Here is a 57671-nt window from a genome sequence, read left to right on the forward strand (position 1 = left end):
CTGCGGGTCGGCTGGCGCATCCGGCTGTACACGGCCGCCTACAAGCTCGGGGTCGAGCTGCGCACCCGCCTGTATGCACGCCTGGCGGCCCAGGGGCCGGCCTTCTACCAGCGCCAGCGCACCGGCGACCTGATGGCGCTCGCCACCAACGACGTCGACGCCATCGAGATGGCGGCCGGCGAGGCGATGCTGGCCGGTTTCGACGGCACCCTGACCCTGGTGATGGTGCTGGGCATCATGACGCTCGGCGTCGACTGGCGCCTGGCCACCATCGCCCTGCTGCCCTTCCCGCTGATGGCGCTCGCCTTCTGGCGCATCTCCTCGCACATCCATACCGCCGAGGGCGACGCGCTGAAGCGCTTCTCGGCCCTCAACGACCATGTGCAGGAATCGCTGTCCGGCGTGCGCACCCTGCGCGCGCTCGGCCTGGAACGGCGCAGCGCGCAGCAGTTCGGCGAACTGGCCGGCCACGCGGCGGCGGCCAGCCTGAGCGCCCAGAAATGGGAAGCCGCCTACGAGCCGGCGGTCGGCCTGACCCTGACCGCCGCCACCGGGCTCACGCTCGGACTGGGCGGCTACCTGGTCTGGCACGGCGAACTCACGGTCGGCGCGCTGACCAGCTTCTCGATGTACCTGGGCCAGCTGATCTGGCCGATGTTCGCCGCCGGCTGGGTGCTGTCGCTGATCGAGCGCGGCCGCGCCGGCCTGGCGCGCCTGCAGCCGCTGCTGGAAGCGCCGCTGAGCGTGGAAGACAAGGGCGCGCTCGAGCAGGTCGGCAAGGGCCCGCTGGTGGTCGATGGCGTCACGTTCTCCTACCAGCAGCAGGAAAAGCCGGCGCTGGACCGGGTGTCGCTCACCCTCGAACCCGGCCAGACGCTGGGACTGGTGGGACCGACCGGTTCCGGCAAGTCGACCCTGCTGCGCGTGCTGATGCGCCAGGCCACGCCGCAGCAGGGCCGGGTCGGCTGGGCCGGCCATCCGCTCGACGCCTACCGGCTGGCGGCGCTGCGCGCCGCGACCAGCTGGGTGCCGCAGGAATCCTTCCTGTTCTCGGCCACGATCGCCGAGAACATCGCGCTGGCGCGTCCGGGCGCCTCGCGCGCCGAGATCGAACAGGCGGCGAACATGGCGGCGATCCACGACGACATCCTGCGCTTCCCGCACGGCTACGACACCCCGGTCGGCGAAAAGGGCATCACGCTCTCGGGCGGCCAGCGCCAGCGGGTGGCGATCGCGCGTTCGCTGCTGGCCGACAGCCCCCTGCTGCTGCTCGACGACGCCCTGTCGGCGGTCGACACCGGCACCGAGACCCGCATCCTCGAACACCTGGAGGAGCTGCGCCGCGAACGGCCGGAACGCGCGGCCATCATCGCCAGCCACCGCCTGTCGGCGGTGGCCGGGGCCGACCGCATCATCGTGCTGCGCGACGGGCATATCGCCGAATCGGGCACCCACGACGAACTGCTGCTGCTGGACGGCTGGTACGCCAGCCAGTGGCGCTACCAACAACTGGAGGCCAGCCTTGAAGCCAGCTGACACCACGCCGGAAGTGCTGCGCGCCCAGGCCCGGCAGGCCTTCGGCCTGCTGCGCCGCGCCGCCGATCCCGAACGCCGCCACCTCTACTGGGCGAGCTTCTGGCTGGTGATCGCGGCCGGGCTGGAAGTCATCGGTCCGCTGCTGGGCAAGGCGCTGATCGACGACCACCTGCTGCCGCGCGAACTCGACTGGCAGCGCATGGCGCTGCTGCTGGGCGGGCTGGTGATCACCGGCTGGCTCGCGAGCTGGATCCGCTACCTGCAACTGGTGCGCCTGTCGGGCCTGGCGATGCGCTCGGTGCAGCGCCTGCGCGAATGGGTCTACGGCCACGTGCTGCGCCTGCCGATGGCCTTCTTCGACCGCGCCATCACCGGCCAGCTGGTCAGCCGCGTCACCAACGACACCGAGGCGGTCAAGACCCTGTACATCCAGGTGCTGTTCGTCATCCTCGACAGCAGCATCGTGCTGGTGGGAACCATGATCGCGATGGCCTGGCTCGACTGGCGCCTGATGCTGATCGTGCTGACCCTGGTGCCGGCCGTGGTGGGCATCGTGTGGCTGTACCAGCGCCTGTCGGCGCCGGCGGTGACGCGGGCGCGCGCGCTGCGCAGCGACATCAACGGGCAGATGTCCGAATCGATCGGCGGCATGAGCGTCTTGCAAGCCAGCAATGCCGAGGCGCGCTTCGGCGAGCGCTTCCTGGCCACCAACCGCGCGCACTACACGGCGCGCCTGGCCGAGCTGCGCGCCAACGCCTTCCTGCTGCGCCCCATGCTCGACATGCTCAACGTGGTGCTGCTGGCGATCGTGATCTTCGCCTTCGGCCAGCGCCAGATGAACGCGGTCGAGGTGGGCGTGCTGTACGCCTTCATCAGCTATATCGCGCGCGTGGTCGAGCCGCTGATCCAGATCACGATGCAGTTCAGCGGCCTGCAGCAGGCGGTGGTGGCCACCTCGCGCGTGTCCGCCCTGCTGGACGAGGAAGGCGCGCCCGAGCACGCGGCCGGGCGCAGCGGCACCCGGGACGCCCATGACCCGCACGCGCCGGCGGTGCGGGTGCGCCACCTGACCTTCGCCTACATCCCCGGCCAGCCGGTGCTGCACGACCTGTCGCTCGACATCCCGCAGGGCGCGTTCTTCGGCATCGTCGGCCACACCGGCAGCGGCAAGTCGACCCTGCTGTCGCTGCTGCTGCGCTACTACACCGTCGAGCAGGGCAGCATCGAGATCGGCGGCCTGCCGCTCGCACGCATCGACAACGAGCGCTTCCGCAACGAGGTCGGGCTGGTGCCGCAGGACCCGTTCATCCTGGCCGCGACAGCGCGCGAGAACATCGACATGGGGCGCGGCCTGCCGCTGGCGCGCATCGAGGCGGCGGCGCGCGCGGCGCATGCGCACGGCTTCATCGCGGCGCTGGAACAGGGCTACGAGACCCAGCTCGGCGAAGGCGGTTCGCGCCTGTCCTCGGGCCAGAAGCAGCTGGTGGCGATCGCGCGCGCGCTGGCCGGCGAGCCGCGCATCCTGCTGCTGGACGAGGCGACCTCGCGCATCGACAGCGCCACCGAGCAGATCGTGCAGGAGGCGCTGGAGGAGCTGCGCGGCAAGGTGACCATCATCGCGATCGCGCACCGGCTGTCGACCATCCGGGAAGCGGACCGGATCATCGTGCTGAACCATGGGCGCATCACCGAGGCGGGAGCGCATGATGAGCTGATGCGCATCGAGGGCGGGCTGTATCAACGGCTGTACCTGCTGCAGCAGATCGCGGTCTGAGGCAGGGTGGGCGGATTCCGCCCACGCGGTGACGGTTACAGGCGAGATCATCGCACCGGATATCGGCGCCGATCACTATCGCCGCGTGGACAGCGAGCTGTCCACCCTACCCTGCCAACGCAAGTGGCAAGAAGCACGTCGCTTCAGCTCAAACCTTGCTCCAGTCGAAGCATCCCGCCGGCACACCCGTCCCGCTCACCAGCAGCGCCCCATGCCGGCACAGCTCCCATCTCCGCCCTTCCGGCACCGCCACCACCACCACGCCCATCGCCCGATCGCTCCACACCAGCCTTCCATCCACCGCGTCGAGCGCGGCCAACACGTCGCGCGGTCCGGCGCCCGGGTGGAACACGACCGTGGCGACATCCTGCCCGGCCGGCGGCAGCAGCGCCCAGGCGCCGGCGCCCGAGGTCGCCGCGCTCAGCAGCAGCATGGCGGCGGCGGAACCACGCAGGCCGCTGTCCCCGGCGCGCGCCAGGCGCCAGCCGATCACCAGCGGCACGATGCCGAACACGCCCAGCCACAGCAGGTCCCACGGCAAGGGATCCGGAGCGTCGATGCGGATGCGGTGGATGCCGAGCAGCCAGTGCGACAGCAAGGCATCGACCACGTGCCAGGCGCCGAAGCCGAGCAGCGCCGCGCCAGGAAGCGCCCGGCCCCAGCCGGCCGCGCCCCGGCGCTGCGCACGCCACAGCCCGACCAGGCCGGCCAGCGCGACCGCATACATCAGGAGGTGGAAATACCCGTCCCACAGCACCTGCACGCGCAGGTCGTCCAGCCCGGGCACCAGGCTCAGCAGGTGGTGCCACTGGAGGACCTGGTGCAGCAGGATGCCGTCGAAGAAGCCGCCCAGTGCAAAGCCCAGGGCCGCTCCCCATCTTGTCCACGGTGATTTCCACATTGCATGCCCTTCTCTGCCACGCTCCGGTGCGAGGGCCAGTATAGTGCGCGCCCCCGTCGCGCGACGCCGGCTTGCGCAAGGCGGCGTCGCGCAGGCCCCGCTTCAGGCCAGGGCGCCAGGCACGGGATGCCGTTCAGGAAGCGACGAGAAATACGCGCGTATCCCGTGTTCCGCCTGGATCCTGGCCAGGGCCACCACCTGCTCGCCCAGGCCGGTGCCCTGCACCGAGAAGAAATGCAGGTCCCGCAGGCCGACCATGCCGAGGATGGCCGTCAGGTAGGGCGTGAGGAAATCGGGCTGGCGCGCCCGCTCGCCGGAATAGCGCCCGCCCGAGGACACGGCGACCAGGACCGGCCGGTCGCGCAGGCTGCCTGTCTTGCCTTCGGGGCCCACGGTGAAGGTACGGCCGGAGCGCACCACATGATCGATCCATGCTTTCAACACCGAGGGCACGCCCGCATTGTGCATGGGCGTGGCAATGACCAGGATATCGGCCGCCTCGACTTCGCGGATCAGCGCTTCGGAACGCAGCAGCGACGCATGCCCGGAGCGTCCGGCGTCGCCCTGGTGCTGGGCCAGTGCGATATCCGCGTCGATATGCGCAACCGGATCCTGTCCGATCATCCGGTCCATCAGCCTGGCGTTCGGACTGCGCTCGAACAGGCCTTCGACGATGCGCTGGGAAAGCCTGTGGCTCTCCGCCTCCTGGCCGCGGGGACTGCAACTGATACGCAGGATGTTCATGCTTTACCTTTCTGGATGGACAGGCCAGAGTCTAGGATCGGCTTGGCCCCATCGCCAGGGCCATGAAATGACATGGCATCGAGGTCATGATGTGCTGCGCCCCTTGGCCGCCGGATGCGCCTGTCCGGCGCCGCCGCCCACCCTTTACAGGGCCGGGCGGCGATGCTAAAAGACGCCATGACTATCGCAACGACCAGCAATCTCACTCCCCTGGACCCGGGGGCGAGCGCACCGCTCTACCGGCAGATCTATGAGCGCTTTCGCAGCGCCATTTCCAGCGGCATGCTCAAGCCGGGCGACCGCATCCCGTCGGCGCGTGCGCTCACCAGGGAGCTGGGCCTGTCGAGAGGCACGATCGACGCTGCGTATTCCCTGCTGGTCGCCGAAGGATATATCGTGGCCCGGGGCCAGGCGGGGTCCATCGTGACGCCCGGCCTCAAGCCGCGCGCACCCGTGGCCAGCCCGGAACCGCAGTCCGCCGATAGCGCCGCAGCACCTTCGTACCGCCCGGATTCGATCCTGCCGTTCCAGATGGGCTTGCCCGCCCTCGACGCCTTTCCGCGCAAGATCTGGGCGCGCCTGGGCGCGCGATGCATACGCGCCATGCAAGCGGCCGACATGGTCCATCCCGCGGTGTTCGGCCTGCCGCAGCTTCGCGCGCAAATTGCCGCCTACCTCCACATGGCGCGCGGAATCGACTGCGCGCCGTCCCAGGTCTTCGTGACCTCGGGCTACCGCCACACGATGCAACTGATCTGCCAGGCCTTGCTGCAGGCCGCAGACCAGGTCTGGGTCGAAGATCCGGGCTACCCGCCGACCCGCGACCTGCTCGGGCGCTTTCACCTTGCTGCCGTCCCGGTGCCGGTCGACGGCGAAGGCATCGTGGTGTCCGAAGGAAGCAGGCTGGCGCCGCGGGCGCGCGCGGCCGTGGTCACGCCTGCCCATCAGAGCCCGCTGTGCGTGACGCTGTCGCTGTGCCGGCGCCTGGAACTGCTGGACTGGGCGGCGCGCACCGGCGCGTGGGTGATCGAGGACGACTACGACGGCGAGTACCGCTATGTCAGCCGTCCCCTGCCTGCCTTGAAGAGCCTGGACCGCGACGGGCGGGTGCTGTATGCCGGCACCTTCAGCAAGGTGCTGCTTCCCAGCCTGCGGCTGGCCTACCTCGTGGTGCCGGAAGCGCAGGTCGGGTGCTTCGAGCGGGCCACCGAGGCCTTTGCCGGAAGCCCGCAGCTGACCCAGGCCATCGTCACGGCCTTCATCACGGAGGGCCATTTCGCGCGCCATATCCAGCGCATGAGAAAGCTGTATGCGGAGCGCCGCAATGCGGCCACGGCGGGCCTGGAGAGCGTCCTGGGCAAGTACGTACGCATCGACCCGCAGCCGGGCGGCATGCACCTGATCCTGCGCCTGCAAGGCGGACAACCGGACCGGCAGCTGGTCGCGCGCATGCGCGAACACGGCCTGTACGGCGAAGCATTGACCAACTGGAGCGCAGGGGAAGGAGGCAGCCCGGGCTTGCTGCTGAACTTTACGAACGTCGACTCGCATGACACGGCCGCGAAACTCGGCCGCCGCCTGCTGGCGCTGATGCAGGCAGGGCCGGCGCAGTCATGACCTGCTCCAGGAACCAGATCATGGACCTTCCGGCATGGGCCAGGAGCGCGCACGATGGCGTCCTTCACCAACCCATGCAAGGAAATGAAATGACTCATCGTGCTGACTACGCCAAGGCCTCCCCCGACGCCTACCGGGCATTCGGCGGCGTGTACGCCACCCTCCAGCAAGCCAGCCTGCCGAAACAGCTGGTCGACCTCGTGTACCTGCGGGTATCGCAGATCAATGGCTGCGCCTTCTGCATCGACATGCACTCGCGCGATCTCCTGAAGTCCGGCCTGTCGACCGACAAGCTGGTCCTGCTGCCGGTCTGGCACGACGCCGGCGCCATGTTCAGCGTCCGCGAACGCAGTGCGCTGGCCTGGGCCGAAACCGTGACGCGGGTCGCCGGCGCCGGTGTTCCCGACGCCGACTACCAGGCCGCCGCCGCCGAATTCAGCGACAGGGAACTGGCCGATCTCACCTATGCGGTCGGCCTGATGAACGCCTTCAACCGCTTCGGCATCGCATTCCGCACCCAACCCGCCGCCGTCAGCGCCTGACCGGCCTGCGCGGACGCGCCGCCGTCGCCAGGCGCGCGTCCGTAGCCATTCAAAGGAGTTGTCACCTATGGCCTGGGCCTTGCTTACCATTGCCGGCATCCTCGAAATCGCCTTCGCCTTCAGCATGAAGGCATCCGAGGGCTTCACGCGCCTGCTTCCTTCGCTGTTGACACTCGCCTCCGGCCTGTCGAGTGTCGTGCTGCTTTCGCTGTCGCTGCGTACCCTGCCGGTCGGGACCGGCTACGCGGTCTGGACCGGGATCGGTGCGGCGGGCACCGCCGTCCTCGGCATGGCCTTCCTGGGCGATTCCGCCGCGCCGGCCCGGATAGCCTGCCTTGCGCTCATCCTGGCAGGGGTGCTGGGACTCAAGCTGGTGTCCGCCGCCTGAACCGACCGCCGGCGCCGGTCCCGCCCGGGCCGGCGCCCGGGCCGGGAACCCGGGGCGAGCGGGCTGGATAGTAGTAGTGACATTTTAGTAGTGACATTTCCTGCATATGCATGTGTCATTTTAGTGACAATTGAAGAGAAAGTAGAATTTCCCTCCTGCAACAGCCCTATAATATTTCCAAACAATTCCCTCAACGGCCTCACGAGACCGAGCCATGTCAGCAGCCCTGCAACGCGCCCTCGCGCGCTCCCGATGCCTCGCGCTGGCCGCGTCGCTCTGTGTCGCCCCGGCTCTGGCAAGTACCGGGGGCACGCCTGCGCTGACCGAACGCCTGGCCGAGATCCGCGAAATCAACCGCTTCGTTCCGGAACGCGCCATGCCCTTGCTGGCGGCGATGGAGGCGGAAGGCCGCGCCGCGCCGCTGGCGCAGCGCATCGAATTCCTCAGCCAGCTGGCCCAGGCCCAGTTCGGACTGGGCCGGCACGACCTGGCCAGGGCCCTGGCCGACGAGCTGATCGCCATCGGACGGGCCGAGAACAACAACCGGGCGCTGGCCAACGGGCTGCTGCGCCAGGGCTACATCGTCTTCGCGCAGCACCAGCTGGCGGAATCGCACCGCTTGATCTGGGAAGCGGAAAAGCTGGCGCAGGCCACCGACGACATCGACCTGCGCGTGCGCACGACGATCTCGTCGGGCGAGTCGTATGCGGAAGAAGGCAACCTGCCGGCCGCCCTGGAACGGCTGCAGGCGGCCGCCAACCTGGCGCGCCAGCACGGCGACCCGATCCACACCGTGATGGCCCTGAACGCGCTGGCGCGGCACTACCGCCTGATGCGCGAATACGACAAGGGCTTCGCGGTGCTGGACGAAGCCTACAAGGCGGCGGAAAAGGCGAATTCGCCGGGCCGCACGGCCACGCTCAAGAATGCGGAATACGCGCTGTCGATCGAGACCGGCCAGATCCAGCGCGGGCTGCGCGCCCTGCAGGACAGCCTCGCGCTCGAGCGCAAGATCGGCGCCCTGGCACGGGTCGCGTATTCGCTGGTGAACCTGTCCGACTGCTACCTGAAGATGCACGACTACCGCCAGGCCGCGGCCTATGCCGAGCAGGCGATCGCGGCGGCGCGCGGGCTCAACGACCGCGAAGTGGAAGCCACCGCCCACCTGAACCTGGGCCAGGCCTACCTGGCCACCGGCAGGCTGGCCGAGGGCAAGCGGCACATGGAACTGGGCGTGACCGGGTACGCCGAACTGGGCGACAAGCCGGAGCTGCAGGTGGCGCTGGTCGAATACGGCGCCGCGCTGGAGCGCGCCGGCGACCTGGCGGGCGCCCTGCGGGCCTACCACCGCGAACGCGGGATTTCCAACGAACTGTTCGAAAAGCGCCGCCAGCAGGCCATGCTCGACCTGCAGGAAAAATACGAAGCCGACAAGAAACAGCGCCAGATCGAGCTGCTGCGCAGCGAAAACCAGATCAAGTCGACCGAGCTCGACAACCGCCGCCTGCAGCAGCGCGTCTGGTGGCTGCTGGCCGTGGTGTTCGCGCTGGCGTCCGTGATCGTCGGCCTGCTGTACCGCAAGGTGCGCCATGCCAACGCCCAGCTGCACGAAAAGAACCGCGAACTCAAGCAGCAGAGCGTGCGCGATCCGCTGACCGGCCTGTACAACCGGCGCCACTTCCTCGAATTCATGCGCGGCCTGCCGCCTGGCGACCCGCGCTGCGCCAGCAGCGAGCAGACCGGCGCCCTGTTCCTGCTCGACGTCGACCATTTCAAGCACATCAACGACACCTACGGCCACGCCGCCGGCGACGCGGTGCTCACGGCGATGGCCGCCGGCCTGCGCGAGATCCTGCGCGAGACCGACATGATCGTGCGCTGGGGCGGCGAGGAATTCCTCGCCTTCCTGCCGGCGATCCCGCGCAGCGGCCTGGACGAGGTGGCGCAGCGCATCCTGGGCGGCATCAATGCCATCACCGTCGAGCACCAGGGCATGACGCTGTCGGTGAACGTATCGATCGGCTTCTCGCCCTTCCCGCTGGCGGTCGGCAGCCAGGTGCTGCCGTGGGAACGCGCCGTCAACCTGGTCGACATGGCGCTGTACATGGCGAAGGCGCACGGCCGCAACCGCGCCTACGGCGTGCGCGGCTTCGCCGACCCGGAGCGGGCCTGCATCGACGAGATCGAACAGAACCTGGAGTGCGCGTGGCGCGCCGGACGGGTCGATTTGTCGGTGGTGATGGGCGAGCGCCAGGAACTGCGCGTCGCCCATGTCGCCCACGCCTGACGCGCCTTACTTGTCCTGGATCTTCTCGCCGGCCTCCTCGAGCTTCTTGCCGACCTCCTCGGTCGCACGCTCGAGCCCGCGGCTGGCGTCGCGCGTCGCATCCTCGACCTTGTCGCGCGCCTCGTCGGCGGCGCGATCGGCCTTGGCCAGTTCGTCCTTCAGGGAATCCGTGACCTTGGCGCCCGCCTCGTCGAGCGCCTTGCCGGCACGCTGGGCCGGGCCCATCGCCTCTTCCTCGCGACTGCAGCCTGCCAGCACGGCGAGCGCCAGCAGCGTGCCCACCATGGTTGATTTCATGTCGATCTCCTTGCCGTTTCCTGATTTCTGATGCCTGAAGCATACACCGGCGGCCGCCAACGCGGCTGACGGCAGCCTGATGAGCGGCCGGTCCGCTCAGCGCGCGCCGCGCGCCGGGTCGGCCAGCGGATGTTCGCGCTTGCCCGCCTCGATGCGCTGCTTCAGTGCGCGCGTCCCCTCGTCCTCGCCCCAGCGCCGCGTGAAGGCCGCCAGGCGCGTGCGCGCCTTGTCGTAGGCCGAGGCCTTGAGCAGCTTCTCGACCGCCAGGCGCGCCGCTTCCCAGGCTTCGCGCCGCTGTTCGGCGCGGCTGCAGTCGCCCGCCGCCTTGTTCAGCGCATCCTGCACCTGGCGCAGCTGCTCGCTGCTGGCGCGCGTCGAACGCAGTTCGATCAGCGCGTCCTGGGCCGCGCGCGGCTTGCATTCCTTCGCCAGCGCGATGGCGCTCTCCATGCGGCGTTCGATCAGCGCCTGCGAGGGATTGGCGATCAGCCAGAGCAGCCACAGCGCGCCCAGGATCACGATCCACCAGCGCAGGCGGACCGGGCGCCGTCGCGTCGGGGAACGTTCGCGGCGCTGGACCGGCGCGGCGGCGCCGGATGCGCCGGCTGCGGGTGCGCGCGGCGCGGGACCGGATGCCGGACGGTTGCCGAACGGCGTGGCGCCTGGCGGCGCGGGCTGGGGCGGCGCAGTCCGCGGCGGTGACGGCGGCGGCTGGGGCGGAGGCGGCGATGGCGATGGCGGCGGCACCGTCGGCTGCACGGCGTCCGCGGCGGCGGCCAGGGGCGCCACGGTGGGCGCCACCTTGTCCAGCGACGGCGCGACAGGCGCCGCCCCGGCCTGCTGGGCCGTCCCGCACCACGGGCAGAAGTTCACCCGGCGCGGGAAGCCCCGGCCGCAGCCGGCATTGATGCAGCGGTAGAGCGCCTGGTCCTGGCTCATGCCATCCTTCATTCGGGGTCCGGGACGCCGTCATCGGGATCGGGGATCGCCGTCCCCAGCAGCGCCGCCAGTTCCGGCAGCGCGCCGACCGTGCTCCACTTGCCGAGCCTCGGATCCCAGCGCATGTCCCAGGCCCGGGTGGCGTGGTCGACTTCGCCGCGCGCCGCCTGCTGGGCGATCTCGGCGGCGGTGTAGGGTCCGCGCTGGGCGCCCTGCAGGAACAGCTTGTAGCGGGTCTCGCCTGGTACCACCGGCGGCGCGGCGGCGACGCCGGCCTGCGGCGGACGCCGCAGCGCCTGCCCCGCCCGCTCCTCGCTGGCCAGCACCTCGGGCAGGATCACGCGCTTGTCGACCGGGCGCTCGACTTCCCAGCTGTAGGCGTCGGCGGCCGAACCGGGCACCGGCTCGGTCCAGCCGGCGATGCCGCTCAGCGCCGTCTCGATCTGCTCGGGCGACAGCGAGGGGTCGGTGTTCGCCGCGCGCCGGATCCACTGGTCGTACAGGCGCCGCGCGGTAATGTTCGGCAGCGAGGGCGACGGCAGCTGGGCGCCGGTTTCGTCGACTTCGAGGCGCGGCTCGTAGACCCGCAACTGGTAGTGGCGCATCAGGGCGGCCAGCAGGGCCAGCTGGTGCGCGCCCAGCCCCGCCAGGCGGTGCTGGACCGCCGCGATCACCTGCTCGCGGTAGTACGGCGGCAGGCCGTTCGAGCGGATCGCATACTCGTTGCCGATCTGGAGCCATTCGCCGGAACCCGGCTCGACTTCGAACAGGTATTGCCCGCGCGGCTGGAACGCCGCTTCGCGGTCGCCCAGGTCAGGCTTGCGGCGGATCACGCCCAGTGCGATCGCCTGCAGGAACCACTCGTAGTCGTCGGCCAGCCGGTTCAGTTCATCCATCGAGGGCGAGATCGGATGGCGGAAGCGGGTCGCGTCGAAATGCAGGTGGGTCGGGATCTTCGGGTTCTCGATCTGGTACGAGGCGCGCCAGGTCGGCAGGCCGCGCAGCACCGTCATCGGATAGCCCGACAGCTCGATGTAGCACACCGCGCGCCCCCCTATGCCGGTGTTGACGATCGAGACCAGGTCGCCGTGGAAGTACCCGGTCGGCACCGCGGCGCGCAGCTCGGCTTCCATCCGGCGCCAGGCGGCGACGTCGCCGACCCCGATGAAGCACTTGAACTGGTCGGCGTTGGGCGTGAACTCGGCCGAGAAGCGCGCGTTCACCCAGGGCATGGCGCTGCGGATCCATTCGGCGAACACGCGCTGGCGCGCCGAGGGCGACATGGCGCCCAGGCGCTCCAGCAGCGGATCGACCGGCTCGCCCTGGGTCAGCTCCTGACTGGATAGTTGCAACTGGGCGCGCCGGAACAGCTTGAGCAGCAGCTCCGCGCGCAGGCGCTCGTCGCCGAGCTGGGGGAACAGACGCGCCGAGCCGCCGAATTCCAGCAGCACCTCTTCGCTCCAGGCGCTGACGTCGCCCGCCAGGCGCACCGGCTGCGGCGTCACGTTGTCCACCATCTTGATGGTGGTCGCGTGCTCGTGGCGGGCGTCGGCGCGCAACTGGCTGATGCGCTGGTCGGCCGCCGCCAGCATCGCCTGCACCTGGCGCCGTCCTTCCTGGAACCCGCCGGCGACGCCGCTCCACTGCGCCTGCCCCTGCTCGTCGGTGCCCTGCGGATCGCCCAGCCAGGCCGACAGGGCGCGCATCACCTCGATCGCCTGCCCCGCCGCCACCGCCAGCAGGTGGAAGCGCAGGTAGTCGGCGATGTCGCGCTTGAGGTGGTTCATCACTTCGCGCGCCTGGGCTTCCTTGCCGAACAGGCGGCTGGATGCCTGCGACAGGTTGTTCAGCGATTCCTCGACCTGGCGGGTGCGCAGCGCGTCGCGGATGTCGCGGTAGCGATGGCCGTTGCGTTCGGCGTGGCGGATGTCGCGCACCACCAGGCGCGCCTTGACCTGCTCCAGCAGCGACAGCACGAATTCCAGCCCGCCCTGCTTGCGGTCGTCGAGCAGCGCGTACAGGCGCTCGCGCACGCTCCCCTTCAGGCGCGCCACCAGCTCGCCGGTATGGCGCTTGAGGCGGTCCTCGCTGGTCTCGGCGGTGGCGCCGGCCTCGCGGATGGCGTCGCGCTCGAGATCCGGCAGCAGCTCGGCCACCTTCTCGCGCCACAGCTTGAGGTCGTAGGACGCCATGATGCGGTCCATCTCGAGCTGCACCTTGCTCTCGACCCGCTCCAGCAGCGAGCGGCCGTCGCGGCCCTGCAGCAGCGTATTCGTGAGCGCGTACTCGGGGAAGGCGGTCACGTCCACCGTGCCCTTGCGGAAGTCGGGGAACTCGTCGAACGGGCGCTCGCCCATCTCCATCTGCTCGCGCATGAAGCTGTCGCGCTCCTGGTCGCCGGCGCGGCGCGCGGCGCTGTCGCTGCCGGCCAGGCCGAAGAAGGCCTTGACCATCAGGCCGGCCAGCTCGTAGGCGCGGATGTCCTCGCGCAGGCTTTGCTGGGTGTCGAGCACCGACTGGCCGAAGGCCGAGTACACCTTCGAGTACGACAGGCGCATGTCGCCGAAGCGCTGCTCGGGCACGCGCGGATTGTAGGGCCCCAGCTTGTGCTGCTGCTGGTTGACCGCCACCGAGCGCTTGCGGTTGGCGAAATCGGCCGAGGCGAAGTCCTCGAACAGGGTGTCGGCCACCATCTGGTACACGTCCTTGACGTCGAGCGTGGCCTTGTTCGCCAGGTTGGCGGTGTCGACGAAGTACACGTCGTCGAAGGGCGCGCCGCGTCCGGCGATGCTGTCCGGGTCCATCCACTGCACCCGCGCGTTCATGTCGCGCATCGCGGTTTCCAGCTCCATCAGGGTGGCGTAGGCGTTGGCCTCGGTGCGCTCCTTGTTGGCCTTGGCGAAGCCCGAGGGCATCAGCAGCACCAGGTCGACCTGGCTGTCCGAGACTTCCTGGCGCGCGATCGCCTTCGACAGCCAGCCCAGGTCGAGCACGCTGCCGGCGCCGGTGCCGCCGGCGGCGGAGGCGATGACGACGATGCGGAACTTCGAGGTGTCGACCTGCAGGCCGAGGCGCTGGTAGTTCTCCTTGCGCTCGATGCCCGCGTTACTGCTCAGGAAATTCAGCGCGCCCTTGATGCGGCCGCGCAGCTTCGGGTACTTGTCGAACAGGTAGAGCCGCGCCAGCGCGCGGATCTGGCCCGCGCCCTTGGACGGATCGATGCCGAGCGAGCGCAGTTTCTTGGGCCGCAGCGGCATCCAGCTTTCGATCAGGGGAAAGCGCGCCAGGCTGTCGTCGGACTCGTGGTATTGCGGCAGGTCGAGCGGCTCGACCAGGCGCTCCTCGTCGGACAGTTTCACCAGCTCGTACCAGGGGTCGGTGCGCTGCGACTTGCCTTCGTCGATGACGGCGTTGGTGTCCAGGTCGAAGTGCAGGAAGCGCGCGACCGGAAAGTCGCCGATCGATTCCACGCGCGTCGGCTGGTGGCGGTTCCAGACCGCCGACAGGATGCGGCGCCGGATGCGCATCATCACTTCCATGCCGGTGCCGCCCGCGCCGATGAACAGCGTCGGCCGCAGGTCGACCTTCAGTTCGGCGGCGGCCTTGGCATTCAGGCTCGCCGGATTGGGAAAATCTGCCATGTCGTTCTCTTTCAGCTTTTTAGGTGACGGCGCCCGCTCAGCGGCGCCCGCTCAGCGGCGTCCGGTGAGCAGCGCCGCGGCCAGCGCCACCACGCCCACCGCCAGCAGCGGGCCCATGACGGCGAAGGTCAGGAATTTGCTTGCGTTGATCATCGCCAGCACCGCCGCCGCCGACAGGAAGCCGAGGCCGACGAACAGCATCCAGCCGGCGCTGCCGGCCGACGACGGCGCCACCCGGCGCACCACCAGGTGGTGCACGTAGGCGTTACGCACGAAGAAGTAAATCACCAGCAGCACCAGGAACACGGCGGCGCCGATCGCCAGGTCGCGGTTCGAGGTGTCGGTCACGGGCGCCGCGCCTTCCATCCCCGGCACCACCTCGACCGGGCGGCCGGCGGTGTCGGGCGCGGTCTTCGGCAGCGTATCCTGGGGCGAGGCCGATTCTTCCGGCAGCTTGAAGCCGGGATCGCTTGGCGACGGGGCGGTGGCGGGTGGCTGGGTTCCTTGCATGGTGTGTCCTTTCGTCGTCAGCGGCCGAGCCGCACCTGTGCGCCTTCGCGCACATCGAGCAGCTGGTGGCCGAACAGGGTGGTCCTGAGCTGGGCCACCTGCTTGCCGGCCCTGTCATAGACCGGTTGCGTGGTGCCGGCGCGGCCGCGCATGGTGCGCGGCTCGTCCTCCACGGTGAGCTGGGCCACGCGCGGGCGGGCCCAGACATACGCGGCCGCCGCGGCGGCCGCCAGCAGGGCCAGCATGCCGGCGCCCAGCGCCATCAATGGTCCCATGCCGTAGTGCACCCTCACCTCGACCGGCAGCACGGCGCTGGAGGCCTGCACCCGCGCCGGCGGGATGAAGATGTCGGGCAGCGGGTCGCCCGGGAACAGCTCCGCCATGCGCGTGCGGAAGGCCTGCGACAGCACCAGCTTCTGGTCGGCCAGGTGCAGTTCGATCCGTCCCGGCAGCACGTAGGCCGAGCCGGCCGACTTGAGCGCGGCCACCGACCATTTGTCGGGCATGTGGGCCACCGGCAGCGCCATCGTCGAGCCGAGCGGCGCCGGCCTGCCGGGCGCGAGGTCCTGGACGCGGCTGCTCTCGAGGGCGATCGGGCGGTTCTCGCCCGCCAGCAGGGAGCGCGCCGACAGCGTGGCCGAGGCGATCGTGTACGGGTACATCGTGTTTTCGAGCTGCCATTCGATGCGCGCCTTCGGCGTGCGCGCATCCGGCGCGACGTCGGCGCGCAGCAGGCCGCCGGCGGCCTGGGCGAAGGACACGCCGGGCGCGTTCTCGACCTTGCGCGGCGCCAGCCGCACGGTGCCGCGGTCGAGCGGCTTGAGGCGGGCCGGCGCCTCGGTGATCACCTGCTGCACCCTGTTCGCCGCCAGCAGTGCGTCGAGCGCGGCGCTGCCCTCGGCGCCCACCGCGAAGGCATACACCATCAGGCCGTTGGCGCTGTAATGCCTGCCTTTCACCGGCATGCGCAGCGGGAAGGCCAAGGCCTTGGCGATGGCCTGGCCGTCGTGGATCAGCCGGTAGAACTCGCGGTTGCGCGCCGCCGTCGCCTGGTCGTTGTGCGGGCTGTTGCGGTTGTTCGTCACCAGCCACACGATGCCGGGCTTGCCGCCCAGCGCCTGGCGCATGGCGGCGCTCACCGCCTCGCCCAGGTCGGTATCGGCCAGGGCGCCGCTGCCCGGCTTGCGCGCCGTGTCCAGCGCCGCCAGCGCCTGCACGACGCGCGGGCGCACGCTCTCCCGCCCCGCCTTCAGCGACAGCAGCGCGCGCGGCGACGGCGCACCGGGCAGCGACTGGTTGAAGGCCGCCAGCACCAGGGCGTCGCCCGGCTGCACCACGCTGCCGGCCAGCGCGCCGACCAGCGGCTTGAAGGGCGACTTCGGGTCGCTGTAGAAAGGCTCCATCCAGCCCGAGTTCTGCACCAGGAACACGTGCGGGATGGCCAGGGCAGCGGCGGACGCGCCGGCCAGCAGGGCCGCGGCCAGGGAGCGGGACAGGATCTTCACGCCAGCTCGTCCAGGCGCCAGCCGCGCATCTGGCTCCAGTCGGGATGGTGCAGCCACAGGCAGTTGTCGTAGACCAGCGGCACGCACTCGAGGGGCCGCGCCAGGCGCGCGATCTCGTCGAGGATCACGTTGCGCCGGCCGATCCATTCGACCGTGGCGCGCGGGATCACGCGCTCGCCCAGCGCATCCTCGGCGCGGCCGGTGTACTTGTGCAGGCGCAGCACCAGGCCGCTCGGCTGGCTGCGGTTGTTGTTGAAGCTGCGCAGCAGCGGCAGCACCAGGGTGTCGTCCTGGCCCAGGTCTTCGATGTGCTCGGCCGACCACGGCTCGTCCACCACCGGATGGCCGCGCCGGAACAGGAAGTTCGCGAACCCCAGGCGCGCGCCGTCGATCGGCGCCTGCGCCGGCTGCTCCGCGCCCAGTTCGAGGAAGGAATAGCCCTGTCCGTCATGGCCGATCTGCCACAGGCGGCCGTCGCGGCCCTGGGTCGGACCGCCGAAGGCCAGGCGCGGCTGCCAGTGCGGCGGCCAGGGCAGGAAGTGCGGCACCTCGCCCGGGCGCCAGGCCAGCTGCCCCTGTTCGTGCAGCCAGAACAGGCGGCCGTCGTAGCCGATCGGGCGCGACCAGCCGGACGCCGGCAGGTCGGCACAGACGTGGTCCTGGATGTCGGCCAGGTCGGTGCGCGCGCTCCACAGGTGCACGCCATCCTCGGCGACGGCCAGGCAGGCCAGGTGGCGGCGCATGAGGCCGGGCGCCGCCGCGACCGGCGCATCGAGGATGGTCTCGGTGCGGTAGGTTTCGCTGAGCGGGTTGATCCACAGCCGGTGCAGGCCGGAGGCGGACGGCACCAGGGCGACCTCGCCGCGGCGCGCCTCCCGGGCCGGCAGCCATGCATATGCCGAGGCGCCGAAGGCCAGGCCGGCCGCGCCATCCTCGGGCGCCAGCACATGCCACAGCTGCGCCAGCGGATCCCAGTATTGCAGCACGCCGCGCCCGTGCGCCAGCGCCAGCAGGCGCTGGCCGGGAAAGCCGAAACCGGCGGCGGCGAACACGCACACTGCATTCGGCGGCGCCGGCATCGCCAGGTCGGCGCGCCCCGGTGCCGGAGAGGCCGGACGTTCCTCCAGGCTGTCGCCCAGCGCCAGCGCGGTGACCGGCAGCCCGTGCGGCACGTGGCGCGGCAGCGACTGGTCGTCGCCCGGTCCCCACCAGCCCTGCCGGCGCGACGGCAGGCCGTCCAGGCGCTGCAGCGGACGGCCGCAGTTCGGGCAGTGGGCGAAGCCTTCCGGATAGATGGGGGCGCAGGCGCAGGCGGTGGGCAGCGAAGCCCCGAGCAGATGGGCGACGTCGGGCAGCCGGCTGCGCGCGTGGGACTGCCAGTCGATCCGGCCCAGTCCCTCGGTCGCCAGCAGTTCGAACTGCCCGTTCCTGTCGTCCTCCTGCCAGATACTGGCAGGCGTTTCCCATCGGTATGCCATGTCTTTGTACCGTTCACGCCGCCATTTGATTTATCGAAACACGACCTGTCGAGGTCGTTGTTGTTGCTCAAATCATAGCGCCACCAACTGTCGCGCGGCGCGCCGTTCGAGGGGTAGCATGGGGTGACACTGCCAGGATCAATAAACGGGCCTATCGGGGGAACTTCGGTCTTCGACCTTATAATGACGGCCCGGATAACCCAGATTGTCGCCATGCATTCCGCAGCCCTGACCACCGCCGCGCAGGCGGACGACCTCCCCCTTCACGCCATCGACGCCGCCGCGGCCCACCTGGCCGACGTGCTGGCGTTCGCCATCGAACACGGCCCCGCGCATGCGGCCCTGGTCGTGTACGACACCCGCACCGCCCTGTCGCGCGCCCTGCTCGAGGCCTACCGCCGCAACCTGCCGCAGGCGAGCTTCATCGATTTCGATGCGACTTCCCCGGACGAGGTGCTGGCGGCCTTCCGGCGCATGGCCGCGCAGGACCTGGTGGTGCTGCTGCAATCCACCAATTTCCGCCTGGACGGCTTCCGCATCCGCGTCGAGCTGTTCAAGCTGGGCCTGAAGGTGATCGAGCACGTGCACCTGTCGCGCATGCCCGGCGTGCAGCGCGAGCATTACATCGAGGCGCTGGCCTACGACCCGGCCTATTTCCGCGGCACCGGCCGCGCGCTCAAGGCGCGCATCGACACGGCGCCGCATGCGCGCGTGTGCGGCGGCGGCGAGACCCTGCACTTCGCCTCCGCCTTCGAGCCGGCCAAGCTGAACGTGGGCGACTATAGCGAGATGAACAACGTCGGCGGCCAGTTCCCGATCGGCGAGGTGTTCACCGAGGCGCTCGACCTGGAGGCGGTGCACGGCCGGGTCCAGGTGCATGTGTTCGGCGACACCAGCTACCGCTCCAACCGCCCCGATACGCCGGTCACCCTGGTGATCGAGCGCGGCCGCGTGGTGGCGGCCGAGAACGCCACGCCGGCCTTCCAGGAAGTGCTCGACATCATCCGCGCCGACGAGGGCGAGGTCTGGGTGCGCGAACTCGGCTTCGGCCTGAACCGCGCCTTCACGCGCGAGCGCCGGGTCGACGATATCGGCACCTACGAGCGCATGTGCGGCATCCACCTGTCGCTCGGCGCCAAGCACGGGGTCTATCCAAAGCCGGGTTTCAAACGCAAGGATGCGCGCTACCATATCGACGTATTCGCCGTCACCGAGGCCGTGTACCTGGGCGAGGAACAGGTCTACCAGGACGGCCGCTGGCAGGTATAAAGCCGGCAGCCCGGCAGGTGGCGCGCCACGGACATTCCTATATGCATAGGAGCGCCACCATGGACGAGGACGTTTCCATTTACGTCAACGAGATCCAGGCAATCAGCGCCGTGCCCCGGATCCTCGAGACCGTCGCGGCCATGACCGGGCTGCGCTTCGCCTGCATCGCCCACGTCACCGCCACCTCCTGGACCACCTGCGCGGTGCATGACCGGCTCGACTTCGGGCTCAAGCCCGGCGACCAGCTCGACATCAGCACCACGATCTGCCAGGAAGTGCATGAAACCCTGCAGCCCGTCATCATCGACAGCGTCCGGCATAGCGAACGCTACCGTGACCACCCCACGCCGCGCCTGTACGGCTTCCAGAGCTATTTCTCGATCCCGATCTTCCGTCCGGACGGCTTCTATTTCGGCACCCTGTGCGGCATCGATCCGGAACCGGCGCGCCTGACCGACGCCGGCACGGTGTCGGCCCTGAGCCTGTTCGCCGAGCTGATCTCGCGCCAGCTGGAAACCGAGCGTTCGCTGCGCGCGGCGCGCACGGCGCTGTTTTCCGAACGCGAGACGGCCGAGCTGCGCGAGCAGTTCATCGCGGTGCTCGGCCACGACCTGCGCACGCCGCTCGGCGCCATCCTGAACGGCGCCGACCTGCTGAAGCTGCGCAGCACCGATCCGGCCACCCTGCAGGTGGTCGAACGCATCCGCCGCAGCGCCAGGCGCATGGCCGGCCTGGTCGACGACGTGGTCGATTTCACGCGCGGACGCATGGGTTCCGGCATCGCGCTCGACCTGCGCCGCCACGAGGACATCGGCCCGCTGCTGGAACAGGTGGTGGACGAGCTGCGCGCCGCCTACCCGAACCGCCGGCTGGTCACGGCGATCGCCCCCGGCATGTCGCTGCGCTGCGATGCCCAGCGCCTGGCCCAGCTGCTGTCCAACCTGCTCAAGAACGCCCTGGTGCACGGCGCGCCCGAACGTCCCATCATCGTCAAGGCGCACATCGACGACAGCAGCTTCGTGCTCGAGGTCAGCAACGAAGGAGCGGACCTGAGCCCCGCCATGATCGACCAGCTGTTCAAGCCCTACTGGCGCGCCTCGTCGCGCGCCGGCGACGAGGGCCTGGGACTGGGCCTGTACATCGTCGACCAGATCGCACGCGGGCATGACGGCGCGATCCGGGTCGAATCGGCAGGCGGGCGCACCTCCTTCATCTTCTCGATGCCGGCCGAATAGGCGTCTGAACAAATGCCATGCCAATCGGCACTTTGACTATCGATTCGACGCCAAAAGCGCCCTGCCACTGTAGAATCACGGTCATATGCACTATGTATCAGGATTTTTACAATTCCCCAAACCAATTGCCGTGGAGCTAAGGCTAGAATAGTTTTTCCTATTCCAAATATAATTCCAGGGGAAGTATGATTCGTTTGCCCATCGGGCTGGCGGCGCTATGTCTTGCCGCCTCGGCGTTCGCTGCCGCACCTTTCGACGACAAGTTCCGCCAGCTCGACGAGCTGCTGCCGACGCCGGGCGCGATCCGCACCGCGTCGGGAGCGCCGGGCCAGGCCTACTGGCAGCAGCGCGCCGACTACACGATCCGGGCGACGCTCGACGAAGCGAAGCGTGCGATCAGCGGCGCGGGCACGATCACCTACCACAACAATTCCCCCGATACGCTGAAATACCTCTGGCTGCAGCTCGACCAGAACATCTACAAGCCGGATTCGGACGCGCGCCTGAGCGCCGCCGTCGCCTCGCGCGAGGCCTGGACCAGGCCGGGCACGCCCGAGGAAGGCCTGAAGTACGACGGCCTGCGCTCGATGCTCGAAGCCGGCACCTTCCCGGGCGGCTTCCACATCAAGGGCGTCAGGGACAGCGGCGGCCGCCCGCTGCCGTACACGATCAACAAGACCATGATGCGCGTCGACCTGCCGCAGCCGCTGCGGCCGGGCGCGCGCGTGTCGTTCAGCGTCGAGTGGAGCTACAGCATCAACGAGCAGAAGGTGCTCGGCGGCCGCTCGGGCTACGAGAAGTTCGAGGACAAGAACGACCTGTTCGAGATCGCCCAGTGGTTCCCGCGCATGGCGGCCTACTACGACGTCTATGGCTGGCAGCACAAGCAGTTCCTGGGCGCCGGCGAGTTCACCCTGGAATTCGGCGACTACGACGTGCGCATCACCGTGCCGAGCGACCACATCGTGGCCTCGACCGGCGAGCTGCAGAATCCGGGCGAAGTCCTGACCCCGGTCCAGCGCGAGCGCCTGCAGCGGGCGCGCAGCGCGAAGAAGCCGGTCCTCATCGTCACCCAGGCCGAGGCCGAAGCCGCCGAGAAGGGCCGCGCCACCACCACCAGGACCTGGCACTTCAAGGCCGACAACGTGCGCGACTTCGCGTTCGCGAGCAGCCGCAAGTTCATCTGGGACGCCCAGGGCGTCAAGAGCGGCAATACCGACGTCATGGCGATGTCCTACTACCCGAAGGAAGGCAATCCGCTGTGGGAGCGCTATTCGACCCACTCGATCATCCACACCATCGAGCAGTACAACAAGTACTCCTTCGACTACCCGTATCCGACCGCGATCTCGGTCAACGGTCCGGTGGGCGGCATGGAATACCCGATGATCTCGTTCAACGGCCCGCGGCCCGTGAAGGACAAGAAGACCGGCGAACTGAGCTACTCGAAGCGCACCAAGTATGGCCTGATCGGGGTGATCATCCATGAAGTCGGCCACAACTACTTCCCGATGATCGTCAACTCCGACGAACGCCAGTGGACCTGGATGGACGAGGGCCTGAACAGCTTCGTCCAGTACCTGGCCCAGCAGGCATGGGAAGAGGACTGGCCGGATGCCCGCGGCGATACGCGCACCATCCTGGACTACATGCGCAGCCGTAACCAGGTGCCGATCATGACCAATTCGGAGTCCCTGCTCCAGTTCGGCAACAATGCCTACTCCAAGCCGGCCACCGCCCTGAACATCCTGCGCGAGACCATCCTCGGCCGCGAGCTGTTCGACTTCGCCTTCCGCGAGTATGCGCAGCGCTGGAAGTTCAAGCGCCCCACGCCGGCCGACTTCTTCCGCAGCATGGAAGACGCGTCGGGCACGGACCTCGACTGGTTCTGGCGCGGCTGGTTCTACACCACCGATGCGGTCGACATCAGCGTCGACAACATCAGCGAATACACCGTCAGCAGCAAGGACCCGGAAGTCGAGAAGGCCCTGCAGCGCATGCGCAAGGCGGCCGAGCCGGTGTCGGTCACCGACCAGCGCAACAAGGGCATGCCGCGCCGCGTCGACGCCCATCCGGAGCTGAAGGATTTTTATAACGAACACGACGACTTCACGGTCACCAACAAGGACCGCAACAAGTACGCCGAGACGGTCAACGAGCTGGAAGACTGGGAAAAGGAGCTGCTCAAGACCGGCAAGCACCTGTATCTGGTCGACTTCAGCAACAAGGGCGGGCTGGTCATGCCGCTGATCGTGGAGATCGAACTCAAGAGCGGCAAGAAGTACATCGAGCGCATCCCGGCCGAGGTATGGCGCTTCTCGCCCCAGAAGATCACCAAGCTGTTCATGACCGACGAGCCGATCGTCGGCCTGGTGCAGGACCCGTACTGGGAGACCGCCGACATCGACGTCGGCAACAATGGCTGGCCGCGCAAGGCAGCGCCATCGCGCCTGGAGCTGTTCAAGACCGAGCGTGACCAGAACAACCTGATGCGCGACTTTAATACCAAGCTCAAGACCAAGGACGAGGGAGAAGCATCGAAGTCCGAGTGATCGTCCGATCGGGCGACCATTGAACGTGGGCGACATCCGTGCCCACTCTCACCGGCAGCGCGCACGACGCCCTGCCGGTTCTTTATTTTGCAGTCCTACCACAGCATGACACTCAAGCACCTGCACGCACGCCTTGCCGCACTGACCTTCTTCCTGAGCGCCGCCGCCCACGCCGCCCCGGCCTTCGACGACAAGTTCCGCCAGCTCGACGAGCTGCTGCCGACGCCGGGCGCGACCCGCACCGCGTCCGGCGCGCCCGGCCACGCCTACTGGCAGCAGCGCGCCGATTACCGCCTGCGCGTCACGCTCGACGAAGCGCAGCGCGCGCTCAAGGGTTCCGGCACCGTCACCTACCACAACAATTCGCCCGACACCCTGTCCTACCTGTGGGTGCAGCTGGACCAGAACATGTTCCGCGGCGACTCGGACAACCGCAATATCGCCACCCTGCCCTCGCGCGACGCCTGGCAGGCGCGCGGCAACGACGGCGTCAAGTTCGACGCCCTGCGCTTCAACCTCGCATCGCGCACTTTCGCGGGCGGCATCGACATCCACGGCGTGACCGGCAGCGACGGCCGTCCGCTGCGCCACACGATCAACAAGACCATGATGCGGATCGACCTGCCGCAGCCGCTGAAGCCGGGCGCGCGCTTTTCGTTCAACGTCGCGTGGAGCTTCAATGTGCCCGAGATGAACGTGCTGGGCCGCCGCATGGGCTTCGAGAAGTTCGACGACAACAACGACATCTATGAGATCGCCCAGTGGTTCCCGCGCATGGCGGCCTACTACGACGCGGCCGGCTGGCAGAACAAGCAGTACCTCGGCGACGGCGAGTTCACCCTGGAATTCGGCGACTACGAGGTCGAGATCACGGCGCCCGCCGACCATATCGTGGCCTCGACCGGCGAGCTGCAGAACCCGGGCGAGGTCCTCACCGCGGCGCAGCGCGAGCGCCTGAAGCAGGCGCGCACGTCGAACACGCCGGTCATGATCGTGACCCAGCGCGAGGCCGAAGCGAACGAAAAGGGCCGCGCCACCACCACCAGGACCTGGCGCTTCAGGGCGCACAATGTGCGCGATTTCGCCTTCGCCAGCAGCCGCAAGTTCATCTGGGACGCCCAGGGCATCAGGAGCGGCAGCCGGGACGTGATGGCGATGTCCTACTACCCGGCCGAAGCCAATCCGCTGTGGGAACGCTACTCGACGCCCGCCGTGGTCCACACCATCGAGCAGTACAACAAGTATTCCTTCGACTACCCGTATCCGGTCGCGATCTCGGTCAACGGCCCGGTGGGCGGCATGGAATATCCGATGATCTCGTTCAACGGCCGCCGTCCGGTCAAGGACAAGAAGACCGGCGAGATCACCTATCCGAAGGCGAGCAAGTATGGCCTGATCAGCGTGATCATCCACGAGGTCGGCCACAACTACTTCCCGATGATCGTCAACTCCGACGAACGCCAGTGGACCTGGATGGACGAGGGCCTGAACAGCTTCCTGCAATTCCTCGCCGAGCAGGCCTGGGAAGAGAACTTCCCCGGGCGCCGTGGCGAAGCGCGCGCGATCGCCGACTACATGCGCAGCACCAACCAGGCGCCGATCATGACGAATGCCGAGTCGACTCCGCAGCGCGGCAACAACGCGTATGCGAAACCGGCGACGGCCCTGAACATCCTGCGCGAGACCATCCTCGGGCGCGAACTGTTCGACTTCGCCTTCCGCGAGTACGCCGAGCGCTGGAAGTTCAAGCGCCCCACCCCGGCCGACTTCTTCCGCACCATGGAAGACGCGTCGGGCACGGACCTCGACTGGTTCTGGCGCGGCTGGTTCTACACCACCGATGCGGTCGACATCAGCGTCGACGACATCAGCGAATACACCGTCAGCAGCAAGGATCCGGACGTCGAGAAGGCGCTGCAGCGCATGCGCAAGGCGGCCGAGCCGGTGTCGCTCACCGACCAGCGCAACAAGGGCATGCCGCGCCGCGTCGACGCCCATCCGGAGCTGAAGGATTTTTATAACGAACACGACGACTTCACGGTCACCAACAAGGACCGCAACAAGTACGCCGAGACGGTCAACGAGCTGGAAGACTGGGAACAGGAGCTGCTCAAGACCGGCAAGCACCTGTATCTGGTCGACTTCAGCAACAGGGGCGGGCTGGTCATGCCGCTGATCGTGGAGATCGAACTCAAGAGCGGCAAGAAGTACATCGAGCGCATCCCGGCCGAAGTGTGGCGCTTCTCGCCCCAGAAGATCACCAAGCTGTTCATGACCGACGAGCCGATCGTCGGCCTGGTCCAGGACCCGTACTGGGAAACCGCCGACATCGACGTCGGCAACAACGCCTGGCCGCGCAAGACGATCCCGTCGCGCCTGGAGCTGTTCAAGACCGAGCGTGACCAGAACAACCTGATGCGCGACTTCCGCACGCCGCTGAAGCGGTCCGGCGATCCGGCGGCCAGCCAGGCGAAGGACGGGCAATGAGGGCGCGTCTCCTGAAGACCCTGGGCGCCGCCCTGCTGCTGTGCGTGAGCGCGCAGGTGGCGGCGCACCGCTTCCACACGGGCCTCACCGACATCTCGTACAACGAACGCACCAAGAGCACCGAGATCATCCACACCTACATGGCGCACGACATCGAGGCGCTGCTGGCGAACCTGTACCAGCGCCAGTTCGACCTGAGCGATCCGGAAGACCAGGACGTGCTGCGCAGGTACGTCGAGCAGCAGTTCTGGCTGAAGGCGCAGGACGGCAGGCGCCTGCCGGTGCGCTGGGTCGGCATGACGATCGACGCCCAGAGCGTGGTGATCTACCAGGAAGCCGAAGGCATGCCGGTCTCCAGCGCCGCCGCCATCCGCCAGGGCGTGCTGGTCGACTTCCTGCCCGACCAGGTCAACACCGTCAACCTCAACGAAGGCGGCGCCGTCCGCTCACTGACTTTCATGCGCCAGGCCCTCGAACAGCCGGCGCGCCAGGCGCCATGATCCAGGCTCGTCCCCTTCCCTGCGCGCTGGCCGCGCTGTTCGTTTCCAGCCTCGCCCACGCCGACGACTTCGTGCTCCAGCGCGTGCTGGTCGAAGGCGCGCGCGCCAGCCAGCTGGGCATCGCCGACTCCGCCGGCGCCGGCAGCGCGGGCGCGAAAGACCTGGAAAACCGCATCGCCTACCGCCCGGGCGAGCTGCTCGAAGTCACGCCCGGCCTGATCGCCAGCCAGCACAGCGGCGAAGGCAAGGCCAACCAGTTCTACCTGCGCGGCTTCAACCTCGACCACGGCACCGACCTCGCCACCTGGGTCGACGGCATGCCGGTCAACCAGCGCAGCCACGCGCACGGCCAGGGCTGGACCGACCTGAATTTCCTGATCCCCGAGCTGGTCGGCCGCCTCGACTACCGCAAGGGCCCCTACTCCGCGCGCGAAGGCGACTTCTCGTCGGCCGGCGTGGCCTCGCTCGCCTATGCCAACCGGCTGGTGCGTTCCCTGGCATCGGCGACGCTGGGCCAGGACGGCCATGCGCGCACGGTGCTGGCCGGCTCGCCCGCCCTGGCCGGGGGCAGCCTGCTGTACGCGCTGGAGCTGATGAAGAACGACGGCCCGTGGACCCGGCCGGACGGCTACCGCAAGCTCAACGCCGTGCTGCGCTACAGCCGCGGCTACGCCAACAACGGCTGGAGCGTGACCGCGATGGGCTACAGCGGCCACTGGAACGCGACCGACCAGATCCCGCTGCGCGCGGTGCAGCAGGGGCAGATCGGCCGCTACGACGCCCTCGACGGGAGCGATGGCGGCGAGGCGCGCCGCTTCAGCCTGTCCGGCGTGTGGCGCCGCACCGATGCCGGCTCGGCCTCGAAGCTGAGCGCCTACGCGATCCGCAACCGCCTCGACCTGTATTCGAACTTCAGCTACTTCCTGAACGATCCGGTGAATGGCGACCAGTTCAGCCAGCCCGACCGGCGCGTGAGCACGGGCCTGGACGGCAGCCACACCTGGCACGTGCACCGCAGCGAACAGTTTTCGTCCGACCTGACGGTCGGCGCCTCGTTCCAGAACGACAACATCTTCAACGGCCTGTACGACACGCGCGCGCGGCGCCGCCTGGCGACCACCCGCGAAGACCACATCCTCGAGACCAGCGGCGCCGTGTACGTCGAAAGCGCGACGCGCTGGAGCGAGGCGCTGCGCACGGTGGCCGGGGTGCGCGCCAGCCGCTACGCTTTCCGTGTCGACAGCGACCGCCCGGAAAATTCGGGCCGGGCCCACGACAGCCTGGTGACGCCCTCGCTGAACATCGTCTACGGTCCGTGGACCTCGACCGAGCTGTATGCCAACTACGGCCACGGCTTCCACAGCAACGATGCGCGCGGCACGGTGGCCTCGGTCGATCCGAAGACCCTCGACCCGGTCGATCGCACGCCGGGCCTGGTGCGCTCGCGCGGCTATGAGCTGGGCATCCGCACCGAGGCGATCCCGAAGATGCAGACCTCGCTGTCGCTGTACCGCCTGGACTTCGATTCCGAACTGGCCTATATCGGCGACGCCGGCAATACCGAGGCGGGCGATCCGAGCCGGCGCTATGGGCTGGAGTTTTCGAACTACTACCGCCCGCTCAAGTGGCTGTCGATCGACTTCGACGCCGCCTATGCGCGCGCCCGTTCGCGTGGCGGGAATCCGGCCGGAGACCGGGACGCCGGCCGCAGGATCCCCGGCGCGGTCGAAGGCGTGGCCCAGCTCGGCCTGACGATGGACCGCTCCGGCCCGTGGTCGGGCGCGCTGCGCCTGCGCTGGTTCGGCCCGCGCCCGCTCGTCGAGGACGACAGTGTCCGGAGCAAGGCCAGCGTCACCCTCAACGGGCGGATCGGCTACCGGATTTCAAAGGACATGCGGATCGAGCTCGAAGGCTTCAACCTGACCAACCGGCGCGACTCGGCGATCGACTACTACTACGCCTCGCGCCTGGCGGGCGAAGCGGACGCTGTGGAGGATGTCCACTTCCATCCGATCGAGCCGCGTTCGGCGCGCATCACCTTCACCAGGAATTGGTAAGGCTCAGACCGGCTGCGTGGAAAAGTGCTACGCTAGCCGGCATGACTACCCCGCAACCTCCCTATACCGAACCGTCGCAGCTGGCGGATTCCCTGCGCAGCACCGGTTATGCCCTGCTGCGTCCCCTCGACGTGGCCCGGCTGGCGGGCTGCACCCTCGACGAGCTGCACACGCTCGCGCCGGGCTGGGACCATCTCGAGCTGGACAACTACCTGAAGGACGGCGGCCGCTACCGGCGCCGCCGCCACTCCTGCTTCATCGACGACGGCCAGTCGCTGGTCCAGACGCCGCACCGCGCGCACTGGCAGCCGGTCGAGTACAACGCCCTGCACGGCGGCATGCACCGCCTGTTCGCGCCGGTCGAGCCAAGCACGGTCGCCAATCCGGCCTGGAGCCGCCTGCTGCGCGCCCTCGGCGAGGCCTGTTCCGGCGTGCGCGGCCACCAGCGCTGGCATGTGGAGGCCCACCAGTTCCGCATCGATACCGCGGACGGCATCGGCCGCCCGACCCCGGAAGGCGCGCACCGCGACGGCGTCGACTTCGTCGCCGTCATCCTCATCGGCCGGCACAACATCAAGGGCGGCGAGACCCGGGTGTTCGAGGCGGACGGCCCGGCGGGCCAGCGCTTCACGATGCTGGAGCCCTGGACCATGCTGCTGCTGGACGACGCGGCGGTGATCCACGAATCCACGCCGATCCAGCCGACGGGCGAGCACGGCCACCGCGACACCCTGGTGCTGACCTGGCGCGCGAATGCCTTCCAGGGCGAAGACGCCTGATAAGTTGATTGTTGGGGATCTGGAAAAAAAGACGCCCACGAACCTGACGGCTGGTGGGCGGGAATCCAATTTTCGGAGAAAACTGGAGGAGACAGTTCCAATATATCCCAACTTATTGTGCGCTGCAATACCGTAAAAATACTGTCCGAACGTAGGCTTTATCTTACGTATATACACACGGGAACTTGATTTTGCGGCAGTGCATCATACGCACTGCCGCTGCCATTCTCAGGCCACCGGGACCTTGGGTGCGGCCACCCGTTCCGGCGCGCCGCCGGTGATCTGGCCCACCGTTTCCAGGGTCGTCTGCTGCGCGGCGTTCGGCGCGAAGGCGCTGACGGTGTTCAATCGTTCCATCTGTTCAGACGACAGGGCCAGCTCCAGCGCCCCCAGCGTACCTTCGAGCTGGGCCACCGTGCGCGGCCCCAGGATCGGCACCAGCGCGGTCGCCGAGGCGGCGTCGCGGTGCAGCAGCCAGGCGATCGCCACCTGGGTCGGCGTGGCGCCGGTTTCGCCGGCGATCGCGATCACGGTATCGACCACCGCCGTGTCGCGCTCGGACTTCTCGCTGCGCAGCAGGACGCCGCCCAGGCCCTGCAGGCGGCCGGCCTCGTTGTTCCGGTACTTCCCGGTCAAGACCCCGCCGCCGAGCGGCGACCACAGCGCGCCTCCCAGGCCGAGCGCCTCGATCATCGGGATCGCCTCGCGGTCGGCCGAGCGTTCGGCCAGGCTGTACTCGGTCTGGATGCCGGCCAGCGGCGCCCAGCCCCGCAGTTCCGCGATCGCATCGGCGCGCGCCACGCGCCATGCCGGGAAGTTCGACAGGCCGCCGTACACGATCTTGCCTGCACGGACCAGGTCATCGAAGCCGCGCATGATTTCCTCCACCGGGGTTTCGCCGTCCGGGAAATGGGCCCACAGCAGGTCGATGCGGTCCGTGTCCAGGCGCTTCAGGCTCGCCTCGACCGACTGCACCATGGCGCGACGGCTATTCCCGGTCGTGCCGGGGGTGCCCTGCCCGCTGACGCCGAGCGTGTACTTGGTCGCCAGCACGAAATGGTCGCGCTGGGCCGCGATGAACTCCCCCACCATCTGCTCCGACTGGCCGCCCTGGTAGTTGTCGGCGGTATCGATGAAATTGCCGCCCGCCTCCGCATACCGGTCGAACATCGCCCTGGCTTCCGCCCGTTCCGCGCCATAGCCCCAGCCGGTACCGAAATTGCCGGTGCCCAGCGCCAGTTGAGAAACACGCAAGCCGGTGCGGCGGCCGAACGCTTTGAATTTCATGATCAATCCTCGCAGGTTGGTTTTAGATGACGATCGTCATCTATGCGTTATATATTACGGGTATAATCTATAAAGTCAAGGAGATTTTTGAGGTGAACCATGAAAGTCAGCAGGGAACAAGCGGCGCAGAACCGCGCCCGCGTGGTCGAGACAGCGGCCCGCTTATTTCGCGAGAAAGGGTTTGACGGCATAGGCGTGGCCGACCTGATGCAGGCGGCCAGCCTGACGCATGGCGGCTTCTACAAGCATTTCGAGTCCAAGGAAGCGCTGCTGGCCGAAGCCTGCGCCGGCATCATGGACGAGTGGACCGGCAACTGGCGCGCCGCCGTCGAAGAGGATCCCGGGAAGGCATTGGCGAAGCTGTCCGGCGACTACCTGTCGGGCGAGCACCGCGACCGGCCGGGCCAGGGCTGCGCGGTGGCGGCCCTCGGGGCCGATGCGGCCCGGCTCGGCCCTGCCGTGCGCGAGGCGCTCGGCGAGGGCGCGCTGGCGCAGATCGCGGTGCTGGCCGAGGCGGTCGGGGATGGCACACCTGAGGACAGGCGCCGGCGCGCCATCACTGCCTATGCCGCCATGATCGGCGGCATCGTGCTGGCGCGCGCGATCCACGACCCGGCCGCCTCCGAAGAGATCCTGGCCGCCGTGGCCCAGGCGGTGCGCGCGGCCTGAGTCAGTAGCGCAGGAAGTCCTCGCTGGCGATCAGGAGGCGCACGGCCTCGGCCGGAGTGCGTTCCCGCGCGGCCGCCTGCGTCGCGCTGCCGACCGTCCCTTCCAGCGCCTCGAGCAGGCGCGCCGGATCGGGCGCCGGGCTGCGGGTCGCCGCCGCCATCGCGCGGGCCGCCGGCGTGCTGGCGCTCGACGGCCAGGCCGACGGCGGCGCCAGTACGCCGGGCCGTTCCTGGCCCGCCGGCAGCGCCCGTGCCGGCAGCGCGGACGACGCATGTTCGTGCGCGCCCGGCGGCAGCGCCGCCACCCCGAGGCTGCCGGCGGCGAGCGCCTCGATGAAACGATCCGGTGCGCGTGCATCGTCCAGCAGGGGCAGCAGCGGCGCGGCATTGGCCACGTCGGTGCCGGTCGCGCGCAGCGCCGAGACGATGAAGCGGAAGCGGTCCTTCCGTTGGCTGCCGATGGCGTCCGGCGCCAGGAATTCGCGGCTGGCGAACAGCACGTGCAATACGGGACGCAGCGCGCCGCCGCCACGGCGCCAGGCGGCGCCCATCCGGGCGTCGAGCGCCTCCGATACCGGCCGGCCCACGAAGTACCGCGCCAGCGCGCGCCGCAGGTGCAGGCCGTCCACGCCCGCCGCCGGCGCGGCGCGCCCGCCCAGCGGGGCCAGCGCGGCGGCGAGATCGCGGTAGCGCCGGAACACGCTGGGGCGCAGCGCCTCCGCGGCGGCCGGGGACAGCCCGAACCAGTCCAGCCAGAAGCGCGTCATCACCTCTTCCAGCTGGCGTGGGCTGCCGAGCGCCCGCAGCAGCATCGCCTGCATGGGCGTATCCTGTTCCTGCTCCATCCGCGCCAGGGTAGCGAGGCGCGTGCGCAAGGCCTCGGGCAGCGCCAGCCGTTCGGGATGCAGCTGGCTGTCGATCCAGGCCGGGGCGCCCAGCCTGCGCAGCCGTTCGACCTCGCCGGGCGCGGGGCCGTAGCCCAGCCGGTTCAGCAGGTGCGCGGCCTCGCGATGGGAGAGCATGGCGGGCGCTCCCACGGCGGGCACGCCCGCCAGCAGCGCCAGCACCAGGATCAGCAATATGCGCATGCTCCCTCCCCTCCGGTCGACGCGACGATTGTACGCCTCGCCTGCAGGGCCCGATTGCGCGCGGTGAGCGGGTCGCCTTTTGCTACACTTGCTCGTTACCCAAGAGTGAAGAAAACATGCGAATCATGCGAACGATTAGGATTCCAGGAGCCGCGCTGCTGGCCGGCGCGGTAGCCTCCCTGTGCGCCCTGGCCGCGCTGTCCATGGCCGGCCGCGCCACCGCGAAGGACGAGAAAGCGCCGCCGCCCAAGCCGGCGCTGACCGTCACCACCGCGCGTCCCGCCAGCGCCAGCCTGCCGCTCGGCTTCAGCGCCAACGGCAGCATCGCCGCGTGGCAGGAGGCGATCATCGGCAGCGAGTCCGGCGGCTTGCGGCTCAACGAGGTCAGGGTCAACGTGGGCGACGTGGTGAAAAAGGGCCAGGTGCTGGCCGTATTCTCGGACGAGACCGTGCGCGCCGACGTCGAGCAGGCGAAAGCCGCCCTGCAGGAAGCGCAGGCCAACGCCGCCGAGGCCAGGGCCAATGCGGCGCGCGCGCGGGCGCTGCAAAGCTCGGGCGCGATGAGCGAACAGCAGATCACGCAGTTCGTCACGGCCGATCGCACCGCCGCGGCGCGCGTCAACTCGGCCAGGGCGGTCCTCACCCAGCAGCAGCTGCGCCTGAAATATACGCAGGTGGTGGCGCCCGACAGCGGCATCATCTCGGCGCGCAGCGCCACCGTGGGCGCCGTGATCGGCGTGGGCACGGAACTGTTCCGCATGATCCGCCAGGGACGCCTCGAATGGCGCGCCGAAGTGACGGCGCCCGACCTGGGCCGCGTCAGGCCGGGCATGTCCGCCACCGTGCGCGCCGCCAGCGGCGGCGCGGTCACGGGCAAGGTGCGCGCCGTCGCGCCCTCGGTCGATCCGCAGACGCGCATCGCGCTGGTCTACGTCGACCTGCCGCCGGCGCTGTCGCCCGACGCGCCGCTGAAGGCCGGCATGTTCGCCAGCGGCCGTTTCGAGCTGGGCGCGACGAATGCGCTGACCGTACCGCAGCAGGCGATCGCGGTGCGCGACGGCTTCTCCTATGTGTTCCGCCTGAATCCGGACAGCCGCGTGAGCCAGATGAAGGTGAGCACCGGCCGCCGCCTGGGCGAGCGGGTCGAGGTGACCGGCGGCCTGGCCCCGGACGCCCAGATCGTGGTCAGCGGCGCCGGTTTCCTGAACGACGGCGACCTGGTGCGCAACGTCCCGGCGCCGGCGCAGGCCGCGCGCCCGGGCCCGGCGCGCTGAGCGGAGCAGACCATGAACTTTTCCGCCCTCTCGATCCGCAACCCGATCCCGGCGATCATGCTGTTCACCCTGCTGACCGTGGCCGGCCTGATGGCCTTCAAGGCCAGCAAGGTGCAGGACTTCCCGGACATCGAGCTGCCGATCGTCACCGTCAGCGCGGTCCTGGACGGCGCCGCGCCGGCCCAGCTGGAAACCGAGGTCGCGCGCAAGATCGAGGACTCGATCGCCACCCTGCAAGGGGTGAAGAACATCTATACCCGCGTGCTCGACGGCGTGGCCACCGTCACCGTCGAGTTCATCCTCGAAAAGGACTTGTCGGACGCGGTGAACGACGTGCGCGACGCCGTGTCGCGGGTGCGCGCCGACCTGCCGGCCGAGATGCGCGACCCGAGCGTCACCAAGACCGCCACCGCGGGCCGGGTGGTGACGACCTTTGTCGCCGCGCCGGCGCCGGGCGCGGGCAGCATGATGGACGAGCAGGAGCTGAGCTGGTTCGTCGACAACGACGTCGCCAAGCGCCTGCTGAGCGTGCCCGGCGTGGGCGCCGTCAAGCGGGTCGGCGGCGTGTTCCGCGAGATCCGGGTGGAGCTGGATGACGCCCGCATGGCCGCGCTGCGGGTGTCCGCCCTGGACGTCTCGCGCCAGTTGCGCAACGTGCAGCGCGAAGCGCCCGGCGGGCGCGGCGACGTCAGCGGCGCCGAGCAGTCGGTGCGCACCATCGCCACCGTCCAGAGCGCCTCGGCCCTGGCGGCGATGGACATCCCCCTGCCCGACGGCCGCCATGTGCGCCTGGACGAAATCGCGAAGGTATCCGACACGGTGGCCGAGCCGCGCGCGATCGCCGAGCAGGACGGGCGCAAGGCGGTCGGCTTCGAGGTCTTCCGCACCCGCGGCGCGGGCGAGGTCGACGTCGCCGAAGGCGCGCGCGCGGCCATGGTCCAGCTCCAGAAGGAACGTCCGAACGTGGTGCTGCGCGAAGTGATCGACAACTCGTTCGCGGTCGAGGAAAACTTCGACGCCTCGATGGAGATGCTGTACGAAGGCGCGGTGCTGGCGGTGCTGGTGGTGTGGTGGTTCCTGCGCGACTGGCGCGCCACCCTGATCGCCGCCTCGGCGCTGCCGCTGTCGGTGATCCCGGCCTTCCTCGGCCAGTACCTGTTCGGCTATACGCTCAACATGGTCACCCTGCTGTCGCTGGCGCTGGTGATCGGGGTGCTGGTCGACGATGCGATCGTCGAGATCGAGAACATCTCGCGCCACCTGAACATGGGCAAGACGCCGATGCAGGCGGCGCTGGAAGCGGCCGACGAGATCGGCATGGCGGTGATCGCGACCACCTTCTCGCTGGTGGCGGTGTTCCTGCCGACCGCCTTCATGGGCGGCATTCCCGGCAAGTTCTTCAAGCAGTTCGGCTGGACAGCGGTGCTGGCGATCCTGGCCTCGCTGCTGGTCGCGCGCCTGCTGACCCCGATGATGGCCGCCTACCTGCTCAAGCCGGCCAAGCCGCACGAGGAAAAGGACGGTCCGCTGATGCGCCGCTACATGCGCGCGATGCGCTGGTGCCTGCGCCACCGCCTGGCCACGGCGATCGGCTCGGCCGTCTTCTTCTTCGGCTCGATCGCCCTGGTGCCGCTGCTGCCGACCGGCTTCGTGCCGCCGGCGGACCGCTCGCAGACCCAGATCAACGTCGAGCTGCCGCCGGGTTCGACCCTGGCCCAGACCCACGCCGTGGCCGAGCAGACGCGCCTGGCGGCGATGCAGGTGCCGGGCGTGAAGAGCATCTTCAGCTCGATCGGCGGCGGCTCCAGCGGCGACGCCTTCGCGCCGGGCGCGGCGGCCGAGGCGCGGCGCGCCGTGCTGACCGTGACCACGGCGCACCGGGATGAGCGCGACGAGTCGCTATCCAGCATCGAACGCGGCATCCGCGAGCGCGTGGCGCAGATCCCGGGCGCGCGCTTCAACGTGGGCGCGGCCGACACCGGCACCAAGATGCAGCTGGTGCTGCGCAGCGAGGACCCGGAAGCGCTGAACGTCGCGGCGCGCCAGGCCGAGCGCGAACTGCGCAGCCTGAAAGGCATCGGCAACGTCAGCTCGAGCGCCTCGCTGGTGCGTCCCGAGATCATCGTGCGTCCCGATTTCGCGCGCGCCGCCGACCTGGGCGTGACCGCCGCGGCGATCGGCGAGACGGTGCGCGTGGCCACCGCCGGCGACTACGACCAGGCGCTGGCGAAGATGAACCTGGCCGAGCGCCAGGTGCCGATCCGGGTCAAGCTGCCGGACGCGGTGCGCGCCGACCTCGATGCGCTGGGGCGCCTGACCGTGCCCGGCGCCGCCGGCCCGGTGCTGCTGTCGAACGTGGCCACGATCACGATGGAGAGCGGACCGGCCCAGATCGACCGCCTGAACCGCAGCCGCAACGTCACGCTCGAGGTCGAGCTGTCCGGCCGCTCGCTGGGCGAGGTGAACGCCGAGGCGCGCGCCCTGCCCGTGTTCCAGGGCCTGCCGGCTTCGGTGCAGATCGCCGAACTGGGCGACGCCCAGGAGATGCAGGCGCTGTTCGCCAGCTTCGGCGTGGCGATGCTGATCGGGGTGCTGTGCATCTACGGGGTGCTGGTGCTGCTGTTCACCGACTTCATGCAGCCGGTGACCATCCTGGCGGCGCTGCCGCTGTCGATCGGCGGCGCCTTCATCGCGCTGCTCATCACCAGCAATGCGCTGTCGATGCCGACCATGATCGGCCTGATCATGCTGATGGGGATCGTGACCAAGAACTCGATCCTGCTGGTCGACTACGCGATCTTGGCGCGCAAGGCCGGCATGAACCGCTTCGACGCGCTGGTCGACGCCTGCCACAAGCGCAGCCGGCCGATCGTGATGACGACCATCGCGATGGGCGCGGGCATGCTGCCGCTGGCGCTCGGGCTGTCGGGCGACCCCAGCTTCCGCGCGCCGATGGCGATCGCGGTCATGGGCGGGCTGATCACCTCGACCTTGCTGAGCTTACTGGTGGTGCCGGCCGTGTTTACCTATGTCGACGACCTCGAGCACTGGTTCAAGCGCATGGGGCGCAGCTTGCGGCGGCAACCGGCCAAGGCGAGCGCCAAGGAGGGAGAGCATACGCCGGGGTGATGCGGCGTTAGTTCAGCCGGTTGGCGGAACAAGCAATGACCAGGAGCGCAGGCCGTGCGGCAGCAGGACGCACGGCGCCCTCGCTTACACCTGCGGCGTCTTGCGGAATCCTACCGCCAGCCGGTTCCACCCATTGATGGCAATGATCGCCACCGTCAGGTCGGCCATTTCCTTGTCGCTGAAGTGCTCGCGCAGCAGCGCGTAGTCGGCGTCGGACGCGTGGGTGTCCGGCAGGCGGGTCAGCGATTCGGTCCAGGCCAGCGCGGCGCGCTCGCGCGGGGTGAAGAACGGCGCTTCGCGCCACACGGTGACCGCGTGCAGGCGACGGTCGGATTCGCCGGCCTTCTTGGCGTCGGCCGTGTGCAGGTCGACACAGAATGCGCAGCCATTGATCTGCGACGCGCGCAGTTTCACCAGTTCCAGCAGGCTCGGTTCCAGCCCGAAAGCGTTGACGGCTTTTTCCAGCGCCAGCATGGCGCCGGTGGCTTCCTTGGATGCTTTGTAGTAATCGATACGTTGGTTCATGATCGCTCCTTTGCGTGAATGGCGTCCATCATAGGAGCGACGAACTGCCCGCGGAGGAGCCAATCCGGGGAAAATCACGGATACCAATCAGGAGTCCGCTTGCCTTGCGGCGATTGAATAAAGGAAGCAGACGCGACGAAGCCCGGCCAAGTTTGGGCTGGCCGGGCTTGCATCCTTGTTTCCACTCGGCGGCTTGCGCTGAGCGGTGGTCGATCAGTCGCGGTAATCGCGATAGTAGCGGGAGTCGCGCGAACGGTCGCTCGATCCGCCGAACAGCTTTGCCAGAATGAATCCGGCGCCGATCGCTGCCAGCAGCGCGGTACCCGGATTGTTGCGCACGTACTCACGGCCCTGGACCGACAGGTCCTGGTACTTCTCGTTCAGCTGCTGCGAACGCTGGCCCATGGTTTGCTGTGCGCCGCTCAGCATGCCGCTGACGCGGTCGACGCCGGCGTGCGCGGTGCTGACCAGGCGGTCCACCATCGGTTGCGCAGCCTGCGCCGCCTTGTCGATACCCTGGTGCATGCGGTCCGGGGTCATCGCGGACATGGCGCCCTTGATGCCGCCCGGCTGCTGCGGGCCGCTGGTGTCCGACGACGGACCCGTGCTGGCGCCGCCCATGCTGCTGCCGCTGCCGGTCGTGCTGCCGGCGTTGACGCTGGAGCCCAGGCCGCTGTTGCCGCTGCTGCCGCTCATGCTGCCGCTGCTGCCGGCTGCGCTGCTGCCCAGCGAGCTGCCGGTCCCGGATGCGCTGCTACCCAGCGAGCCGGCGCTGCTGCCCAGCGAGCCGCTGCTGCCGGCGCCGCTGCTGGCATTGCTGGTGCCGCCGACGGCGCCCGTGCTACCGCTGGTGGCACCTGAAGCACTGCTCGGCGAGGCGTTGGCACTGCCCAGGGAACCGCCCGACGCACCGCTGCCAAGGCTCGATCCCGATGCACCGCTGCTGCCTTTGCCCAGGTTGGAATCCTGGCTTTTGCCGATGCTCGAACCTGCGCCCTCGCGGCTTGCGTCGCTGCCTTTTCCCTCGGTTGACTTCTGATTATCCATGATGTATCCCTCGTAAAAATGTAGACCAACGCGGAGTAGACCGTTTCTCGACTATCACCACATTCTTCCTCGATTTCGCCTCGAATAAAACGAAGCGACGAGAATGACCTGCGCTACATCAATGGGTTCTTTGGCTCGTGCCGTAGGTCAACATGTCGGTGTCAAGACCTTGCACAAGCTCAAATTTCCATCGTTCGGCAGTCCACTCCGTCGTCGTCATCGGGCGCACGCCCCGTGGCGTCCGACACGAGCGCAGTATCGGACACCACTGCGTCGCGATACAAAAAATACAATGCAAACATTTCCGGGACCGTGCGTTGCCTAACAGAGCTCTGCCATCTGTTGAGATCTCACATGAAATTCTTCGCCCATGGGCGATCGGGCCCCGAATTCCCCCATCGGGCAAATTTCGCTTGCATCCCATCTCATCCTGCATAAAATAGAAATGAGAATCATTCTCAAATAGATTGCAGGGGAAATCTGAATGTGCGACAACGAAGCTTTGCATGACGCGGGCCACGCCTGCTCCGACGCCGCGCGCGGATCGCGCCGCCGGCGCGTCTGGGAACTCTCCCATGCCTGTCACTGCCCGTTGGTGGGCGTCGGCCTGCCGCTGAACCTGCTGCGCAAGCTGGTGGAAAAAGTCACCGGCGGCAAGCTCCTGCATGGCGACTACGACATCCACGTCGGCGCCGTCAGCGAATGCCTGAGCCGCACGCCGATCGCGGACGCCATCCAGAAGGAACTGGAGCGCCGCTACGCCCCGGCCATCCAGCGTTTCCGTTCGGCCAAGACAAGCGCCGAGGTGAACGCGCTGTGGGACGCGGCGGTGGCCGCGGGCGACGTCGCCGGCGCCTTCTGGGCCGGCCTCACGCATCCGCGCTGCACCACCGAGCTCGAAGAACAGATGTGCCGCGACATCCACATGGTGCAGCACCAGGCCGGCGCCTGCGCACGCGCGGACATGAACAGGTTCAATGCCCTGCTGGCCGACAACGCCCGGCTGGAGCGCGACATGGCCCGGCTGCAGGAACGCTGCAACGGATTACTGAAGGAAAAGAGCGAACAGGCCGAGCGGCGCGAGGTCCTGTTGATGCACGCGCGCGCCGTCGCGATCGGCAAGGACACCGAGATCCACAACCTGCGCATCGAACTGGCCCAGCTGCGGGCCGAGGTGCCCGAGCTGGAGACGCGCCAGCGCCTGGCCAACCGGGTGGAACAGATGGAAGCGCGCGAGCAGGCCCTGCGCGCCCAGCTCGCCGAACTGAAGGCGGCGCGCCCCACGCCCGTCCAGGACGAGGCGCCGGAAGCCGCGCCGCCGGTTCCCGTGCTGCAGGAGGTGCCGGAGGTGCCGGTCAGGCTGGTCGAGCGCAATGTGCTGTGCGTCGGCGGACGCAGCGCCAACGTACCGGTCTACCGCACATTGGTCGAGCGCGCGGGCGCCCAGTTCGCCCACCACGACGGCGGGCTGGAAGACAGCAGCAGCCTGCTCGACGCCAGCCTGGCCGCGGCCGACCTGGTGATCTGCCAGACCGGCTGCATCAGCCATAGCGCCTACTGGCGGGTGAAGGATCACTGCAAGCGCACCGGCAAGCGCTGCGTGTTCATCGACAACCCGAGCGCATCGAGCCTGGCGCGCGGACTGCAGGAAGTGGGAGAGGCGGCCTTGCAGGGCTAGCATTCAGGGTCAGGTCTGTCATTCGGACACCAACCGAGCACCTTTGATCTATCTCAACATGCCACTTAAAAACGCATGGGCCACGCATTGAAGCGTTTGCACATCTCGTCTCCCAGCGAATTCCAGATCAAGCGAGCCGTTCTGAGATTTCGCAAAGGTAGTGCGTCGATGTCCGAATGACAGATCTGACCCTGAACTTTGGGAGAGATGCCGGCCAGCCGGACCGCTTGCCGAAAGCAAAAAGGGCCACCCTGACGGGTGGCCCTTCTCACTATCCTGGTGCCGCTTGCCGGAATCGAACTGGCGACCTTTTCATTACGAATGAACTGCTCTACCAACTGAGCTAAAGCGGCGACGAGCCGTATTCTAGCAAACAATGCAGCAAACTTGCTAGTGTGTATCGCAAGCCTGCTGCTTTATTTACAACAATACAATTATTCCTGGTGGTAACCGGTCACCAGCTCGACCTCTTCCTTCGAGCCGAGGAAGACCGGCACGCGCTGGTGCAGCTTGGACGGCTGGATGTCGAGGATGCGTCCCTTGCCGTCGGTGGCCGCGCCGCCGGCCTGCTCGACGATCATCGCCATCGGGTTGGCTTCGTACATCAGGCGCAGCTTGCCCGGCGACGCAGGGTCGCGCAGGTCGGCCGGGTACATGAAGATGCCGCCGCGGTTCAGGATGCGGTGCACGTCGGCGACCATCGAGGCGATCCAGCGCATGTTGAAATCCTTGCCGCGCGGACCAGTGTTGCCGGCCAGGAGCTCGTCGACATAGCGCTGCACCGGCGGGTGCCAGTGGCGCTTGTTCGACATGTTGATCGCGAATTCCTTGGTCGTCGGGGGGATCTGCATGTCGCTCTGGGTCAGCACCCACGAACCCATCTCGCGGTCCAGGGTGAAGACGTGCACGCCGTTGCCGGTGGTGAGCACCAGCATGGTCTGCGGGCCGTAGACCGCATAGCCGGCCGCCACCTGCTGGGTGCCCGGCTGCAGGAAATCCTGCTCGGTCGGCTGCTGCATGCCTTCCGGCGCCTTCAGCACCGAGAAGATGGTGCCGATCGAGACGTTGACGTCGATGTTCGACGAACCGTCGAGCGGGTCGAACATCAGGAGGAATTCGCCCTTCGGATAGCGGCTCGGGATCTGGCGGATGGTTTCCATTTCTTCCGACGCCATCGCCGCCAGGTGGCCGCCCCACTCGTTGGCCTCGAGCAGGATCTCGTTCGAGATCACGTCCAGTTTCTTCTGCACTTCGCCCTGGATGTTCTCGGTGTCGGCGCTGCCCAGGACTTCCCCGAGCGCACCCTTGCTGACCGAGTAGCTGATGCGCTTGCAGGCGCGTGCGACGACCTCGATCAGGAGGCGCAGCTCGGCGTTGATGTTCTGGTGGAGGCGTTGTTCCTCGACCAGGTATTGCGTAAGGCTTACGCGTTTCATGGACTTCCTTTGCTTTGGGGTGATGTGAATTCGTGTTGGCGCCGTCAGTTCGCGAGCGCCTTGCTGACCACTTCGCGCACGTCATTGGACAGCTTGGCCTGGCCTGCGACCTGGTGCAGCGCGACCTGCATCTTGCCCTGCAATTCCGGGGCATAGCGGCGCCAGCGGTCCATGGCGCGCGCCAGGCGGCTGGCGACCTGCGGGTTCAGCGCGTCGAGCGCGACGACCTGCTCGGCCCAGAACGCGTAGCCGCTGCCGTCCGGGGCGTGGAAGCGGACCGGGTTGCCGGCGCAAAAAGTCGCCACCAGGCTGCGCGCCCGGTTCGGATTGCGCAAGGTGAAGGCCGGATGGCGCATCAGCTCGCGCACCTTGGCCACATCGGTGGTCGGGGCGGAAGCCTGCATCGCGAACCATTTGTCCACCACCAGCGCCTCGCCCTTGAACTCGTCGTAGAAACGCTCGAGCGCTTCCGGGACATCGCCCTCGTGCGCATGGATCAGGGTGGACAGCGCCGCCGAGCGGTCGGTCATGTTGTCGGCCTGGTCGAACTGGCGCTGGGCCAGCGCGATCGTCTCCGCATCCGGCGCGGCGTTCAGGTAGGCCAGGGCCAGGTTCTTCAGGGCGCGCTTGCCGCTCGACACGGCATCGGGGCTGTAGGCGCCCGGGGTCTGGTTCGCCTCGTACTGGGCCGTCAGCTCGGCGCGCAGGCGCGTGCCGATGGCGGCGCGCACGAACTGGCGCGCCGTGTGTACGGCCAGCGGATCGACGTCCTCGATCCGCTCGGCGATCATGGTTTCCGAAGGCAGCAGCAAGGCCTGCTCGCGGAAGGCCGGGTCGAGGCGTTCGTCGACCAGCATCTTGCGCATCGCCTCGATGAAGGTGTCGTCCAGGCTCAGGAGGGCGCCGAGCTTCGCCGCCTCGGTCAGCTTGAGCAGGCGGTCCATGGCCAGGCGCTGGCCGGCCTCCCAGCGGTTGACCGCATCGCTGTCATGGCTGAACAGGTGCAGCAGCTCGGCATCGCCGTAGCTGCCCTGCAGGATCACCGGCGCCGAGAAGTTGCGCAGCACGGAAGGCACCGGCGCCTGGGAGACATCGGTGAACACGAAGCGCTGCTCGGCCTCGACCAGTTCCAGCACGGCGGTCGTGCCCATGTCGCGGCCATTCACGCGCAGGCGCATGTCGCGCCCCTCGCGGTCGAGCAGGCCGACCGCGACCGGGATATGGAAAGGCAGCTTCTTCGGCTGGCCGGGCGTCGGCGGGCAGGACTGGGACAGCTTCAGCTCGTAGGTCCGGCCGGCCTTGTCGTAGCTGCCTTCGAAGCGCACCACCGGGGTGCCGGCCTGGCTGTACCAGCGCTCGAACTGGGCCAGGTCGCGCCCGTTGGCGTCGGCCATCGCGCGCCGGAAATCGTCGCATTCGACCGCCTGTTCGTCATGGCGCTCGAAATACAGGTCCATGCCCTTGCGGAAGCCCTCGCGGCCCAGCAGGGTCTGGTACATGCGCACCACCTCGGCGCCCTTTTCGTACACGGTCACCGTGTAGAAGTTGTTGATCTCGACGAAGGAGTCGGGGCGCACCGGGTGCGCCATCGGGCCGGCATCTTCCGGGAACTGGGCCTGGCGCAGGGTGCGCACATGGTCGATCCGGGTCACGGCGCGGCCGGAGTCGGTGCCGATCATGTCGGCGGTGAATTCCTGGTCGCGGAACACGGTCAGGCCTTCCTTCAGCGACAGCTGGAACCAGTCGCGGCAGGTGACGCGGTTGCCGGTCCAGTTGTGGAAGTACTCGTGCGCCACGACCGCCTCGATGCCCTGGAAGTCGATGTCGGTCGCCACGCGCGGATTGGCCAGCACGAACTTGGTGTTGAAGATGTTCAGGCCCTTGTTTTCCATCGCGCCCATGTTGAAGTCGCTGGTGGCGACGATCATGAAGCGGTCCAGGTCGAGCTCGAGGTTGTAGCGCTCCTCGTCCCAGCGGATGCTGTGCTTGAGCGACTGCATCGCATAGTCGGTCTTGTCCAGGTTGCCCTCCTCGACCCAGACCTGGAGCAGCGCCTGGCGCCCGTCGGCCAGCCTGAAGGTCTCTTCCTGGCACACCAGGCGCGCGGCGACCAGGGCGAACAGGTAGGACGGCTTCTTGAACGGGTCTTCCCACAACGCATAGTGGCGGCCGTCGCCGAGATCGCCCTCCTCGACCAGGTTACCGTTCGACAACAGCACCGGATAGCGCTCCTTGTCGGCGCGCAGCATCACGGTGTACTTCGCCATCACGTCCGGACGGTCCGGGAAATAGGTAATGCGGCGGAAGCCTTCCGCTTCGCATTGCGTAATAAAATTCCCATTGGACACGTAGAGTCCGCTGAGCGTGGTGTTCTCCTGGGGCGCGCAGATGGACTCGATCTCGAGCGTGGCTTCCTCGGGAGCATTGGGAATCGTCAGCAGAGAACCGGAAATGCGGTAATCGGACCCGGTCAGCACCCTGCCGTTCAGGCGCAGCGCCACCAGTTCGATGTCTTCCCCATGCAGCTCGATTTCACGCTGCGCGCTGGCGGGATTGCGGCGCAAGCTCAGCCTGTTCGCGACGATGGTGCGGGCCGGGTCCAGGTCGAAGCCGAGCTCGACAGTATCCACGAGGTAGCTCGGCGGGGTATAGTCTTTCCGGTAGATGGTCTGGGGCGTATCTGTGCGCATAGGAGGGTCCGAAAACACAGTGGATGAAGTGCTTATTTTACCAACAAGATTTTCGGCCGTTTCACATGATTTCATGTATCGAAAGTGTGCCTCCGGTAACTAGGTGTAAATTATCGCTAACATATGCTGTCCTGGAGCTAAGCTGGAACATCGGGGGCAAGACCGCAGAGACGAGGGAGACTAGATGAAACGCCTGATCATGATCGCCGCCGGCACGGCGCTCGCGCTGCTGCTGGGCGGCTGCGCCACCACCATACGCAGCAATGTCACCACCTTCCACCAGTGGCCGGCCCAGATGGAAGACAAGAGCTTCGTGTTCGAGGTGCCGCCGGCGCAGGAAGACACGCTGGAATGGCGCAGCTACCAGGAACTGGTGCGCGGCCAGCTGGCGCGCCTGGGCTTCCGCGACGCGGACGGCGCCAGGCCGGCGCTGACGGTATCGATGCGCTTCACCACCACCGACGTGCCGGTGCGCGTGCTGGAACCGGTGATGTCGCCGTTCTACTATCCAGGGCCGCCGCGCTTCGCCTTCCGTGGCCACCGCGGCTTCCACCGCCGCTACTGGGGCGGCTGGTACAGCCCGTTCTACGATCCGTTCTGGGGCCCGTATCCGGCGTATGAGAGCTCGATCGAGCACCATTACCGGCGCGAGCTGCAGGTGTCGATCAAGTCGGCCGGCGACGGCAAGCGGCTGTTCGACGTCACGGTGCACAACACCAGCCGCCAGGAGTCGACCCCGGCGGTGATGCCGGCGCTGGTGCAGAGCGCGTTCGAAGGCTTCCCGGGGCCGAACGGCGTGGCGCGCAGGGTCGAGCTGAAGCAGGAACCCGTCAGGCAGGCGCAGAACCAGCGCGGCTGATCCGGTTCGCGCGGAGCTGAAGAGGCCAGGCATTGCCTGGCCTTTTTTAATCAGCTGAACCACGCCTCCGACCCGAGCGTGATCGCCACGATCATGAGCAGCGCCAGCGCCAGGATGAGCAGCAGGCGCCCGAACTTCGGCACCCCTTCGTCCCCGTCCGGCGGCGGCGGGCGGTGATCTCCACTGGTGTCCCTCATGGCAGCAGCACCGTCGAACCGGTCGTGCGGCGCGCTTCCAGCGCACGGTGCGCCTCGGCCGCCTGCGACAGCGGGAAGGTCTGGTTGACCCCGATCTTCACCTTGCCGCTCGCGACCATCTCGAACAGCTCGGCCGCCATCGCCTCCAGTTCGGCGCGGGTCGACATGTAGGCGCCCAGGGTCGGGCGGGTGAGGTACAGCGAGCCGCGCCTGGCCAGTTCCTGCGTCGTGAACGGTTCCACCGCGCCCGAGGAATTGCCGAAGCTGACCATCAGGCCGCGCGGCTGCAGGCAGTCGAGCGAGCGGAAGAAAGTGTCCTTGCCCACCGAGTCGTACACCACCGGCACCCCGGCGCCCTTCGTGATCTCGCGCACGCGCGCCACGATGTCCTCGGTGTTGTAGTTGATGACGTGCGCCGCGCCATGCGCGCGCGCCAGCTCGCCCTTCTCGTCCGAACCGACCGTGCCGATCAGCTCCACGCCGAGCGCGCGCGCCCACTGGCAGGCGATCAGGCCGACGCCGCCGGCGGCCGCATGGAACAGGATCGTCTGCCCCGCCTTGACCGGATAGGTGCTGCGCAACAGGTACTGCACGGTCAGGCCCTGCAGCATCATGGCCGCCGCGGTCTCGAAGCCGATCGCATCGGGCAGCTTCACCAGCACGTGCGCCGGCATCGTGCGCGCCTCGCTGTAGGCGCCGTTCGGACCGCCCGCATAGGCGACGCGGTCGCCGGGGCGCACGTGGCTGACGCCCTCGCCCACCGCCTCGACCACGCCCGCGCCCTCCTGGCCCAGCACGGCCGGCAGCGGCTGCGGGTAGAGGCCGGTGCGGAAGTAGACGTCGATGAAGTTCAGGCCGATCGCATGGTGGCGCACCAGCGCTTCGCCCGGTCCCGGCGCCCGGACCTCGACGTCGGTGAACTCCATCACCTCGGGACCGCCGTTGGCGGTGATACGGATCGCTTTGGCTTGCATGACGCTCTCCTCAGGCGGCGCCGGCGCGCGAGATCATCAGCTGGTTCAGCACCAGGCGCGCGGTGGACAGGTTGGTGGCGCAGGCGATGTTGTGCACGTCGCAGGCGCGCACCAGGGCGTTGATGTCGGGTTCGTGCGGCTGCGGCGTCATCGGGTCGCGCAGGAAGATCACGCAGTCGATCTCGCCGTTGACCAGCTGGGCGCCGATCTGCAGGTCGCCGCCCACCGGACCGGAATGCTTGCGCTCCACCTTCAGGCCGAGCTCGTTGTGCAGGCGGCCGCCGGTGGTGCCGGTGGCCGACAGGGTGCAGCCCTTGAGGAACTCGAGGTACTCGGCCGCGAGCGTGATCATGTCGTCTTTTTTCTTGTCGTGCGCGATGAGCGCGATGCGAGGTTGGGTCATTTTCGTCATTTATTTTCGCGACAGCAGGTAAATCCCCACAAGCACCAGCCCGGTACCGGCCAGTTGCACCGCCGTGATCGGCTCCCCGAGAATCAGGGCGCCGAGGAACAGCGTCGACACCGGCCCGATCATGCCTGCCTGCGAGGCGGTCGCCGCACCGATACGCTGCACGGCCACCATGGTCATAAACACGGGAAAGATGGTACAGAATACTCCATTCACGAGCGAGAGCCAGTAAACCGGGGCCGGCTGCACCAGCATGGCGACCGGGCGCAGCACGAAGAACTGGGCGATGCAGGCCACGCTCGACACGCACATCGCATACGCCACCAGGCGCAGCGAGCCGATACGGCGCACCATCTCGCCCGATCCCAGCAGGTAGAACGCATAGGTCAGCGCCGAGCCCAGCACGAACAGCGAACCGATCACCGTGCTGCCGGCGCCGCCCGCCAGGTCGTGCACGAACACCAGCAGGATGCCGCAGTAGGACAGCGCCAGCGCGGCCCATTCGAGGCGCCCGATGCGGCGCTTGAAGAACACGGCGTTGATCGCGAGGACGAAGGTCGGGGTCAGGAACAGGATCAGCCGCTCGAGGCCGACCGAGATGTGCTGCAGCCCGAGGAAATCGAGGAAGCTCGAGGCGTAGTAGCCGATCAGCCCGAGCGCGACCAGGCGCCAGCGGTCCTGCGCGGACAATGGCGGTTCGGTGCGCATCTTCCACAGCGCCACCGCCGCGAACACCGGCAGCGAGAACAGCATCCGGAAGGCGATCAGGGTCACCGCATCGATGTGGTAGCGGTACAGCAGCTTGGCGACGATGGCCTTGGTGGAAAACAGGACCGCGCCGGCGATGGCGATCGACAGGCCGGCGATCAGGGCGGAGCGTGGCAGCGGGGTGGCGGCAGTGAGGGTTGCGCTTTTGTTCATTCCGTCGATTGTAGGACGGTTCGCCCGAGTCTGCTGACGGCGCCCCGGAACACGGCTGTTGTTTCCAGGCTATCCATGAGTCGGAGGCGGCGATTTCGCCGGAGGGGCCTATGTTAGAATGTCGGCCATTCTTGCATACCGTCTAAGGAATTCTCGACATGGCTGGACACAGCAAATGGGCCAATATCAAGCATAAAAAAGCCGCCACCGACGCCAAGCGCGGCAAGATCTGGACGCGCCTGATCAAGGAGATCACCGTGGCCGCGCGCATGGGCGGAAGCGACGTCACCTCCAACCCGCGCCTGCGCCTGGCGGTGGAGAAGGCGGCCGACGCGAACATGCCGAAGGATAACGTCACCCGCGCGGTCCAGCGCGGCTCGGGCGAGCTGGAAGGCGTCAACTACGAAGAAGTCCGCTACGAAGGCTACGGCATCGGCGGCGCGGCGATCATCGTCGACTGCATGACCGACAACCGCGTGCGTACCGTGGCCGAAGTGCGCCACGCATTCAGCAAATACGGCGGCAACATGGGCACCGAGGGTTCGGTCGCCTTCATGTTCAAGCACACCGGCCAGTTCCTGTTCGCGCCCGGCGTCGAGGAAGACAAGCTGATGGAAGCCGCGCTGGAAGCCGGCGCCGACGACGTGGTGCAGGACGAGGAAGGCGGCTTCGAAGTGCTGTGCGACCCGCACGCGTTCTCGGGCGTGAAGGAAGCCCTGGAAAAGGCCGGCTTCAAGGCCGAAGTGGCCGAAGTCATCATGAAGCCCGCCACCGAGACCGAGTTCACCGGCGACGACGCACTCAAGATGCAGAAACTGCTCGACGCGCTGGAAAACCTGGACGACGTCCAGGAGGTCTACACCAACGCCGTGATCGAAGAATAACCAAAGACTAACCGAAAACTCACATGAAAATCCTCGTAGTCGGCTCGGGCGGCCGCGAACACGCCCTGGCGTGGAAACTGGCCCAATCGGAACGTGTGCAGACGGTGTTCGTCGCACCCGGCAATGGCGGCACCGCGCGCGATGGGCGCCTGGTGAACGTCGAGATCACCGATCCGGCGGCGCTGGCCGACTTCGTCGTGGCCGAAGGCGTGGCCCTGACCCTGGTGGGTCCGGAAGGCCCGCTGGCGGCCGGCATCGTCAACCTGTTCCGCGCGCGCGGCCTGAAGATCTTCGGCCCGACCCGCGAAGCGGCGCAGCTGGAAAGCTCGAAGGACTTCGCCAAGGCCTTCATGCAGCGCCACGGCATCCCGACCGCGAAGTACCAGACCTTCTCGGATGCGGCCAGTGCGCACGCCTACATCGACGCCAACGGCGCGCCGATCGTGATCAAGGCCGACGGCCTGGCCGCCGGCAAGGGCGTGGTGGTGGCGATGTCGCTCGACGAAGCGCACCAGGCGGTCGACCACATGCTGTCGGATAACCGCTTCGGCGACGCCGGCGCGCGCATCGTGATCGAGGAATTCCTGGCCGGCGAGGAAGCCAGCTTCATCGTCATGTGCGACGGCAGGAACGTGCTGGCGCTGGCCACCAGCCAGGACCACAAGCGCCTGAAGGACAACGACCAGGGCCCGAACACGGGCGGCATGGGCGCCTATTCCCCGGCCCCGATCGTCACCCCGTCGATGCATGCGCGCGTGATGCGCGAGATCATCCACCCGACCATCCAGGGCATGGCCCGCGACGGCATCCCGTTCACCGGCTTCCTGTACGCCGGCCTGATGATCGACGCCGACGGCAACCCGCGCACCCTGGAATTCAACTGCCGCATGGGCGACCCGGAAACGCAGCCGATCATGGCGCGCCTGAAGACCGATTTCCTGACCGTGCTCGACCACGCCTGCAACGGCAGCCTCGACGCGGTCGAACTGGAATGGGACCGCCGTACCGCCGTGGGCGTGGTGATGGCCGCCGAAGGCTATCCGGACAGCCCGCGCAAGGGCGACATCATCGACGGCATCCCGCAGGAGACGCCGGAATGCGTGACCTTCCACGCCGGCACCCAGCTGGTGGGCGGTACGCTGCAGACCAGCGGCGGACGCGTGCTGTGCGTGGTGGGCCTGGGCGACAGCGTGCGGATGGCGCAGAAGCAGGCCTACGACACCGTCGAGAAAATCCACTTCAACGGGGCGCAGTATCGCCGCGATATCGGGTGGCGTGGCGTGAAGTAATCGAAGGACGGGCCGCCGGCCAGATGGCGCCCTGATCGAACGCCGGATGTAATAACATCCCCGGGCAGTGTACAATCTGCCCATTTTTCGTTTCCTATTCCAGACGCATGTCCTCCCCTTCCCCAGCCGCAGTCAAAGCCTGGTTGCTCGAGCTCCAGGCACGCATCGTGCAAGCTCTCGAAGAAGTCGACGGCAAGCCTTTCCTGCGCGACACCTGGGAGCGCCCCGAAGGCGGCGGCGGCATCTCGCGCCTGATCGAGGAAGGCAATGTGATCGAACGCGGCGGGGTGAACTTCTCGCACGTGACGGGCGCCAGCCTGCCGCCGTCGGCGATGGCCGCGCGTCCCGAACTGGCCGGCCGGGCCTGGGAAGCGATGGGCGTGTCGCTGGTGCTGCACCCGCGCAATCCCTATGCGCCGACCGTGCACATGAACGTGCGCTTCTTCGAAGCCACTGCCGAGGGCAAGGATCCGGTCTGGTGGTTCGGGGGCGGCATGGACCTGACCCCGTACTACGGCAACGAGGTCGATGTGCGCCACTTCCACCAGGTCTGCCACGATGCGCTCGCGCCTTTCGGCGACAGCCTGCACGCGCGCTTCAAGAAGTGGTGCGACGACTACTTCACCATCAAGCACCGCAAGGAGCCGCGCGGCGTGGGCGGCATCTTCTTCGACGACTTCAACGAAGCGGGCTTCGACCAGTCGTTTGCGATGGTGCGGAGCGTGGGCGACAGCTTCCTGGACGCCTACCTGCCGATCCTGAAAGCGCGCAAGGACCAGCCCTACGGCGAACGCGAACGCGACTTCCAGGCCTACCGCCGCGGACGCTACGTCGAGTTCAACCTGGTGTGGGACCGCGGCACCCTGTTCGGCCTGCAGTCGGGCGGGCGCACCGAGGCGATCCTGATGTCGATGCCGCCGATCGTGAAATGGCGCTACGACTGGCATCCGGAACCGGGCAGCGCGGAAGCGCAGCTGTACACCGACTTCCTCGTGCACCGGGACTGGCTGGCGCCGTGACCTTCTGCGTCGCTTTACTGGGCGGCAGTTTCGATCCGGTGCATCACGGCCACGTCGCGCTGGCCGAACTGTTTGGCGCCCTGCTGCGTCCCGACCAGCTGCGCATCCTGCCGGCCGGGCGGCCGTGGCAGAAAAGCGGCCTGCAGGCCAGCGACGCCGACCGCGTCGCCATGCTGGAACTGGCGTTCCGCGACCTGCCCTTCGCCGTCACGATCGACCTCCAGGAGATCGAACGCGAACGGCCCACCTATACGGTCGAGACCCTGCGCGCGCTGCGCGCCGAACTCGGCCCCGCAGCCTCGATCGTGTTCCTGATGGGAGCCGACCAGCTGATGAAACTCGACACCTGGCGCGAATGGCGGACGCTGTTCGCGCTGGCCAACCTCGGGGTGGCGGCGCGCCCCGGCTACGACCTGGCGCGCGAAGCGCTGCCGGAGGCGGTGGCTCAAGAACTGTCCGGGCGGCTTGCAACGCCGGACGAAGTACGCACTGCGCCGTACGGCAAGGTCTGTCTCGCACACACGCTGGCGGTGGATATTTCCGCCACACGGATCCGGGAAGCCTTGCGTCTTGGTGCGGACGCAAGCGCGCTCGTAAAGGCGCAAGTGCTAGACTATATTCAACAACATAACCTATACAAAACAACATAATGGATATCAAGAAACTGCAAACCCTGGTCGTGGACGCCCTGGAAGACGTCAAGGGCCAGGACATCGCACTGTTCGACACGACCCACCTGACCAGCCTGTTCGATCGCATCGCGGTGGTCTCGGGCACCTCGAACCGCCAGACCAAGGCGCTGGCCGCCTCGGTGCGCGACAAGATCAAGGCGGCAGGCGGCGACGTCGTCGGCCTGGAAGGCGAGGACACCGGTGAATGGGTGCTGGTCGACCTGGGCGACATGATCGTCCACATCATGCAGCCGGCCATCCGCCAGTACTACCGCCTGGAAGAAATCTGGGGCGAGAAGCCGGTCAAGCTGGGCGCCGCCAAGCGCAAGTCGACCCCGGAAGCAGCCGAGGCCGCCGAAGGCAAGGTCAAGTCGAAGCACCTGGCCGCCAACCAGGAGCAGCCGGCAGCCAAGCCGGTGCGCGAGCGCAAGGGCGAAGAGCCGGCAGCGCCGAAGACCCGCGCCAGGAAGACCGCCGACGGCGCCGCACCGGCTGCCAAGAAAGCCGCCGCCAAGAAAGTCCCGGTCGGCAAGACCGTGAAAGTGGCGCCGACCAAGACCGAAACCGCCGCCGTCAAGGCGCTGAAGGCCCTGCCGCCGAAGCGCGCCGCCAAGGCCGCCGCTCCGGCTGCCGAAGGCGAACCGGTGAAGAAGGTGATCCGCCGCGTGAAGAAGGCCGCCGAGTAAGCATCGATGCAGTTGATCATTGCCGCGGTCGGCCACAAGATGCCGGCCTGGATCGAGACCGGCTTCGCCGAATACACCAAGCGCATGCCGCCCGAGCTGCGCATCGTGCTCAAGGAAGTCAAGCCGGTCGAGCGCTCCGGAAGCAAGACCGCGGCCACCGCGATGGCGCTCGAACGCGAGCGCATCGAGGCCGTGCTGCCGAAGAACGTGCGCATCATCGCGCTCGACGAACGCGGCAAGGACCTGACCAGCGTCGGGCTGTCGCAGCAGCTCGAGCAGTGGCAGCAGGATGGCCGCGACACGGCCTTCCTGATCGGCGGCGCGGACGGACTCGATCCCGCGCTGAAGGCGCGCGCCGAAGGCATGATCCGCATCTCCAGCATGACACTGCCGCACGGAATCGTGCGTGTCATGCTGGCGGAACAGTTGTACCGTGCCTGGACCATCACCCAGAACCATCCGTATCACCGCGTCTGATTCCATGCCGACGAAATCCACCGACAAGAAAATCTATCTCGCCTCGAAGAGCCCGCGGCGCCGCGAACTGCTGCGCCAGATCGGCGTCGACTTCGAACTGCTGGCGCTGCGCAGCGATCCGGCGCGCGGCGTCGACGTCAGCGAAGACGTGCACCCGGGCGAAGCCCCGCACGACTACGTGGCGCGCGTTGCTCGCGAAAAAGGCGCCTTCGCCTGGAATATCCTGCTGATGCGCCGCCAGCCGCTGCGCCCGGTGCTGTCGGCCGACACCACCGTCACCATCGACGGCGAGATCCTCGGCAAGCCGGCCAGCCCCGCGGAAGCCATGGCGATGCTGGAACGCCTGTCCGGCCGCACCCACCAGGTCCTGACCGCGGTGGCGGTGCACGGCATGGACGTGGCGGAGCAGTTCACCCAGGTGTCGAACGTGCGTTTCGCCACGCTGACGCCCGCACAGATCCGCGCCTACTGCGCCACCCCGGAACCCTACGACAAGGCCGGCGGCTACGGCATCCAGGGCCCGGCGGCGATCTTCATCGAGCACATCGAGGGCAGCCACTCGGGCATCATGGGCCTGCCGCTGTTCGAGACCGCCACCCTGCTGCGCAAGGCGGGTTTCCCGGTCTGAATCTTGCCGGGCGCTGCGCCCGGTTCTTCCCCGGCAACGCCAAACGCACGACCGTTCACCAGCGTGTATCATCTACACCCTGAACAATAACGCACGGCCGGGTTCCATGAACGAAGACATCCTCATCAACATCACCCCGCAGGAAACGCGCGTGGCGCTGATCCTGCAGGGCGCGGTACAGGAGCTGCACATCGAGCGCACGCTCACGCGCGGGTTGGCGGGCAATGTCTATCTGGGCAAGGTGGTGCGCGTGCTGCCGGGCATGCAATCGGCATTCATCGACATCGGCCTGGAACGCGCCGCCTTCCTGCACGTGGCCGACATCTGGGAAGCGCGCAGCCACGAAGGCGGGAACGCCCCGCCCACCCCGATCGAGAAGCTGCTGTTCGACGGCCAGGTGCTGACCGTCCAGGTGATCAAGGACCCGATCGGCACCAAGGGCGCGCGCCTGTCGACCCAGATCTCGATCGCCGGCCGCATGCTGGTCTACCTGCCGCAGGACCACCACATCGGCATCTCGCAGAAGATCGAGAAGGAATCCGACCGCGAACTGCTGCGCACCCGCATGCAGAACCTGCTGCCGGCCGAGGAAAAAGGCGGCTACATCGTGCGCACCCAGGCCGAGGAAGCCTCCGACGCCGACCTGCAGGCCGACATCGACTACCTGCGCAAGACCTGGGCCGCGATCGTCCAGGGCGCGCGCACCCGCCCGCCCACCACCCTGCTCTACCAGGACCTGAACCTGGCCCAGCGCGTGCTGCGCGACTTCGTGCATGACGAGACCGCGACCATCCAGGTCGATTCGCGCGAAAACTACCTGATGCTGGTCGAATTCGCCAAGGTGTACACGCCGAGCGTGCTGGCGCGCCTGACCCACTACACCGGCGAGCGCCCGCTGTTCGACCTGTACGGCGTGGAAGAAGAAATCCTGCGCGCGCTGGGACGGCGCGTCGACCTGAAGTCGGGCGGCTACCTGATCGTCGACCAGACCGAGGCGATGACGACGATCGACGTCAACACCGGCGGCTTCGTCGGCGGGCGCAACTTCGCCGACACCATCTTCAAGACCAACCTGGAGGCGGCGCACGCGATCGCCCGCCAGCTCCGCCTGCGCAACCTGGGCGGCATCATCATCCTCGACTTCATCGACATGGAAAACAACGAGCACCGCAACGCGGTGCTCGCCGAACTGAAGAAGACGCTGGCGCGCGACCGCACCAAGGTCTCGGTCAGCGGTTTCTCGGCGCTGGGCCTGGTCGAGATGACGCGCAAGCGCACCCGCGAATCGCTGGCCCACATCCTGTGCGAGCCCTGCCCGGCCTGCAGCGGCAAGGGCCAGGTCAAGACTTCGCGCACCATCTGCTACGAGATCCTGCGCGAACTGCTGCGCGAAGCCAAGCAGTTCAACCCGCGCGAGTTCCGCATCGTCGCCTCGCAGGAAGTGGTCGACCTGTTCCTGGAAGAAGAGTCCCAGCACCTGGCCATGCTGGGCGACTTCATCGGCAAGCGCATTTCGCTGCAGGTCGAGAAGGGCTATCACCAGGAACAGTACGACGTGATCCTGATGTGAACATCAGGGTCAGGTCTGTCATTCGGACACCCGCTGCCGTCCTTTGATTGATCCCAATACCCCACCAGCGGTTTTCTGCAAGGAAGTCTGGCCACGTGTAAATGAGAAGTGTTATCATTCGTATTTACCTGTCCAGATTTTCTTGCCATGCCGAACCGCTGCCTTCATGCCATCCCCGCCAAACGATCGATCATCGCCGCCGCCGTAGCGCTGCTGGCCGCTCCTGCCTTGCACGCGCAAGAGGCGGAAGGCGCCGCCGCGCCGATCGAAACCGTGCAGATCACGGGCAACTGGCTGGGTTCGGGCCTGCAGAACAGCGTGAAGAACTTCGCGGGCGCGCGCACCGTGATGCAGAGGGAAGATATCGACAGTACCGGCGCCGCCACCATCGGCGACGTGCTGCGCCGCATCCCCGGCGTGCAGGCTACCGATAATTCGGGCACCGCCGGCAGCACGATTTCGCTGAATATCGGCGTGCGCGGCCTGACCGGGCGCTATTCGCCCCGCTCGACCATCCTGCTGGACGGCATCCCGCTGGCCGTGGCGCCTTACGGCCAGCCGCAGCTGTCCTTCGCGCCGGTCAGCCTGAATAACATCGAGTCGGTGGACGTGGTGCGCGGCGGCGGCGCGGTGCGCTATGGTCCGCAAAACGTGGGCGGCATCATCAATTTCCGCAGCCGTTCGATTCCGGATGTTCCCGGCTTCGCCGGCGACGCCACCGTGCGCTACAACCACTTCAGCGAAGGCGGCCACAATACCCAGTACAGCGCCTTCCTCGGCACCCAGCTGGATAACGGCCTCGGCCTGGCCCTGCTGTACTCGGGCCTGGACGGCAGCGGGTGGCGCGCGGGCAGCGATGAAAAGGTCAACGATGTCGCGCTCAAGGTTCGCTACAAGCTGAATCCGCACAGTGAAATCTACGGCAAGCTGACCTACTTCGACGTGAAGTCGATGACCCCGGGCGGCCTGACCGTGGCGCAGTTCAACGCCAATCCATTCCAGAACACCCGCCCCACCGACTTCTGGGACGGCGACCGCAAGGGCGCGGATATCGGTTACCTGAACACGATTTCGTCCACGCAGGAATTCGAGATCAAGGCTTACTACAACGAGAGTTCCCGCCAGAGCTCGCTGATCAACGCGGCCAGGACCCAGATCACCGTCCAGCCGCGCAACTACCAGGTGCTGGGCATCGAGCCGCGCTATACGCAGCGCTTCGCCGCCGCCGGCCTCACCCACGACGTGACCGTCGGCTACCGCTTCCTGCGCGAGCGCGGCGACGACAATAACTTCGTGCGCAATGTCGCCACCGGCGTGAACGGCGCAGCCACGACCTTCGACAACGCCACCGATGCGCATTCCGTGTACATCGATGACCGCATCGCCGTCGGCGCCTGGCGCATCACGCCGGGCATCCGCTTCGAGCGCATCCGCTCGGACCGCGTCGGCGCCGCCGCCAACTCGACCTTCAGTACCGAGAACGACAAGTACCTGCCTTCGCTGAACGTGGCCTACCTGGTGAATCCGGCGCTCACCGTGTTTGCCAACTACGGCACGTCCTTCGGCCCGGTGCAGAACACGCAGCTCAATTCGCAGACCTCTGCCACTCCGCTCAAGCCGGAACTGGCCAAGACGTCCGAGTTGGGCGCACGCTGGAAGAGCGGCGCCGTCAGCGCCGAGATGACGGTCTTCCGCCTGAAATTCGACAACCAGATCCTGCAGGTGCCAGGCAGCGTGCCGCCCCTGTTCCGGAACCTCGGCGCGACCAAGCATGAGGGCGTGGAAACGGCCGTCGACTACAGCTTCGACGATGCCGGCGCGCTGGCCGGCCTGAACGTGTTCGCCAACTACAGCTATACCAAGGCGATCCAGGAATCGGGCGCCACCGCCGGCCTGGACGTGCCGTTCTACTCGCGTAATACCGACACCGTGGGCGCGCGCTACCGCATCGGCGCCTGGACCGTGAACCTGTCCAGCACCCACCAGAGCAAGCAGTATTCGGATGCCGCCAACACCGTGGCCGAAGCAGCCAATGGCGGCGTGGGCCAGATTCCGGGCTTCCGCCTGTGGAACGCACAGCTGGTATGGAAACCGGCCGGCAAGCCGGATGTCGACATCGCGGTCGGGGTGAACAATCTGTCCGACAAGCGCTATTACACGCGCAATGTGGACGGCAATGCAGGCCGCATGGCCGGCGCGCCGCGCACTGCTTACGCGCAGCTGCACGTCGCCTTCTGAACCGCATCGGCAGTCCGGCCATGCGGCCGGGCTGCTCAGATCTTCCATCCTGTGGCGCTACTTACCTCATGTTCAAGACGCATGCGCTGGATGTCCCGCAATGGCGGCGCACCGAACAGCCTGGCATATTCGCGGCTGAACTGGGAGGCGCTGTCATACCCGACCCGCACGCCGGCGCTGCCCGCATCCATGTCCTGGCTCAGCATCAGTTGGCGCGCCTCCTGCAGCCGTAACTGCTTTTGATATTGCAGAGGACTCATCCCTGTCACGTTGCGGAAATGCAGGCGGAAAGTGGACGGACTCATGTGGACGCTCGCAGCAAGCTCGTCAACGCGCAGCGCATGCGAGAAATGCTGTTTCAGCCAGTTCACGGCCTTTGAAATCTGCTGGCTTGGCGAGCCAGTGGCAACCACGTGCCGCAGCAGCGGGCCGAACGCGCCAGTCAGCAAGCGGACGACAATCTCCCGCTGGACAAGTGGTGCGACAAAAGGCGCCAACAAAGCTTCGTCGGTCAGGCGAACCAGTCTGATCAGGCAAGCAAGCACCGCGGGGTCGAGCGCCTTGAAGGCAATGGACTGGTAGGCGCATTCTTTGGGCGCCTGATCCAGGTTCATATCGGCTGCCAGTTGCAAAACGATGCGTCGATCGATGGACAGCATCAAGCCAAGGAAGGGCGCTTCCGTACTGGCCACTGTGACGTTCGACACGACCGGCAGGTCGACAGTGGTCAGCATTGCGTCGCCGGGTGTGTATTCGTAGACCTTCTCGCCCAGCATCACCTGCTTGCTCCCCTGCGCAATGACCCCCAGGCCGAATCCGTAGATGCAGGGCATCGGCGACGCCGCCACGCTGCGGCGATGGAGCGTCAAGCCGGGCACTGTGGTGACATGGTCACCGTTGGTCCGCGTCACCCGGCTGATTTCGCGGGCCAGTACCTCGATCGTGTTCGCCCCCGCCGCCTCATTCGTACTTCGGTTCATCGGTAATTT

47 protein-coding genes and 1 tRNA gene (1 of these 48 cut by a window edge) are annotated in these 57671 nt (G+C 67.7%); 28 read left to right on the forward strand and 20 right to left on the reverse strand.

Going from position 1 to position 57671, the window contains the following annotated elements; translation table 11 throughout:
* Together H162_RS0101780 and H162_RS0101785 are read left to right on the forward strand one after the other, a co-directional pair.
* A protein-coding gene (locus tag H162_RS0101780) for an ATP-binding cassette domain-containing protein (RefSeq protein WP_020651726.1) crosses the window boundary here: on the forward strand, window positions 1-1536 show its 3' portion. The gene continues 216 nt to the left of window position 1, outside the view; only the last 1536 of its 1752 coding nucleotides appear in the window; its start codon lies off the left edge, out of view; the stop codon is at window positions 1534-1536.
* Window positions 1523-3310, forward strand: a complete 1788-nt coding sequence (locus H162_RS0101785) for an ABC transporter ATP-binding protein (RefSeq protein ID WP_051109859.1) — start codon at window positions 1523-1525, stop codon at window positions 3308-3310. Before H162_RS0101780 ends, H162_RS0101785 begins: the two co-directional genes overlap by 14 nt.
* Before the next feature lie 148 nt (window positions 3311-3458).
* Here the strand turns inward: H162_RS0101785 and H162_RS0101790 are convergent, their stop codons facing one another.
* Window positions 3459-4211 (reverse strand): DUF2243 domain-containing protein, encoded by a 753-nt coding sequence (locus H162_RS0101790; protein ID WP_020651728.1) that lies wholly within the window; start codon window positions 4209-4211, stop codon window positions 3459-3461.
* 102 nt (window positions 4212-4313) lie between these two features.
* Window positions 4314-4955 carry an FMN-dependent NADH-azoreductase gene (locus H162_RS0101795; protein WP_020651729.1) on the reverse strand — a complete coding sequence of 214 codons (642 nt, stop codon included), beginning with the start codon at window positions 4953-4955 and terminating at the stop codon, window positions 4314-4316.
* Between the two features lie 177 nt (window positions 4956-5132).
* On the opposite strand from H162_RS0101795, the gene pdxR reads away from it, so the two are divergent.
* The 4 genes from pdxR to H162_RS29900 all read left to right on the forward strand — a co-directional run bounded on the left by pdxR (window position 5133) and on the right by H162_RS29900 (window position 9789).
* Complete coding sequence (gene pdxR, locus H162_RS0101800; RefSeq protein WP_026354114.1) at window positions 5133-6572, forward strand: MocR-like pyridoxine biosynthesis transcription factor PdxR; 1440 nt, start codon at window positions 5133-5135, stop codon at window positions 6570-6572.
* Window positions 6573-6661: 89 nt separating this feature from the next.
* Window positions 6662-7114 (forward strand): carboxymuconolactone decarboxylase family protein, encoded by a 453-nt coding sequence (locus H162_RS0101805; RefSeq protein ID WP_020651731.1) that lies wholly within the window; start codon window positions 6662-6664, stop codon window positions 7112-7114.
* A 67-nt stretch (window positions 7115-7181) separates the two neighbouring features.
* Window positions 7182-7502: a DMT family transporter gene (locus tag H162_RS0101810; RefSeq protein WP_020651732.1), complete on the forward strand. Its 321-nt coding sequence runs from the start codon at window positions 7182-7184 to the stop codon at window positions 7500-7502.
* 214 nt (window positions 7503-7716) lie between these two features.
* Window positions 7717-9789: a diguanylate cyclase gene (locus H162_RS29900; RefSeq protein WP_020651733.1), complete on the forward strand. Its 2073-nt coding sequence runs from the start codon at window positions 7717-7719 to the stop codon at window positions 9787-9789.
* Between the two features lie 6 nt (window positions 9790-9795).
* Here H162_RS29900 and H162_RS0101820 read toward each other — a convergent pair whose 3' ends face one another.
* The 6 genes from H162_RS0101820 to H162_RS0101845 form a co-directional block, all read right to left on the reverse strand.
* Window positions 9796-10086: a hypothetical protein gene (locus H162_RS0101820; RefSeq protein ID WP_026354115.1), complete on the reverse strand. Its 291-nt coding sequence runs from the start codon at window positions 10084-10086 to the stop codon at window positions 9796-9798.
* Window positions 10087-10182: 96 nt separating this feature from the next.
* Entirely contained in the window at window positions 10183-11025 is an 843-nt protein-coding gene (locus H162_RS0101825; RefSeq protein WP_026354116.1) for a hypothetical protein, read from the reverse strand.
* Between the two features lie 8 nt (window positions 11026-11033).
* On the reverse strand, window positions 11034-14666 hold the full coding sequence (locus H162_RS0101830) for a tubulin-like doman-containing protein (protein ID WP_020651735.1): 3633 nt from the start codon (window positions 14664-14666) through the stop codon (window positions 11034-11036).
* A 51-nt stretch (window positions 14667-14717) separates the two neighbouring features.
* Entirely contained in the window at window positions 14718-15176 is a 459-nt protein-coding gene (locus tag H162_RS0101835) for a hypothetical protein (RefSeq protein ID WP_020651736.1), read from the reverse strand.
* Window positions 15177-15193: 17 nt separating this feature from the next.
* Entirely contained in the window at window positions 15194-16681 is a 1488-nt protein-coding gene (locus tag H162_RS0101840) for a hypothetical protein (RefSeq protein ID WP_020651737.1), read from the reverse strand.
* Window positions 16678-18159 (reverse strand): hypothetical protein, encoded by a 1482-nt coding sequence (locus H162_RS0101845; RefSeq protein WP_020651738.1) that lies wholly within the window; start codon window positions 18157-18159, stop codon window positions 16678-16680. The genes H162_RS0101840 and H162_RS0101845 overlap by 4 nt, the downstream gene beginning before the upstream one ends.
* A gap of 213 nt (window positions 18160-18372) precedes the next feature.
* On the opposite strand from H162_RS0101845, the gene H162_RS0101850 reads away from it, so the two are divergent.
* The 7 genes from H162_RS0101850 (at window position 18373) to H162_RS0101880 (ending at window position 29038) form a co-directional block, all read left to right on the forward strand.
* Entirely contained in the window at window positions 18373-19428 is a 1056-nt protein-coding gene (locus tag H162_RS0101850; RefSeq protein WP_020651739.1) for a hypothetical protein, read from the forward strand.
* Between the two features lie 59 nt (window positions 19429-19487).
* Entirely contained in the window at window positions 19488-20663 is a 1176-nt protein-coding gene (locus H162_RS0101855) for a GAF domain-containing sensor histidine kinase (protein WP_020651740.1), read from the forward strand.
* 185 nt (window positions 20664-20848) lie between these two features.
* Window positions 20849-23215 carry a M1 family metallopeptidase gene (locus H162_RS0101860; protein WP_040786138.1) on the forward strand — a complete coding sequence of 789 codons (2367 nt, stop codon included), beginning with the start codon at window positions 20849-20851 and terminating at the stop codon, window positions 23213-23215.
* Window positions 23216-23320: 105 nt separating this feature from the next.
* The gene (locus H162_RS0101865) at window positions 23321-25702 is read left to right on the forward strand and encodes a M1 family metallopeptidase (protein WP_020651742.1); all 2382 of its coding nucleotides are present in this window, start codon (window positions 23321-23323) and stop codon (window positions 25700-25702) included.
* Complete coding sequence (locus H162_RS0101870) at window positions 25699-26202, forward strand: DUF6702 family protein (protein WP_020651743.1); 504 nt, start codon at window positions 25699-25701, stop codon at window positions 26200-26202. Before H162_RS0101865 ends, H162_RS0101870 begins: the two co-directional genes overlap by 4 nt.
* Window positions 26199-28259: a TonB-dependent receptor gene (locus H162_RS0101875; protein WP_020651744.1), complete on the forward strand. Its 2061-nt coding sequence runs from the start codon at window positions 26199-26201 to the stop codon at window positions 28257-28259. The genes H162_RS0101870 and H162_RS0101875 overlap by 4 nt, the downstream gene beginning before the upstream one ends.
* A 41-nt stretch (window positions 28260-28300) precedes the next feature.
* On the forward strand, window positions 28301-29038 hold the full coding sequence (locus H162_RS0101880; RefSeq protein WP_020651745.1) for a 2OG-Fe dioxygenase family protein: 738 nt from the start codon (window positions 28301-28303) through the stop codon (window positions 29036-29038).
* Window positions 29039-29266: 228 nt separating this feature from the next.
* On the opposite strand, the gene H162_RS0101885 is transcribed toward H162_RS0101880, so the two are convergent.
* The gene (locus H162_RS0101885; protein WP_020651746.1) at window positions 29267-30325 is read right to left on the reverse strand and encodes an aldo/keto reductase; all 1059 of its coding nucleotides are present in this window, start codon (window positions 30323-30325) and stop codon (window positions 29267-29269) included.
* 99 nt (window positions 30326-30424) lie between these two features.
* Here H162_RS0101885 and H162_RS0101890 point away from each other — a divergent pair, with 99 nt between their 5' ends.
* A complete protein-coding gene (locus H162_RS0101890; RefSeq protein ID WP_020651747.1) occupies window positions 30425-30994 on the forward strand; it encodes a TetR/AcrR family transcriptional regulator in 570 nt (189 codons plus the stop codon).
* A 1-nt stretch (window position 30995) separates the two neighbouring features.
* Here H162_RS0101890 and H162_RS0101895 read toward each other — a convergent pair whose 3' ends face one another.
* Window positions 30996-32081, reverse strand: a complete 1086-nt coding sequence (locus H162_RS0101895; RefSeq protein ID WP_020651748.1) for a DUF1800 family protein — start codon at window positions 32079-32081, stop codon at window positions 30996-30998.
* A 125-nt stretch (window positions 32082-32206) separates the two neighbouring features.
* On the opposite strand from H162_RS0101895, the gene H162_RS0101900 reads away from it, so the two are divergent.
* Both H162_RS0101900 and H162_RS0101905 read left to right on the forward strand, forming a co-directional pair.
* The gene (locus H162_RS0101900; RefSeq protein WP_020651749.1) at window positions 32207-33355 is read left to right on the forward strand and encodes an efflux RND transporter periplasmic adaptor subunit; all 1149 of its coding nucleotides are present in this window, start codon (window positions 32207-32209) and stop codon (window positions 33353-33355) included.
* Between the two features lie 12 nt (window positions 33356-33367).
* Complete coding sequence (locus H162_RS0101905) at window positions 33368-36484, forward strand: efflux RND transporter permease subunit (RefSeq protein ID WP_020651750.1); 3117 nt, start codon at window positions 33368-33370, stop codon at window positions 36482-36484.
* A gap of 84 nt (window positions 36485-36568) precedes the next feature.
* On the opposite strand, the gene H162_RS0101910 is transcribed toward H162_RS0101905, so the two are convergent.
* On the reverse strand, window positions 36569-37009 hold the full coding sequence (locus H162_RS0101910; RefSeq protein WP_020651751.1) for a carboxymuconolactone decarboxylase family protein: 441 nt from the start codon (window positions 37007-37009) through the stop codon (window positions 36569-36571).
* Window positions 37010-37222: 213 nt separating this feature from the next.
* Entirely contained in the window at window positions 37223-37705 is a 483-nt protein-coding gene (locus tag H162_RS35135) for a hypothetical protein (protein WP_156885432.1), read from the reverse strand.
* Here H162_RS35135 and H162_RS35140 point away from each other — a divergent pair.
* Complete coding sequence (locus tag H162_RS35140; RefSeq protein WP_156885433.1) at window positions 37704-38048, forward strand: hypothetical protein; 345 nt, start codon at window positions 37704-37706, stop codon at window positions 38046-38048. The two genes, H162_RS35135 and H162_RS35140, sit on opposite strands and share 2 nt — an antisense overlap.
* Window positions 38049-38540: 492 nt before the next feature.
* Window positions 38541-39734 carry a DUF2325 domain-containing protein gene (locus tag H162_RS0101925; protein WP_020651754.1) on the forward strand — a complete coding sequence of 398 codons (1194 nt, stop codon included), beginning with the start codon at window positions 38541-38543 and terminating at the stop codon, window positions 39732-39734.
* A gap of 277 nt (window positions 39735-40011) precedes the next feature.
* Here the strand turns inward: H162_RS0101925 and H162_RS0101930 are convergent.
* The 3 genes from H162_RS0101930 to pepN form a co-directional block, all read right to left on the reverse strand.
* Window positions 40012-40087 (reverse strand) — tRNA-Thr (locus H162_RS0101930).
* A gap of 81 nt (window positions 40088-40168) precedes the next feature.
* Window positions 40169-41170 (reverse strand): class 1 fructose-bisphosphatase, encoded by a 1002-nt coding sequence (locus H162_RS0101935; RefSeq protein WP_020651755.1) that lies wholly within the window; start codon window positions 41168-41170, stop codon window positions 40169-40171.
* 44 nt (window positions 41171-41214) lie between these two features.
* Window positions 41215-43860: an aminopeptidase N gene (pepN, locus tag H162_RS0101940; protein WP_020651756.1), complete on the reverse strand. Its 2646-nt coding sequence runs from the start codon at window positions 43858-43860 to the stop codon at window positions 41215-41217.
* A gap of 184 nt (window positions 43861-44044) precedes the next feature.
* Between pepN and H162_RS0101945 the strand changes: the two genes are divergently transcribed.
* Window positions 44045-44719, forward strand: a complete 675-nt coding sequence (locus H162_RS0101945) for a DUF4136 domain-containing protein (RefSeq protein ID WP_020651757.1) — start codon at window positions 44045-44047, stop codon at window positions 44717-44719.
* 50 nt (window positions 44720-44769) lie between these two features.
* On the opposite strand, the gene H162_RS34645 is transcribed toward H162_RS0101945, so the two are convergent.
* Genes H162_RS34645 through H162_RS0101965 form a run of 4 tightly spaced genes read right to left on the reverse strand, consistent with a single transcriptional unit; the run spans window position 44770 to window position 47220 of the window.
* Window positions 44770-44916: a hypothetical protein gene (locus tag H162_RS34645; protein ID WP_169444419.1), complete on the reverse strand. Its 147-nt coding sequence runs from the start codon at window positions 44914-44916 to the stop codon at window positions 44770-44772.
* Complete coding sequence (locus H162_RS0101955; protein WP_020651759.1) at window positions 44913-45890, reverse strand: quinone oxidoreductase family protein; 978 nt, start codon at window positions 45888-45890, stop codon at window positions 44913-44915. The genes H162_RS34645 and H162_RS0101955 overlap by 4 nt, the downstream gene beginning before the upstream one ends.
* 10 nt (window positions 45891-45900) lie before the next feature.
* Window positions 45901-46302: a methylglyoxal synthase gene (locus H162_RS0101960; protein WP_020651760.1), complete on the reverse strand. Its 402-nt coding sequence runs from the start codon at window positions 46300-46302 to the stop codon at window positions 45901-45903.
* Window positions 46303-47220: a DMT family transporter gene (locus H162_RS0101965; protein WP_020651761.1), complete on the reverse strand. Its 918-nt coding sequence runs from the start codon at window positions 47218-47220 to the stop codon at window positions 46303-46305.
* Between the two features lie 158 nt (window positions 47221-47378).
* Here H162_RS0101965 and H162_RS0101970 point away from each other — a divergent pair, with 158 nt between their 5' ends.
* The 9 genes from H162_RS0101970 to H162_RS0102010 all read left to right on the forward strand — a co-directional run bounded on the left by H162_RS0101970 (window position 47379) and on the right by H162_RS0102010 (window position 56682).
* Window positions 47379-48104 (forward strand): YebC/PmpR family DNA-binding transcriptional regulator, encoded by a 726-nt coding sequence (locus tag H162_RS0101970; RefSeq protein WP_020651762.1) that lies wholly within the window; start codon window positions 47379-47381, stop codon window positions 48102-48104.
* A 23-nt stretch (window positions 48105-48127) separates the two neighbouring features.
* The gene (gene purD / locus H162_RS0101975; RefSeq protein ID WP_020651763.1) at window positions 48128-49393 is read left to right on the forward strand and encodes a phosphoribosylamine--glycine ligase; all 1266 of its coding nucleotides are present in this window, start codon (window positions 48128-48130) and stop codon (window positions 49391-49393) included.
* Between the two features lie 107 nt (window positions 49394-49500).
* Complete coding sequence (gene hemF / locus H162_RS0101980) at window positions 49501-50412, forward strand: oxygen-dependent coproporphyrinogen oxidase (protein ID WP_026354120.1); 912 nt, start codon at window positions 49501-49503, stop codon at window positions 50410-50412.
* Window positions 50409-51062 carry a nicotinate-nucleotide adenylyltransferase gene (locus H162_RS0101985; RefSeq protein ID WP_020651765.1) on the forward strand — a complete coding sequence of 218 codons (654 nt, stop codon included), beginning with the start codon at window positions 50409-50411 and terminating at the stop codon, window positions 51060-51062. Before hemF ends, H162_RS0101985 begins: the two co-directional genes overlap by 4 nt.
* Window positions 51062-51769, forward strand: a complete 708-nt coding sequence (gene rsfS / locus H162_RS0101990) for a ribosome silencing factor (protein ID WP_020651766.1) — start codon at window positions 51062-51064, stop codon at window positions 51767-51769. Before H162_RS0101985 ends, rsfS begins: the two co-directional genes overlap by 1 nt.
* A gap of 6 nt (window positions 51770-51775) precedes the next feature.
* Complete coding sequence (rlmH, locus tag H162_RS0101995; protein WP_020651767.1) at window positions 51776-52246, forward strand: 23S rRNA (pseudouridine(1915)-N(3))-methyltransferase RlmH; 471 nt, start codon at window positions 51776-51778, stop codon at window positions 52244-52246.
* 4 nt (window positions 52247-52250) lie between these two features.
* Window positions 52251-52874 (forward strand): Maf family protein, encoded by a 624-nt coding sequence (locus H162_RS0102000; RefSeq protein WP_020651768.1) that lies wholly within the window; start codon window positions 52251-52253, stop codon window positions 52872-52874.
* A gap of 106 nt (window positions 52875-52980) precedes the next feature.
* Complete coding sequence (rng, locus tag H162_RS0102005; RefSeq protein ID WP_020651769.1) at window positions 52981-54444, forward strand: ribonuclease G; 1464 nt, start codon at window positions 52981-52983, stop codon at window positions 54442-54444.
* 147 nt (window positions 54445-54591) lie between these two features.
* Entirely contained in the window at window positions 54592-56682 is a 2091-nt protein-coding gene (locus tag H162_RS0102010; protein ID WP_020651770.1) for a TonB-dependent receptor family protein, read from the forward strand.
* A gap of 35 nt (window positions 56683-56717) precedes the next feature.
* On the opposite strand, the gene H162_RS0102015 is transcribed toward H162_RS0102010, so the two are convergent.
* Entirely contained in the window at window positions 56718-57662 is a 945-nt protein-coding gene (locus tag H162_RS0102015) for an AraC family transcriptional regulator (RefSeq protein WP_020651771.1), read from the reverse strand.
* Between the last annotated feature and the right edge of the window lie 9 nt (window positions 57663-57671).

This window comes from Massilia niastensis DSM 21313, from assembly GCF_000382345.1.
Lineage (GTDB): Bacteria > Pseudomonadota > Gammaproteobacteria > Burkholderiales > Burkholderiaceae_D > Telluria > Telluria niastensis.

Coding starts and splice junctions, on each gene's coding strand:
- H162_RS0102015 (WP_020651771.1), bottom strand. CDS start 57,662: ATGAACCGAAGTACGAATGAGGCGGCGGGGGCGAACACGATCGAGGTA.
- H162_RS0101835 (WP_020651736.1), bottom strand. CDS start 15,176: ATGCAAGGAACCCAGCCACCCGCCACCGCCCCGTCGCCAAGCGATCCC.
- H162_RS0101825 (WP_026354116.1), bottom strand. CDS start 11,025: ATGAGCCAGGACCAGGCGCTCTACCGCTGCATCAATGCCGGCTGCGGC.
- H162_RS0101880 (WP_020651745.1), top strand. CDS start 28,301: ATGACTACCCCGCAACCTCCCTATACCGAACCGTCGCAGCTGGCGGAT.
- H162_RS0101820 (WP_026354115.1), bottom strand. CDS start 10,086: ATGAAATCAACCATGGTGGGCACGCTGCTGGCGCTCGCCGTGCTGGCA.
- H162_RS0101865 (WP_020651742.1), top strand. CDS start 23,321: ATGACACTCAAGCACCTGCACGCACGCCTTGCCGCACTGACCTTCTTC.
- H162_RS0101885 (WP_020651746.1), bottom strand. CDS start 30,325: ATGAAATTCAAAGCGTTCGGCCGCCGCACCGGCTTGCGTGTTTCTCAA.
- H162_RS0101810 (WP_020651732.1), top strand. CDS start 7,182: ATGGCCTGGGCCTTGCTTACCATTGCCGGCATCCTCGAAATCGCCTTC.
- H162_RS0101795 (WP_020651729.1), bottom strand. CDS start 4,955: ATGAACATCCTGCGTATCAGTTGCAGTCCCCGCGGCCAGGAGGCGGAG.
- rsfS (WP_020651766.1), top strand. CDS start 51,062: ATGGATATCAAGAAACTGCAAACCCTGGTCGTGGACGCCCTGGAAGAC.
- rlmH (WP_020651767.1), top strand. CDS start 51,776: ATGCAGTTGATCATTGCCGCGGTCGGCCACAAGATGCCGGCCTGGATC.
- H162_RS0101850 (WP_020651739.1), top strand. CDS start 18,373: ATGCATTCCGCAGCCCTGACCACCGCCGCGCAGGCGGACGACCTCCCC.
- purD (WP_020651763.1), top strand. CDS start 48,128: ATGAAAATCCTCGTAGTCGGCTCGGGCGGCCGCGAACACGCCCTGGCG.
- H162_RS0101875 (WP_020651744.1), top strand. CDS start 26,199: ATGATCCAGGCTCGTCCCCTTCCCTGCGCGCTGGCCGCGCTGTTCGTT.
- H162_RS0101955 (WP_020651759.1), bottom strand. CDS start 45,890: ATGCAAGCCAAAGCGATCCGTATCACCGCCAACGGCGGTCCCGAGGTG.
- H162_RS0101900 (WP_020651749.1), top strand. CDS start 32,207: ATGCGAACGATTAGGATTCCAGGAGCCGCGCTGCTGGCCGGCGCGGTA.
- H162_RS0101860 (WP_040786138.1), top strand. CDS start 20,849: ATGATTCGTTTGCCCATCGGGCTGGCGGCGCTATGTCTTGCCGCCTCG.
- H162_RS0101910 (WP_020651751.1), bottom strand. CDS start 37,009: ATGAACCAACGTATCGATTACTACAAAGCATCCAAGGAAGCCACCGGC.
- H162_RS0101805 (WP_020651731.1), top strand. CDS start 6,662: ATGACTCATCGTGCTGACTACGCCAAGGCCTCCCCCGACGCCTACCGG.
- H162_RS0101790 (WP_020651728.1), bottom strand. CDS start 4,211: ATGTGGAAATCACCGTGGACAAGATGGGGAGCGGCCCTGGGCTTTGCA.
- hemF (WP_026354120.1), top strand. CDS start 49,501: ATGTCCTCCCCTTCCCCAGCCGCAGTCAAAGCCTGGTTGCTCGAGCTC.
- H162_RS0101965 (WP_020651761.1), bottom strand. CDS start 47,220: ATGAACAAAAGCGCAACCCTCACTGCCGCCACCCCGCTGCCACGCTCC.
- H162_RS0101945 (WP_020651757.1), top strand. CDS start 44,045: ATGAAACGCCTGATCATGATCGCCGCCGGCACGGCGCTCGCGCTGCTG.
- pepN (WP_020651756.1), bottom strand. CDS start 43,860: ATGCGCACAGATACGCCCCAGACCATCTACCGGAAAGACTATACCCCG.
- H162_RS0102000 (WP_020651768.1), top strand. CDS start 52,251: ATGCCGACGAAATCCACCGACAAGAAAATCTATCTCGCCTCGAAGAGC.
- H162_RS0101960 (WP_020651760.1), bottom strand. CDS start 46,302: ATGACGAAAATGACCCAACCTCGCATCGCGCTCATCGCGCACGACAAG.
- H162_RS35140 (WP_156885433.1), top strand. CDS start 37,704: ATGCTGCCGCTGCTGCCGGCTGCGCTGCTGCCCAGCGAGCTGCCGGTC.
- H162_RS0101855 (WP_020651740.1), top strand. CDS start 19,488: ATGGACGAGGACGTTTCCATTTACGTCAACGAGATCCAGGCAATCAGC.
- H162_RS0101845 (WP_020651738.1), bottom strand. CDS start 18,159: ATGGCATACCGATGGGAAACGCCTGCCAGTATCTGGCAGGAGGACGAC.
- H162_RS0101935 (WP_020651755.1), bottom strand. CDS start 41,170: ATGAAACGCGTAAGCCTTACGCAATACCTGGTCGAGGAACAACGCCTC.
- H162_RS0101970 (WP_020651762.1), top strand. CDS start 47,379: ATGGCTGGACACAGCAAATGGGCCAATATCAAGCATAAAAAAGCCGCC.
- H162_RS0101895 (WP_020651748.1), bottom strand. CDS start 32,081: ATGCGCATATTGCTGATCCTGGTGCTGGCGCTGCTGGCGGGCGTGCCC.
- H162_RS0102010 (WP_020651770.1), top strand. CDS start 54,592: ATGCCGAACCGCTGCCTTCATGCCATCCCCGCCAAACGATCGATCATC.
- H162_RS0101870 (WP_020651743.1), top strand. CDS start 25,699: ATGAGGGCGCGTCTCCTGAAGACCCTGGGCGCCGCCCTGCTGCTGTGC.
- H162_RS34645 (WP_169444419.1), bottom strand. CDS start 44,916: ATGAGGGACACCAGTGGAGATCACCGCCCGCCGCCGCCGGACGGGGAC.
- H162_RS0101830 (WP_020651735.1), bottom strand. CDS start 14,666: ATGGCAGATTTTCCCAATCCGGCGAGCCTGAATGCCAAGGCCGCCGCC.
- H162_RS0101925 (WP_020651754.1), top strand. CDS start 38,541: ATGTGCGACAACGAAGCTTTGCATGACGCGGGCCACGCCTGCTCCGAC.
- H162_RS29900 (WP_020651733.1), top strand. CDS start 7,717: ATGTCAGCAGCCCTGCAACGCGCCCTCGCGCGCTCCCGATGCCTCGCG.
- H162_RS0101905 (WP_020651750.1), top strand. CDS start 33,368: ATGAACTTTTCCGCCCTCTCGATCCGCAACCCGATCCCGGCGATCATG.
- rng (WP_020651769.1), top strand. CDS start 52,981: ATGAACGAAGACATCCTCATCAACATCACCCCGCAGGAAACGCGCGTG.
- pdxR (WP_026354114.1), top strand. CDS start 5,133: ATGACTATCGCAACGACCAGCAATCTCACTCCCCTGGACCCGGGGGCG.
- H162_RS0101890 (WP_020651747.1), top strand. CDS start 30,425: ATGAAAGTCAGCAGGGAACAAGCGGCGCAGAACCGCGCCCGCGTGGTC.
- H162_RS35135 (WP_156885432.1), bottom strand. CDS start 37,705: ATGAGCGGCAGCAGCGGCAACAGCGGCCTGGGCTCCAGCGTCAACGCC.